Below are 57,671 nucleotides of genomic sequence, written 5' to 3'. Positions count from 1 at the left end.
CAGCCGCGACAGCACGCCCTCGTCCGGTGCTTCCTCCACAGTGGACCCGTCGCCGAGGGTCATGCTGCGGCGCAGCGATTCGGCGTCCTCGCGGGAGATCGACTGGAGCTTGATGGTCGCCTCGTCGGCCTGCGCCCCGGTGCTCACCTTCACCGTCGCGATGCCGAACAGCCGCTCGTGCGGGGCGGCGGTGATGTCGACGGTGCGGATCCGGTCGCGCGGGATCGACCGGTGGTTGCGGAACACCCCGCCCTGGCGCTGCTCGAACCGCTCGCCGGTGATCCGGTAGCGGAAGAACACCCGCTCGTAGGTCGCGCCGCCGACGATGAGCGCCGCGGCGCCGAGCGCGGCCAGGAACGCGATGAGCACCGCGGTCGTCCCCGCCCCGGCCAGGACCATGACCAGCAGCGTCGGCAGCGCCGGCGCGGCGACGAGGGCGGCCGACGCGGGAACGGCCTTCACGTCCAGCCGGTGCCACTGCCCGTCGACGACGTTCATGTCGCATCTCCCGGGGTCGCCTGGGTGGTGGCGGTGAGCTGCTCGACGACCGCCGCCGCCTGCTCCCGGTCCATGCCGTCGATGGTCAGCGGACCGGCGGCCGAGGCGGTGGTGACGGTGACGCTGGAGAGGTCGAACAGCTGCTGCATCGGCCCGCGCACGGTGTCGACGGTCTGGATCCGCGACATCGGCGCGATCCGCCACTCCTGCCGCAGCCAGCCCGCCGAGGTGTAGACGGCGTCGTCGGTGATCTCCCAGCGGTGCACGCGGTACCGCCACTGCGGCATCACCACGACGTAGACCGCTCCCAGCACGGCGAGGACCACCGCGGGCAGCAGCAGCCAGAAGCGGGCCGGCGCGATCAGGATTCCCAGCACCACCAGCACGATCACCGGAGGCAGCGCCGTGGCCAGGGCCTGGGCGGTCCACCAGCCGATCGCCCGCTTCTCCACGCGGTGGCGCGGTGGGCGCAACCGCAGTTCCTCGGCCATCTCGGGCCCCTTTCGTGGACGTGCCGCCGATTGTGTCGACATCGCGGTGCCACCGCTCGCGTTTCGGCTCATTGCATCGTCGTCACCGCGGGCCAGATCTGCTCCCACGGCACGGTGCGCCCGCTCAGCACCCACACCTTCAGGTCACCGTCGTCGGTGACCAGCCGGGCGTCGGTGAAGAACGGCCGGGCCTCGTCGGCCTTGCGCGCGAACAGCACGATCGTGTCGACCCCGTCGTCGGGGTGGCCGAAGAACCCGTAGCCGCGGTGCGGGCTGTACACCTCCGGCAGCGGGTGGTGCCTGCTGCCGATGTCGAGCATCGAGGCGGAGATGTAGCTGTCGCCGACGACCGCGGTGCGCGAGCGCTGCTCGGCGGGCAGCGACAGGTAGACGTCGGAGACCTTCCGGGCGATGCCGTCGCTGACCCGATCGCCGTGCGTGTGGATGATCTCCGTGGAGAACCCGCGGTTGATCGCGTCAGCGGAGAAGATCATGCCTCCGGCCGCCAGCGCGGTCGCCGCGTAGACCGGCCAAGCCGCCCACCCCCAGCGGGACGGCTTGGTCTCGCGCCTGCGCTGCAACCCCACGACGGCCGCCGCGATCGGCAGCCCGTACATCCCGATCAGGTAGTAGGGCCGCGCCGCGGTGACGACGAAGAAGATCCACAGCGCGATCATCGCCAGCGCGAACATCCGGTACGGGCGCAGCCACGTCTTCGTCAGCAGCAGCCACAGGCCGATCAGCACCAGCGCGGTGCCCAGCACCCCGGAGTACAGCAGCAGCATCACGGCCGTGCCGCTGCGACCGCCCGACAAAATCGGCGACTCGGCGGCCACGACCCGCGCCATCTCCAGCTGCGGCCAGCCGTGCAGCGCCTGCCAGATCAGCGCGGGCGAGGCGATGACCAGCGCGATCCCGGCGCCCGCCCACAGCTTCGGCCGGGCCAGCAGCGCGCGCGGCCCGACCACCAGGGTGCTCAGCAGCATCGCCGCGCACAGGATCGCGACCTGGAACTTCGCCTGCAGGTTGATGCCCAGCACCAGCCCGAACACCAGCAGCAGCCGGTCGTCGGCGACGCCCTGCGAGTGCTGCCGCAGCCAGCGCACCAGCGGCAGGAACAGCGCCGTCCACAGCAGCGGCTCGAAGCTGTAGGGCGCCAGCCAGTGCCCCACCAGGTTCGCCCACAGACCGGTTCCGCCGGCCAGCGCGGCGATCGTCTGCGCCCTCCGGTCGGCGCCGAACTCGCGCGCCAGCAGCGCGACGAGCACGACCGTCGCGCCGGTGGCCAGCGCGACCGGCAGCCGCAGCACGAACATCGAGTCCGGTGCCAGGAAGTCCATCGCGGCACCGATCATCGGCACCAGCGGCGGCTGGTCGGCGTAGCCCCAGTCCGGGTGGAAGCGCCCGGCCGCGAGCATGTAGACCTCGTCGATCCAGTAGTCGCCGAACGCCCCCATGACGGCGTGCGCGACGGTCAGGACCCCGGCGATGCTCAGCGTCGGCCACATCGCCCACGGGTGCGGCGGACGTCTCGAGCTCGCGTTCGACCGCTCGGTCTGATCGATGATCATCGTTCCCCCAGGAATCGCGGTGTGCCACCAGTGAAGCGCGGTGCGCGCACGGCCCACCACCGCTGTTCGTCGAGTTCGTGCGCGGCGAAGGTTGCGGGCACCCGCAACCTTCGTCTACTCCTGCGGGTCGTGCGGTGGTTCTCACCGGGTGCGGCGGGCCGCTGCGCCTACCGTGGGAGCTGTGGAACACCCGTGGTGGCGGCTGCTGTGGAACGACCGGCGCGAGGCGGTCTTCGACATCGCGCTCGTCGTCGGGCTGCACGTGTTCGTGTGGACCCTCGGCAGGCTCTACCCGGGCGTGCCCGGGATCGAGAGGTACGACTGGATCGGCGGCCTCTGGCTCGCGCACCTGCTCAACACGGCCCTCGGCATCGGACTCCTCGCGCGCCGCCGCTACCCGATGGCCCTGCTGTGGCCGGTCGCCGTGATCTCGGTGGCGCAGGCCCTGCTCATCGCGTTCGGACCCGGGCCGTTCCTGCAGATCAACCTGCCGTCGGACCCGTGGGCACCCGGCCTGACGCCGCTGGTGGTCTACGCCGCCGTCGTCTACCAGCGCCGCGCCCGGTGGCTGATGTGGGTGCTGATCGGGTTCGTGACGCTGGTGTGCCTGCGCCCCTGGACCTTCCCCGACACCGACACCGTGCTCGGCGGGGCGCTGTGGTCGATCGTCCCGGTCCTGCTCGGCCTGTCCGCGCTCGGGCTGCGCGACCGCGCCGAACGCGCCGAGCGCGAGCAGGAGCTGCGCGCCGAGCAGGCCCGCGCCGACGAGCGAGCGCGGCTGGCCGTGGAGATGCACGACGTCGTCACCCACCGGATCAACCTGATGGTGCTGCAAGCCGGCGCCCTGGCCGTAGCCGGCGAGGACCCGGCCGTGCGCCGGGCCGCCGAGGAGCTGCGCGCCAGCGGCAGCCAAGCGCTCACCGAGCTGCGCGATCTCGTCGGCGTGCTGCGCCGCAGCGAGACCGAACCGCAGGACCACCGCGCCGACCCGCCCGCGTCCCTGCCCGACCTCGACGAGCTCGTCGCCCAGTCCGAAGCCGTCGGCATGTCCGTCCGGTTCACTGTGGACGGACGCCCGGGTCCGGTGACCTCCGCGGTCGCCCGCACCGCCTACCGCGTCGTGCAGGAAGGGCTGACCAACGCGCACAAGCACGCGCCCGGAGCCCACGTCGACGTGCGCGTCCTGCACAGCGACGACCGGGTGCGCGTGCTCGTCCGCAACACCGCCACCGCCGGTCCCCGCGAGCCGAACGACAGCGGCGGGGGAGTGGGACTGCTCGGGCTCCAGCAGCGGGTCGAGCTCGTCGGCGGCACCTTCCGCGCCGAGCCCGTCGACGGCGGCGGGTTCGAAGTCGAGGCCATACTGCCCGGGTACGTGCCCACCGAGGAGAGCGCCGATGCCTGAGACGATCCGCGTGCTCGTCGTCGACGACGAGCCGATGGTCTGCGCGCACCTGCGCACCATCCTCGGCTCCGCGCCCGACATCGACGTCGTCGACGAGGCCCAGGACGGCGCCGCCGCCGTCGAAGCCGTCGTCCGGCACCGGCCCGACGTCGTGCTCATGGACCTGCGGATGCCCGGCGTCGACGGGCTCACCGCCACCGAGCGGATCTGCCGGATGCCCGAGCACCCGTCCGTCGTCGCCCTGACCACCTTCGACGCCGACCAGTACGTGCTGCGCGCCCTGCGCGCCGGAGCCGTCGGGTTCCTGGTGAAATCCACGCCGCCGCACGACCTCATCGGCCTCGTGCGCGTCGCCGCCGACGGGCACACCGTGCTGTCCGAGGAAGCCAAGCGCCGGCTGCTCGCCGCCACCGGAGGCGAGCAGACCGCCCGCGAACGCGCCCTGCGGATCACCCGCGACCTCACCGAGCGCGAGACCGACGTGCTCACCTGCCTCGGCCGCGGCATGTCCAACGCGCAGATCGCCTCCCGGCTGCACCTGTCGGAAGCCACCGTGAAGTCCTACGTCTCGCGGATGCTCGTCAAGCTCGACTGCGAAAACCGGTTGCAGGCCGGACTGCTCGCCTACGACGCCGGACTCGTGCCCCGGTGACGCACGGCACAGCGGCTGTCACTAGGCCATCCGAGTGGATTGGGCCAACAGGTTTAACGATCAATCGAGTGAGGTCCGCCGATCGGCTCTGGAATATTCCACCCAAGATCGGTACACCATAGGAGACGCGTTCCACACGGTTGTCGGGGCCGGGAACGCGTCGGCGCCGTCGGTTCGGGGATCGATGGCGCGAACTGGTCGGAGGGGTCCGGCCGAAACGAAGGTGCCCTCGGCGCAATCGGGGTGCGCCGAGGGCATCTTTTTGGTGACCCTTCGGGTCTAAGGACGATGGTCTTGTTGCTGGGCGGTGCGGGTAGGGGAACCTGAGCGGCTCCGTGGACTCCGCGCGCCACGACTTATGTATGTCCAATACACGGCGTCGCGGCGTGCTCGCCACGAAGCCGCTCAGAACCCCCGGCGGTGCCAGTGCCTTAGGTGGGGTAGTGAGAAACCGCCTTCGGCGGTTGCCTGACGGTGTTGGTTGGGCTTGTGCTCTTGGTGCTTCTGTTGGCTTTTTCGTGGTGAGCAATTGTCGCCTTCTTGTTGATTTTTTCTGGTTGTGTGAAGGGCTGTGACCTGCGGGTTAATGGGGAAAAGCGGGAAAAAGCTTGGGTTTCGCGGTTGTTCTTCGGTTGGTTAGTGTTCGATCAAGATTGCTGCGGGGAGCCGGTTGGGGGAAGGCAGGCCTTCGGCTGGATTTCTCGTGGCATGACCTTCGGACAAGGAGATTCACGATGGTCGATGCCCCACGTCGCCTCGCCCGGTTCGCCGGTGTCGCTGCGATCGCCGTTGCCGCGCTGACCTCGGCCTCCGTCGCGCAGGCGGCGCCCGCCGACGTCAACCCGTACATCGTCGGCGGCCAGGACGCCGAGATCGCCGACCACCCGTTCGTCGTCGCGCTGACCACGCCGGACGGCCAGCAGTTCTGCGGCGGCTCGATCGTGTCGCCGACCAAGGTCCTCACCGCCGCCCACTGCACCGACGGCCAGCAGGCCGGCGACATCAAGGTCGTCAGCGGCCGCACCACCATGAGCTCCAACGAGGGCACGGTGTCGGACGTCAGCAACATCTGGATGCACCCCGAGTACACCGACGCCACCAAGGGCTTCGACGTCTCGGTGCTGACCCTCGCCGCCCCGGTGCAGGAAGCGCCCATCGAGCTCGCCACCGCCGACGACGCGGCCTACGCGCCCGACACCCAGGCCACCATCCTCGGCTGGGGCAACACCTCCGAGGGCGGCCAGCAGGCCGACCACCTGCAGATGGCTCAGCTGCCGGTCAACGCCGACGAGACCTGCTCCAAGGCGTACCCGGAGTACAGCAACGAGTCGATGGTCTGCGCCAGCGTGCCGGAAGGCGGCATCGACAGCTGCCAGGGCGACTCCGGCGGCCCGATGGTCGCCGACGGCCGCCTCATCGGCGTCGTGTCCTGGGGCCAGGGTTGCGCGCAGCCCGGCTACCCGGGCATCTACGCCCGCGTCGGCGCCTACAACGACGTGATCACCGAGCAGATCAACTCCTGACGAGCGGCCCGGCCGGGGTTGTCATCCCGCTGGCCCCGGCCGGGCCCCTCCAGGAACGCGAAGGCCGTGGACGCTCGCTCGCCGTCCACGGCCTTCCGCACGTCCGAACACCCCTCGCAGATGGAGCCGCGCGGCCGCCGCGCGCCCGCTGTACTGTTCGGTAGGTTCCGCTCCGGGTGGGGCGGGACGACGAAGAGCAGGAGGATTCGAGGGGTGACGGCGGAGAGCGCGTCCAGCCCGAACGGGCACAACCTGGTGAAATCGGCGGACCGGGCGCTGATCATTCTCGAGCTGCTCTCCCGGGGCAGGCACCGGCTCAGCGACATCGCCGAGACGCTGCGGCTCCCGCTCTCCAGCGTGCACGGCCTCCTCGGCACCCTCGTGCACCGCGGCTTCGCCGAATTCGACCCCACCACCCGCACCTACGGGCTCGGGCTCAAGGCCTGGACCGTCGGGCAGGGCTACACCGGGCACCGCGACATCGTCGGGCTCGCGCTGCCGCTGATGGAACGCCTCGCGCAGCAGACCGGCGAGACCGTGCAGCTGTCCCGGCTCGACGGCATCGAGAACGTCTACATCGCCATCGCCGAATCCCCGCAGCCGATGAAGCTCGTCTCCGCCGTCGGGATGCGGCTGCCCGCCCACTCCGTCGCCCTCGGCAAAGCGCTGCTGGCCGGGCTCGACGACGACGAGATCGCCGCCCGCTACACCGACGTCGAGCTCGAGCGCTTCACCGACCACACCATCACCGACCTCGGCGAACTCCTCGCCCAGCTCGACCAGGTCCGCCGCGACGGCTACGCCACCGACGACGAGGAGTACATCATCGGCTGCCGCTGCCTTGCCGTCCCGATCCGCGACCACGCCGGCCACGTCGTCGCCGGCATGTCCGTCTCAGCCCCCACCCCCCGCTGCGGCCCGAACTGGACCGAGGAAACCCGAACCCCCCTCACCGAAGCAGCCACAGCAATCCACCACCAACTCCGCCACTGACCCCCGCCGCGGAACCTCCCGCCGCGAAACCCCGTCGCGGAACCCCGTGTTGCGGAACGCGAGTGCCGAGTCGGGGGTTGCGGGTGTCGTGGTGCTTGGCAGGGGACAGTTTTAGCCATAATTGCCCCAGGACATATGGGACGTTCCGGGCTTTTCGGGTGGGCAATTATGGCTAAAACTGTCGTGCCTAGCGACGCTGCGAGGGAGGGCTTCAGCCGAATTGGATCGAGCGTTTGGCGAGGCCCCACCAGAAGCCGTCGATCGGGACGGACTGGGCGTCGAGGTCGTCGCCCGCCGCGCCGAGGGTGACGAACAACGGGGCGAAGTGCTCGGTGCGCGGGTGCGCCAACCGCCCGGCCGGAGCCTTGTGCTCGAAGTCCAGCAGGGCGTCGACGTCGCCCGACGACAGCGCGCGGCCGCCCCAGTCGTCGAACTCCACCGACCAGGTCGGGGTCGACGACGAGCGCAGGGCCGCGAGGTTGTGGGTGAAGAAGCCGCTGCCCACGATCAGCACGCCCTCGTCGCGCAGCGGTTGCAGTGACCGGCCCAGCCGCATCAGCGCGGTGGGCTCCAGCGTCGGCATCGAGATCTGCAGCACCGGGATGTCGGCCTCGGGGTACATCTCCTTCAGCGGCACGTAGGCGCCGTGGTCGAGACCGCGGTCGGGCACGTCGACCACCGGCGTCTCGGCGCCGCCGAGCAGCGCCCGCACCCGCTCGGCCAGGGCGGGGGCGCCCGGGGCGGCGTAGCGGACCTCGTAGTAGCGGTCCGGGAAGCCCCAGAAGTCGTAGACCAGCGGAACGGTGCTGGTCGCGCCGATGGCCAGCGGCGCTTCCTCCCAGTGCGCGGAGGTGATCAGGATCGCCGTCGGCCGGGGCAGGTCGGCCGACCAGGCGGCGAGTTCGCCGGGCCAGAGCTCGTCGTCGGCCAGCGGCGGGGCGCCGTGGCTGAGGTACAGGGCGGGCATGCGGGAGGACATCCGGCACCTCCTAGTTCGAATTCGAACCAACTCTAGCTCGTCGTTCAAATTTGAACAAGCTAAGATGGGGGCGTGACCGAACCGCGCTGGCTCGACGCCGATGAGATGGCCGCCTGGAACGCCTTCGTCGAGGCGGGCAACCTCGTGAACCGACGCGTCGAGCAGCAGCTCCGCGAGCAGGCGGGGCTCTCGCACCCGCAGTACGAGATCCTGGTCCGGCTCTCCGCCGCTCCGGGCGGCGAGATCCGGATGTCCGAGCTGGCCGACCTCGTCGTGACCTCCAAGAGCGGCCTGACGTACCAGGTCACGCAGCTGGAGAAGGCGGGCCTGGTGAGCCGCCGCACCTGCGACACCGACGACCGCGGCGTGATCGCCTGCCTGACCGACGCCGGCCGCCGCAAGCTGGAGATCACCGCGCCGGGGCACGTCGAGATCGTCCGCGAGCACCTCATCGACGTCCTCGACCGCGATCAGCTGCGCGCCCTCGCCGGTGCTCTCGAGGTGGTCACCCGCAAGCTGCGGAGCTCTTGACGCCGGTCGTCCGCGCTGATCGGATTTCGCTGACTTGAACGATCTTCGAACAGGTGAAGCGGAGTCGGTGATGAGGTTTCTGCGGCTGGGGTCGTTGTCCGAGGAGCGCCCGCACGTGCTCGACGACCGGGGTCGGCTGTTCGACTTGAGCCCGATCACCGCCGACGTCGACGGCGCGTTCCTCGCCGGTGACGGCGTCGCGCGCACTCGCGCCGCGCTGGAGGCGGGCGAGCTGCCCGCCGTCGACGACCCGGCCGACGGCACCGGGATGCGGGTGGGCGCGCCGATCGCCCGGCCGATGGCGGTGCTGTGCATCGGCCAGAACTACGCCGCCCACGCGGCCGAATCCGGTTCCGCGCCACCGGAAGTCCCGATCCTGTTCTTCAAGCACCCGAACACCGTCGTGGGTCCGCACGACGAGGTGGTGATCCCGCGCGGTGCCGAGCGGGTCGACTGGGAGGTCGAGCTCGGCGTGGTCGTCGGGCGTCGCGCGAGCTACCTCGACAGCGCCGAGCAGGCCCTGTCGCACGTGGCCGGTTACGTGCTGGCCGACGATGTCTCCGAGCGCGCGTTCCAGAAGGAGCAGTCCGGCGGCCAGTGGTCGAAGGGCAAGTGCGCGCCGACGTTCAACCCGGTCGGCCCGTGGTTCGTGCCCGCCGACGAGGTCGGCGACCCGCAGGCGTTGCGGCTGCGCAGCTGGGTCAACGGCGAGCCGCGGCAGGATTCCGCGACCGCCGACATGATCTTCGGCGTCGGTGAGATCGTCCGCCACCTCTCGCAGTACCTGACGCTGGAACCGGGGGATCTGGTGATCACCGGAACGCCGGAGGGCGTGGCGATGTCGGGCCGGTTCCCGTTCCTGGCGCCGGGCGACGTGGTGGAGATGGAGATCGAGGGGCTGGGGCGTCAGCGCAACGTCGTGACCTCCGCCTGAGGTTGCGCCGTTCGGATCAAACCTAATGTGAATATCTTTCTATTTAACGTCGGGGTAGCTAGCGTGCCGATGCCGGAGTGATCCGCAGCGGAAAGGTCTTGGCATGGCGCGACGTTCACTGGTCACCGCCCTCGTGGCGGCCATCGCGGGGTCCCTGCTCATCGCGCCCGGGGCCGACGCCCAGGACGTCGCGACGCCGGAGGACTACTGCCGCGGCCAGTGTCACGACATCCTCCCGCCGGGTCAGAACGGCAACGCCACCTTCGCCGAACTGGTCTCGCACATGCTGCTGGGCACCCGCCCGAAGCACTCCGACGACCAGCTCGGCAAGTACGACTCCCTGGCGGGCGGGTACGCCAAGCTCACCACCGACACCGTCCAGCGGTTCTTCAACGACCACTCCTTCGGCGTGAAACCCGAGGACGTCGAGCGCACCTACCGGCCGCGCGCCGACGTCACCGTCGTCCGCGACAAGACCGCGGGCATCCCGCACGTCTACGGCGACACCCGCTCCGGCACCACCTTCGGCGCCGGGTTCACCACCGCCGAGGACAAGCTGTTCCTGATGGACGCGCTGCGCCACGCCGGACGCGGCGAGGTCAGCTCGTTCGCCGGCGGCGCGCCCGCCAACCGGCAGCTGGAGCAGAGCTTCTTCTCCGTCGCGCCCTACACCGAGCAGGAGCTGCAGGACCAGATCGACCAGGTCGCCGCCCAGGGCGAGCGCGGCCGGATCGCGTTGCAGGACGCGCAGTCCTACGTCGACGGCATCAACGCCTACATCCAGCAGGCCCACCGGGGCCGCTACTTCCCCGGCGAGTACGTCGCCACCGGTCACGTCGACCCGATCACCAACCAGGGCACCATCGAGCCGTTCAAGCTCACCGATCTCGTGGTGCTCGCCTCGCTGGTCGGCGCCCAGTTCGGCGGGGGCGGTGGGGGAGAGGTGCAGAACGCCGTCGCCCGCATGGCGCTGCACGAGCGCTTCGGACCCGAGCAGGGCGAGCGGATCTGGGCGACCTTCCGCGCCGAGAACGACCCGGAAGCCATCAGCACCATCCACGACGGGCACTCGTTCCCCTACGGCAACGCCCCGGCGAACCCGACCGGCGTCGCCCTGCCCGACCCCGGTTCGGTGCGCGAGCAGCCGCTGATCTTCGACCCGACCGGCTCGGCCGCCCAGCCCGACGAACCGCCGTCGCGCCCGGTCGTGGACCCGCAGGACCCGCTGCGCGGCATGTTCGACAACGGCGTCCTGCCCGCCGACATGGCCGAGCGGCGCGGCATGTCCAACGCGCTGGTGGTCTCCGGCGAGCACACCGAGAGCGGTCACCCGGTCGCCGTGTTCGGCCCGCAGACCGGCTACTTCTCGCCGCAGCTGCTCACCCTGCAGGAACTCCAGGGTCCCGGGATCTCCTCGAAGGGCGCCTCGTTCGCGGGCCTGAGCTTCTACACGCTGCTCGGCCGCGGCCAGGACTACGCGTGGAGCGCCACGACGGCCTCCCAGGACATGATCGACACCTACGCGGTCGAGCTGTGCTCGCCCGACGGCGGGCCGGTCACGACGGAGTCGAACTCCTACCTGTTCCGCGGCGAGTGCCTGCCGATGCAGACGGTCGAGCGCCGCAACGCCTGGAAGCCGAACCTCGGCGACGACACCCCGGAGGGCTCCTACCGGCTGGTGTCGTTCCGGACCCGCTACGGGCCGGTGACCCATCGGGCCACTGTGGACGGAAAGCCGGTCGCCTACACCACCGCGCGCTCCACGTTCCTGCACGAGGTCGACTCGATCATCGGGTTCCAGCAGTTCAACGACCCGTCGGCGGTGCGGTCGGCGCGGGACTTCCAGCGCGCCGCGCACGACATCAACTACACGTTCAACTGGTTCTACGCCGATTCCCGCGACACCGCGTACTTCAACTCCGGCGCGAACGTGGTGCGGCAGCCCGACGTCGACCCGAGCATGCCGATCGTCGCCGACGGCGCCCACGACTGGCCGGGCTGGGACCCGGAGACCAACACCGCGACGTACCAGACCTTCGCCCAGCACCCGAACTCCCTCAACCAGGACTACTACATCAGCTGGAACAACAAGCAGGCCCCGGGAACCGCGGGCGACCGGGCGGAGAAGAGCGCGGTGCAGCGCGGCGACCTGCTTGACAGGCGGGTCCGCGAGCAGATCGAGTCCGGTGACGAGTTCAGCCGCGCCGAGCTGGTGCGGGCGATGGCCGACGCCGGGGTCACCGACCTGCGCGCCGAACGCCTCCTCCCGGACCTGCTGCGCGTCATCGGCGAACCCGACGAACGCACGAAACCGCTGGTCGACGAGCTGCGCGCGTGGCTGGCCGACGGAGGCAAGCGCGTCGAAACCGAGCCGGGCAGCAAGCACTACGCCCACGCCGAGGCCATCGAGCTGTTCGACGCGTGGTGGCCGCTGCTGGTCCGCGGCGAGTTCGAACCCGCCGTCGGCCCGGACGCCTACCGGGCGATGACCGCGATGATGCAGATCAACGAATCCCCGTCCGGCTGGCAGAACGGCGAACCCGGCCTGCACGTCGGCCAGGGGCACCAGGGCTCGTCGTTCCAGTTCGGCTGGTACGGCCCGGTGTCCAAGGACATCCGCGCCGTGCTCGGCGAGAACGTCCCCGGCGGCTTCGGCACCCCGCTGTGCGGCGGCGGCGATCCGGCCGCGTGCCGGCAGGTGCTGCTGGACACCCTCGCCCAGGCCGCCCAGGTCCCGTCCGACGAGACCTACCCGGGCGACGTCGACTGCGACCCCGGCGACCAGTGGTGCGCCGACGCCATCGCGCACAACAAGGTCGGCGGCATCCAGCAGGACCCGATCTCCTGGCAGAACCGCCCCACCTACCAACAGGTGATCGAGTTCCCCGAGCATCGCTAGGGGCCGTCGACGGGGTAGCACGGCGCGATCAGCAAGGAGGATCTGAAGTGGGCCTCCGGGAAGCCGTTCGGAGAGGTGTGCTCGTAGCGCTGGCGGCCCCCGGAGGGGTCGGCGGACGATCGGGTCGACGACGCTGAGCGGAGGCTGTGATGGATTTCCGGCGGTGGGACGACATCCGCGAGGACCTGACCGCGCTGTACCGGGACCTGCACGCGCACCCGGAGCTGTCGTTCCAGGAGCACCGGACCGCTGCCGAGGTCGCGCGGCGGCTCGGTGAGCTGGGGCTGGAGGTCACCACCGGGGTCGGCGGGACCGGTGTGGTGGGTGTGCTGCGCAACGGTGCCGGGCCGACGGTGCTGCTGCGCGCCGACTTCGACGCGCTGCCGGTGGAGGAGCGCACCGGGCTGGACTACGCGAGCACCGAGCGGGCCACCGCCTCCGACGGCTCCGACGTGCCGGTAATGCACGCCTGCGGCCACGACATGCACGTGACCTGCCTGATCGGGGCGCTGGACCTGCTGGTCTCCGCGCGGGCGAGCTGGTCGGGGACGGTGCTGGCGGTGTTCCAGCCCGCCGAGGAGATCGGGGCCGGGGCGCGGGCGATGCTCGACGACGGCCTGCTGGAGCGCTTCCCGCGCCCGGACGTGTGCCTGGGACAGCACGTGTTCCCGTTCCAGAGCGGTTTCGTGGGGATGATGCGCGGGCCCAGCATGTCGGCCGCGGACAGCCTGAAGATCACGATGTTCGGGCGCGGCGGGCACGGCTCGCAGCCGCAGAACGCGGTGGACCCGGTGGTGATGGCCTCGGCGACGGTGCTGCGGCTGCAGACCGTGGTGTCCCGCGAGGTCGCCGGCGACGACACCGCGGTGGTCACGGTCGGCTCGATCCGCGCGGGCACCCAGGGCAACATCATCCCGGACCGGGCGGAGCTGCTGGTCAACGTCCGCTCGTTCGACGAGCGTGTCCGCGAGCGGGTCCTGGCCGCCATCCGCCGCATCGTCCGGGCCGAGGCCGTGGCCTCCGGTGCGGACCGGGAACCCGAGTTCGAGCAGCTGAACCGGTTCCCGCTGCTGGTCAACGATCCCGACGCCACCGACCGCACGGCTTCGGCCCTGCGCGCCGCGCTGGGCGAGCACGCGGTGCTCGACCTGCCGCCGGCGATGGCCAGCGAAGACGTCGGTCTCTTCGGCACCGAGGCCGGGGTTCCGACCTGCTACTGGTTCTTCGGCGGCACCGACCCCGGCCGCTTCCAGAAGGCCCTCGCCGAGGACTCGGTCGCCCGGAGCATCCCGGCCAACCACTCCCCGCACTTCGCCCCGGAGATCGAACCCACCCTCACCACGGGCGTCAAAGCCCTCGTCACAGCCACCCTCACCTGGCTCACCTGACCCCAGCGCCGCACTTCGGGTTTCGGGTTCCAGGCTTCGGGTTCCGTTGTGGACGTTCGTCACCAGGGGACAGTTTTAGTGAGAACTGTCCGGACATTTCGGGCACCGAAGGGCGACAGTTATGGCTAAAACTGCCCTCTGCCGAGCATCGCCCAAGCCAGGGACCCGGATTCCAGGGCGACCCACAACCTCCCGTCGGGCGCCGCGGCGAGACCGTGGGGTTCGGAGCGCGCGTGGGGGAGCGGGTGCGTCTCGACGTCGCCGGACGGGGTGATGCGGCCGACGCGACCGGCGGCCCACTCGGTGAACCAGCAGCAACCGTCCGAGGTCGCGATGATCGCGTGCGGCCGGGCCTCGCGGTCCGGCAGCGGGTGCTCCACGATGTCACCCTCAGGAGTGATACGGCCTATCTGACCTGCACCGATCTCGACGAACCAGAGGGAGTCGCCGGTGCTGGTGATGCCGACCGGCGCCGCGCCCGGGGTCGGCAGCGGGAACGTGCGCACCCCGCCGTCGAGGTCGATCCGCCCGATCGCGTTGGCCCGGTTGAGCGTGAACCACAGCGCGCCGTCGGGACCGCCGGTGATCATCGACGGGAATCCGCCCGGCGTCGGCAGGTCGAACTCGGTGATGGCGCCGTCGACGGTGATTCGCCCGATCCGGTCGGTGTTCATCGCCGTGAACCACAGCGCCGAATCGGGGCCGACCGCCAGCCCGTACGGGTGGGCGCCGGGAACGCCGAAGCACCGCACCGACCCGTCGAGCCCCACGCGCCCGATCGCGTTTCCCTGGTAGAGGCTGCACCACATCGCCTCGTCGGGGCCGGCCACGATCACGGTCGGTCGGCAGTCCGCGGGGCCCACCGGGACGTCCTGGAAGTCCCCGTCAGCCCCCAGCCGCCCGACGCGCCCGCGGTGCACCTGCGTGCACCACACGTCGCCGTCGGGATCGACGGCCACGCCGTAAGGCCCGCACCCGGCCTCGCCGACCGCCACCTCGGTGAACTCCACTCCGGCAGAGTCCTCCCCGAACCCGTTCCCGGCAACCGATTTTCGGCTCCAGCACGCGATCAGGGGCGGAGGCCGTCCATCAGGAGGTCGAGGAGGCGGCTGGTCTGCTCGGGCCGGTCCGGGCCGGTGGAGCTGTAGATGCCGATGATGCCGACGACGACGTCCTCGGGCTCGACGTCGTCGCGCAGGACGCCCTCGGCCGCGCCCGCGTCCAGGACGGCTCCGGCTGCCTCGGCGAGCTCGGCCCGCTTCTCCGACAGCGTCGTCGCCGTGATGAGCGCGCGCAGCGCCTCGGCCATCCCGCGCTTGGCCGCGACGTACTCGCCGAAGCGGTCCATCCACGCGCGCAGCGCGGCGTCGGGCGGCAGCGCAGCCAGGAGCTCGGCGGCGTTGTCGCGCAGCGCGGTGAACTCGGTCCGGTAGACGGCTTCGGCCAGCGCCTCCCGGGTGGGGAAGTGCCGGTACAGCGTGCCGATGCCCACGCCCGCGGCGCGGGCGACGTAGTCCATCGAGACCTTCTGCTCGCCGGAGGTGAAGGCCTCCCGGGCGACCGTGATCAGGCGTTCCCGGTTCTGTCGCGCGTCCGAGCGCATTTCCCTCTCGCTAATCGGAGGATCCTCCGTTTCTCTGCTAGCCTGGGTGAAGCGGAGGATCCTCCGCCTGTCCCTCCACTATGACAGGAGCGCGCCATGAGCACCTACAGCGATCTCGCCGGACGGCGCGTCGCGCGCGTCGGGTTCGGCGCCATGCAGCTGCCCGGCCGGGACCGCGACGCCGCGATCGCGGTGCTGCGCCGCGCCGTCGAGTCCGGCGTCAACCACATCGACACCGCGCACTTCTACGGTCCGGGCGAGGCGAACGCGCTGATCCGCGAGGCCTTGAGCCCCTACCCGGACGATCTGGTGCTGGTCAGCAAGGTCGGCGCCGAGCACGCGTCGGGGGGTGAGATCGACTTGGCCGTGGCCCAGCGCCCGGAGCAGCTGCGCGCCGGCGTCGAGGCCAACCTCGCCCAGCTCGGCGTCGACCGGATCCCGGTGATCAACCTGCGCCGGTGCGACGCCCCACCGGGTCTGGTCGCCGAGGGTGACCAGGTCGTCGACCTCGACGACCAGCTGGCCGTGCTCTCCGCGCTGCGCGACGAGGGCAAGATCGGCGCGATCGGCCTCAGCGGCGTGTTCGCGGAGCAGCTGGAGCGGGCGCTGCCGGTCGGGATCGCCTGCGTGCAGAACTACCACAACGTCCTGGACCGCACGTCCGAACCGGTCCTCGACCTCTGCCGCGAGCACGGCATCGCGTGGGTGCCGTTCTTCCCGCTCGGATCGGCGTTCCCCGAAGCACCGCAGGTCACCGAGAACCCGGTCGTGAAGCGGATCGCCGACGAATCCGGCGCCACCCCGGCCCAGATCGGGCTGGCGTGGGAGCTCGCCCACTACGACAACACCCTGCTCATCCCGGGAACCGCCAACCCGGACCACCTCATCGAGAACATCGCCGCCGCCGACGTGCGCCTCGACCCACGGGCGAAGTCCGAATTGGACGCCCTCGCAGGCTGATTCAGGCGCTCATGCCGCGCCAGAGGAGGTCGAGGAGGTCGCCGGTCTCGGAGCGCCAGTCGCTCTTGGGGTCGAGGTAGAGCAGGCCGCCGAGGCCGCGCATCACCGTCTCCGGGTTGAGGTCCGGGCGGAGGTTGCCCGCCTCGGTGTTGGCGCGCAGCAGCGCGCTGAGCGCCGCGACCAGCGTCTCGTGGGCGTTGACCGGCAGTTCGGCGGGGGAGGACGAGGCGGCGCTGAGCGCCTTGGCCAGGCCGCGCTTGGTCATCATGTAGTGCGCCAGGTGGTCGGTGACCCAGGTGCGGAACGCCTTCTCCGGGTCGTGCCGCTCCAGCAGCTCCGGGACGACCTCGCCGAGGTGCTCCAGCTCGCGCTGGTAGACGGCGATGATCAGCGACTCCGGGGTGGGGAAGTGCCGGTACACGGTGCCGACGCCGACGCCCGCCTGCTTGGCGATGTGGTTGAACGAGACACGTTCGGTGCAGGCCAGCGACTGCGCGGCGGCGTTGAGGATAGCCTCGTGGTTGCGCCGGGTGTCCGCGCGGCGCGGGTTCACCGAGCCCGTCGTCATCGTCCCTCCCCGGTCGGCTACCTGGTCGTAACCCGAAATGTAATGCACCGCTCGCCGAACCTGGGCAACCTTGAGGGTGAGAACACTCGTTGCGAAGCGGATAAAAATCCGGTAGCTTCGGTTCCACCTGAAGCGGATGACTATCCGTTCAGGGTCGAGTCTAGCTCCCACCACCACGAGCATTCCGCCCTCCGCGTTACGGCGGACGGGGCGGGGAAGAGATTCTGTGGACCTCTCACTGGAAATCAACGGCAGGACCGAAGAGCTCAGCGTCGATCCCGGCGTGACCCTGCTCGACGCGCTGCGCGAGAAGCTCGACGTGACCGGCCCCAAGAAGGGCTGCGACCGGGGCCAGTGCGGTGCGTGCACCGTGCACGTCGACGGCCGGCCCGTCCTGTCCTGCCTCACCCTGGCGGCCACCGTGCAGAAGCCGGTGACCACCGTCGAAGGGCTCGCCGACGACGAGTCGCTGCACCCGGTGCAGCGCGCGTTCCTCGACCAGGACGCGCTGCAGTGCGGTTTCTGCACCTCCGGACAGATCATGTCGGCCGTCGCGGCGGTCGAGCAGGACGTCGAGGACGTCCGCGAGTTCATGTCCGGCAACATCTGCCGCTGCTCGGCCTACCCCAACATCGTCGCGGCCGTCGAGCAGGCCCGAGGTTCCGAGCAGGCCCAGGGCTCCGCGAAGGCCCGGGGCGAGAAGACGAGGCAGGGCTGATGCGCACCTTCGAACTCACCGCACCCACCACGATCGACGAGGCCCTCGGCGACACCGGCACGTTCCTGGCCGGCGGCACCACCCTCGTCGACCTCATGAAGCTCGACGTGCTCACCCCGCAGCGGGTGCAGAACATCAACGGCCTGCCGCTGCGCGGGATCGACACCTCCGACGGCCTCCGCATCGGTGCGCTGGAGCGGATGAGCGACGTCGCGGCGGCTCCCGGTGTGTACCCGGCGATCTCGCGCGCGCTGCTGCAGAGCGCTTCGCAGCAGCTGCGCAACATGGCCAGCATCGGCGGCAACCTGATGCAGCGCACCCGCTGCGGCTACTTCCGCGACGTCGACATGCCCTGCAACCGGCGCGACCCGGGCAGCGGCTGCCCGGCGATCGAGGGCGCCAACCGGATGCACGCGATCCTGGGCACCAGCGACGCGTGCGCGGCAACCCACGCCAGCGACCTCGCGGTCGCGCTGGTCGCCCTCGACGCCGAGGTCCGCCTGGTCAGCGCCGAAGGCGAGCGCACCGTCAAGCTGGCCGACTTCTACATGCAGCCGGGCCAGACCCCGGAGGCCGAGCACGACCTGCGCGAGGGCGAGCTCATCGGCGAGGTCGTCGTGCCGAAGCTGGACTGGGCCGCGAACTCGACCTACGTCAAGGTCCGCGACCGGCAGTCCTACGAGTTCGCGCTGACCTCGGCCGCGGTGGCGCTGGACGTGCGCGACGGCGTGATCGCCGACGCCCGCGTCGCGGCGGGCGGCGTGGCGACGGTGCCGTGGAAGCTCGGCGTCGTCGAGGACGTGCTGCGCGGCAAGCCCGCCACCCAGGAGACGTTCGAAGCCGCCGCGGCGCTCGCCGCCGAAGGCGCGAAGCCGTTGTCCGGCAACGCTTTCAAGGTGTCCCTGCTGAAGCGGACGATCGTCCGCGCCCTGCTCGAAACCACCGAAGGGATGCAGCTGTGACCGCTCGGCTGGACGGCCCGCTGAAAGTCACCGGCCAGGCCAAGTACGGGGCCGACAACAACGTTCCCGGCACGGTCTACGGCTACCTCGTGCTCAGCACGATCGCCCACGGCGAGATCGAGAGCATGGACGTCACCGAGGCCAAGAGCGCCCCGGGCGTGCTCGCCGTGTACACGCCGTTCGACTCGCTGAAGCTGAGCACGCCCACCTCGATGCTCGGCGAGACGTGGGTTCCGCTGCAGGACCGCGAGGTCACCTACTACGGCCAGCCGATCGGCTTCGTCGTGGCGGAGACCTTCGAGCAGGCCCGCGACGCGGCGGCCCTGGTACGCACCGCCTACCGGGCCCGGCCCGCCAAGACCTCCTTCGAGGCCGGGCTGGCCGAGGCCGAGCGCGCGCCGGACCGCGAGGACCTGGAGATCCTCGACGAGGAGGCCGGCATGTCCTCCATCGCCGAGGCCTTCGAGGCGAGCGCCGTCGTCGTCGACAACACCTACTCGACCGCGACCCAGAACCACGCCGCGATGGAGCCGCACTCGGCCGTCGCGGTGTGGGAGGGCGAGGAGCTCACGCTCTACACCCCCAACCAGGGATCGCACCTGCTGGCCGCCGACATCGCGGCCGCGCTGGAGGTCGAGGCCTCGCAGGTGCACGTCGTGAACCCGTACGTGGGCGGCGCTTTCGGCGGCAAGGGCAGGACCTCCACGCCGGCGTTCCTGGCCGCGGCGGCCGGCCGCGCGCTGGGGCGCCCGGTCAAGACGACCCTGACCCGCGAGCAGGTGTTCACCGCGACCGCGGGTCGCGCCGCCACGCAGCAGAAGGTGGCGCTGGGCGCCGACCGCGAGGGCAACCTGATCGCGGTCCGGCACGACTCGTGGTGCACCACCGACGCGGCGCGCTCGTTCGTCGAGCCGACCTCGCACGGCACCTCGCTGGAGTGGTACGCGACGCCGAACCTCGCGGTGTCGCAGCGGATCGTGCCGCTGAACATCCCGCCGACGACGTTCATGCGCGCCCCCGGTGAGGCGCCGGGCTCGTTCGCGCTGGAGAGCGCGATCGACGAGCTCGCCGTCGAGCTGGGCATGGACCCGATCGAGCTGCGCAAGCGCAACAACTCCACCGCGCCGCCCGGCAAGGACCTGCAGTGGTCCAGCAAGCACCTCGACGAGTGCTTCGACGTCGGTGCGCAGCGCTTCGGCTGGGCCAACCGCACCCCGCAGGGGCGCACCGAGGGCGACTGGCAGGTCGGGATGGGCGTGGCGGTGGCCATGTTCCCGGCGCTGCGGTTCCCGGCCACGGTCGGCATCACGCTGCGGGCCGACGAGACGGCCGTGGTGGCCACCGCCGGTGCCGACCCGGGCACGGGTCTGCTGACGGTGATGCGCCACATCGGCGCGGAGTCGCTGGACCTGCCGGAGGAGCGGATCACCCCGCAGCTGGGCGATTCCTCGCTGCCGCCGGGCGGGCTGTCGGGCGGTTCGACGGCGACGGCCAGCGTCGGCACGGCGATCCAGCTCGCGGGCACCGCCGCGGTCGACGAGCTCACCGCGCTGGCCTCCGGTCCCGGGGCTCCGTTCGAGGGCAAGGACGTCACCTACGCCCACGGCGAGCTGTTCGCCGACGGCGAGACGATCACCTTCGGCGAGCTGCTGCGGGCGCTGGGCCGCGACTCGGTGTCGGTGACCGGCACCTCGGCGCCGGGCGAGGAGCTGACCAAGCACTCCTTCAGCTCGTTCGGCGCGCAGTTCGTCGAGGTCAAGGTGCACAAGTGGACGCGGGAGGCCCGGGTGTCGCGGATGCTCGGCGTGTTCGACTGCGGCCGGATCATCAACGAGAAGCTGGCCACCAGCCAGCTGCAGGGCGGCATGATCTGGGGCATCTCGGCGGCGCTGCACGAGGCCATGGAGGTCGAGGACAGCGGCCGGCTCTCCAACGGCGACTTCGCGAGCTACCTGGTGCCGGTCAACGCCGACATCCCCGAGGTCGACGTGGAGTTCGTGAAGTACCCGGACACGCTGCACAACTCGGTGGGCGCCAAGGGGCTCGGCGAGATCGGCACGGTCGGCGTCGCCGCCGCGGTCGCGAACGCGGTCCACAACGCCACCGGCATCCGGGTCCGCCACATCCCGATCACCATCGAAGACCTCCTGGTGGACTGAGGTCGTCTCCGCGAGCAGAACCCATCACCGAGCGGCCCCGGGGAACCCCTCCGGGGCCGCTTCGCGGTCGTGGGGTGCGTCCGTCACCAGTGGACAGTTTTAGCCATAATTGACCGGGCAAAACGGACATTGATCATGGGTGATTATGGCTAAAACTGTCCGTTGCCCAGGGGTTCTCACCCGGACGCGCGTCATGATCACTCGACCGGCCCGAGGCTCAGGGCGAAAACCGGTAACCGGGAATGGTCTGGGCCGGTCGGGTCTTGATGGCTTCTTGCACGTTCCGCGCGATGATCGACCGGCGTAGCTTCAGCCGGGCATTTTCATACGCATTCCGATTGGGGAACAGAGTATGACGGTGTCCAGGCGAACGTTGCTGATCTCCGGTGCGCTGGCCGCGGGAGCGGTCGCGCTGCCGATCTCCCGACCACGTCCCGCGATGGCGAGCGCGGACGGCTCGTGGCTGGCCGACGCGGTCATGTACCAGATCTACCCGCAGACCTTCGCCGATTCCGACGGCAGCGGTGTCGGCGATCTGCAAGGCATCATCGACCACCTCGACCACCTGCAGTGGCTCGGCGTCACCGCGGTGTGGATGAACCCGATCTTCCCGTCGCCGCTGACCGACGCGGGCTACGACGTGTCCGACTACGTCGGCGTCCACGAGCGCTACGGCACGCAGGACGACGTGGCGCGGCTCGTCGACGAGGCGCGCAGGCGCGGCATCCGGATCCTGTTCGACCTGGTCGCCGGGCACACCTCCGACCAGCACCCGTGGTTCCTCAACTCGCTGCAGGACTTCTCCGACGACCGGTTCATCTGGGCGACCCCCGACCAGTTCCCGAACGGCGAGCTGCCGGAGAACTTCGTCGCCTCACCGGGCCCGCGCGAAGGCGCGTTCCTGAAGAACTTCTACGACACCCAACCGGCCATCAACTACGGCTACGCGCGGATGAACCCCGACGAGCCGTGGCGGGAACCGATCGACGCCGAAGGCCCCAAGCGCAACCGCGAGGCGATGCGCGAGGTGATGGACCACTGGCTGAAGCTGGGCGTCTCGGGGTTCCGCTGCGACATGGCGGGCAGCCTGATCAAGGACGACCCGGACCTCGTCGAGACCGGCAAGCTCTGGGGCGAGATGGCGGCCTGGCTCGACGACAACCACCCCGACGCGGTGCTGGTCTCGGAGTGGGGCGACCCGAAGGTCGCGGTGCCCGCCGGTTTCGACGGCGACTTCTTCTTCCAGACCGGCGACGCCTGGAAGTCGTTGTGGCAGGACAACCCCTACTTCGGCGCCGACGGCACCGGGACCGCGAAGATCTTCATCGACGCCTGGCGCGAGGCCGAGGACGCCATCGGCCGGCCCGGGGGAGTGATCCTGCCCTCGGCCAACCACGACACCGCGCTGCGGCTGAACAACGGCGTCCGCACGCCGGAGGAGATCCCGGCGGTCTACGCGTTCTGGCTGACCTGGCCGATCGTCCCGCTGATCTACTACGGCGAGGAGATCGGCATGCGCCTGATCGACGGTCTGCCGGACGTGGAGGGCAGCGACGGCAGGCAGAACAACCGCACGCCGATGCAGTGGAACACCGACCCCAACGCGGGTTTCTCCACCGCTCCGGCCGAGAAGCTGTACCTGCCGCAGGATCCCGACCCGAACCGGCCGGACGTGGCGACGCAGCGGGACGATCCGGGTTCGCTGCTGAACCTGGTGCAGCGCCTCATCGCCCTGCGCCAGTCCCAGCCCGAGCTCGGCATCGGCGCGGACGTGCAGGTCTTCCACGACGGCTACCCGCTGACCTACTTGCGCGGCAACAGGTTCCTGGTCGCGGTCAACCCGAGCAGGAACCCGGTCTCGGTCACGGTCCCCGACGACCGCCTGGCCGGAGCCGTTCCGGTCGAGGACAGCGGGGTCACCATCAGCGGTCAGGACATCGCGGTCCCGGCGTTCGGTTACGCGGTCCTCGATCTCGGTTCCTGAGGCTTCCCGGATCGCTTCGGATGACGTAGATTCCACCCGGCTTGTGAATACGTATTCAGACAGGAGCTGGGTGCTGTGGTGTCGAGGCGGTCGTTCATGGTCGGGACCGGCGCGGTGTTGGCGGGAGTCGCCGCGCTGCCGATCGCGCGGGTGAGACCCGCTGCGGCGTCCGGTCAGCCCTCGTGGCTGGCCGACGCCGTGCTCTACCAGGTGTACCCGCAGAGCTTCGCCGACACCGACGGCAACGGCATCGGCGATCTGCGCGGCATCACCGAGCACCTCGACCACCTGCAGTGGCTCGGCGTGACGGCGATCTGGGTGAACCCGGTGTACCCGTCGCCGTTCACCGACGCCGGCTACGACATCACCGACTACGTCGGCGTGCACCCGCGCTACGGCACCCAGGACGACGTGGTGACCCTGGTGGAAGCGGCGCGGGCGCGCGGCATCCGGGTGCTGTTCGACCTGGTCGCCGGGCACACCTCCGACCAGCACCCGTGGTTCCTCAACTCGCTGCAGGACCCGTCCGACCACCGCTACGTGTGGGCGACCCCGGACCAGCTGCCGCAGGACGGCAGCCTGCCGGAGGACTTCGTGGCCTCGCCCGGCCCGCGCGAGGGCGCGTTCCTGAAGAACTACTACGACACCCAACCGGCCATCAACTACGGCTACGGCCGGATGAACCCGGACGAGCCGTGGCGGCAGCCGGTCGACGCCGAAGGTCCCCGGCGCAACCGGGAAGCCATGCGCGAGGTGATGGATCACTGGCTGAAGCTGGGGATCTCGGGCTTCCGCTGCGACCTGGCGGCCACCCTGGTCAAGGACGACCCGGGCTGGGTCGAGACCGGCAAGCTGTGGGGCGAGATGCGGGCGTGGCTCGGCGAGAAGCACCCCGACGCGGTGATGATCGCCGAGTGGGGCGATCCGGCGACCTCGGTCCCGGCCGGTTTCGACGGCGACTTCTTCCTGCCCGTCAACGGTCCCGGCGACGGTGCGCCGTGGAAGACGTTGTGGCAGGACAACCCCTACTTCGGCGCCGACGGGACCGGCACCGCCAAGGTCTTCGTCGACGCCTGGAAGCAGACCGAGCAGACCATCGGCAAGCCCGGGCACATCCTGCTGCCCTCGGCCAACCACGACGGCGCGCTGCGGCTGAACAACGGCGTCCGCAAGCCGGAGGAGATCCCGGCGGCGTTCGCGTTCTGGCTGACCTGGCCGACCGTCCCGACCCTGTACTACGGCGAGGAGATCGGGATGCGCCTGATCGAAGGGCTTCCCGACGTCGAGGGCAGTGCGGGCAGGCAGAACAACCGAACGCCGATGCAGTGGGACGACGGGCCCAACGCCGGGTTCTCCACGGCCCCGGCCGACGAGCTCTACATCCCGCAGGACCCCGACCCGAACCGGCCGACCGTGGCCGACCAGCTCGCCGATCCGGGTTCGCTGCTGAACTTCGTGCAGCGGGTCATCGCGCTGCGCAAGCGGCACCCCGAACTCGGCAGCGGCGGCTCGGTGGAGGTGTTCGACGACGGCTACCCGCTGACCTACCTGCGCGGTGACCGGTTCCTGGTCACGGTCAACCCGAGCCGCGAGGAGGTCACCGTCGAGGTGCCCGACGACCGGCTGGCGCACGCGAAACCGGTGGAGGACAGCGGGGTTCGCATCAGCGGGCGCACCTTGTCGGTTCCGGCGTTCGGGTACGCCATTCTCGATCTTCGGTGACGACGCGTTGACGGCCGGACCCGGGGATTTCCGGGTCCGGCCTCGTCGTTGAGGAACATGAGAATTGTTTCTCGTCTGCCCTGATGTGAATATGAGAATGATTCCATCGGCGCCTTTTTGATCATTTCGACGACTTGGTCAAAAGGGATCCTTTGGTCACCTAATGGTGGTTTTCGCCCGGCCGGACTCAAAGGGAAACTTTAGGCTTCGCAATGATCTTCACATGATCGTTGATATTTCCCCCTCGGTTCGGAAAGGCGTTCTTCATGTTCAAGCGCCGGTCACTATCGGCCTTCATGGCAGCGCTCCTCGCGCTGTCCATTGGGGGCCTTGGCACACGCGCCCGCAATCGCGGATCCGCTTCCCGCGCAGTACTCCGGGTCCACTTCCGGTGATGTCCTGTCGCTCGGACTCTCCGCTCTGGGAATCGCGGACATCGACGCCGCCATCGCGCATTCGGCCACGGAAGTCGACAGCACCGGTGATCCCCGGGCGCACGCGGAATCCTCCAACGTCGGGGCGAACGCGCTGGGTCTGGGAATCGATCCGATCAGCGGTGAAGCCAATTCCGGACCGGGAACGCCGACCGATTCCTACACGATGGGGCTCGGCGACATCAGCGTCCCGGGCGTGCTCACCGTGGGCGCGCTGCAGGGCTCGGGTAGCACCAACTGGCCGGGCGACATCTCCTGCGTCCCGGACGGCACGCCCATCGCCCAATCGACCACCGAGCTGGCCAACGCCAACCTCGGGCTCAACGTCTCGGGCTTCGGGCTGAACATCCTGGAGCTGGGCGCGGTCTCGACGTCGGGCAACACGACGCTCGACTCGGGTTCGGTCGTCTCGACCGCCTCCGGGAACCTCGCGGGCCTGTCGTTGCTCAACAATGCGGTCGAGATCCAGGTGCTCAACTCGCCCGAGCTCACCGCGACGTCCGACGGCACGACCGGCACGGTCACCGCCAACGACTACTCGGTGGAGGTGACGATCGCCGGGCAGCAGCCCGTCGTGCTGAGCGCGGGCATGTCCATCCCGATCAACCTCGACCTCGGTGCCGCGCAGGCGAACCTGACGCTGAGCGTCGGTCAGCTGCAGGACAACTCGGTCGGGGCGACCGCGTCGGGTTCGATGGACTTCCTCAACGTCAGCGGCACCATCACGGCCCCGCTGCTGGGGGAGATCGCGGACCTGGACCTCGGGCTGCTGCCGCTGAGCGCGACCGCGACGGCCCCCGACGGCGGCGTGGAGTGCGACCGCCTCGACGCGCCGACGATCACCTCGCCGCTGGCTCCACGGTCACCGACAACCCGCCGACGATCACCGGCACGGGAGAGCCCGGTGCGGAGGTGACGGTGTACGACAACGGGCAGCCGATCGGCACCACGACGGTCAACCCGGACGGGGAGTGGACGTTCACGCCGCCGGACCCGCTGAGCCCGGGTGATCACGAGCTCACGGCCACGCAGGAGGGCCCGGACGGCGCCACGTCGGACCCGTCGAACTCCGTGACGGTCACGGTTCCCGGGCCGCCCGCTCCGGAACCGCCGGTGATCACCTCGCCGGCGCCGGGGTCGACGGTGGAGGACACGACGCCGACGATCACGGGCACCGGTGATCCGGGTTCGACGGTGACGGTCTACGACGACGGTCGGCCGATCGGTACGGCGGTCGTGGGTGAGGACGGTCAGTGGTCGTTCACGCCGACCTCGCCGCTGGCCCCGGGTGGTCACGAGTTCACGGCGACGCAGGAGAGCCCGGAAGGGGCGACGTCGGCTCCGTCGGACCCGGTCGCCGTCACGGTGGTCGACCCCGGGGGGCCGGACGCACCGGTGATCACCTCGCCCGCGCCCGGGTCCACGGTCGACAACACCACTCCGCCCATCTCGGGCACCGGTGATCCGGGCTCGACGGTGACCGTCTACGACAACGGCCGGCCGATCGGCACCGCCGTGGTCAACCCCGACGGCACCTGGACGGTCACCCCGAGCGAGCCGCTGGCGTGCGGCGAGCACACCATCACGGCGACGCAGGACGACGGAACCCGCGCCGTCTCGGAGGTGAGCGCCCCCGTGACGATCACGATCGCCTGCGCGTCCGGCGGTACCGGCGGTACCGGTGGCACCGGTGGTGCGACGGGCTCCGGCGCTCAGGCCGCGGCCGCTCCGCTGGCGCAGACCGGATCCCCGGTCGACGCCGGACTGCTGGGGCTGTTCGGCCTCCTGCTGCTGATCAGCGGTGGCGCGCTGGTGTACCGCACCCGCGAAACCCGGTCCTGACGACCGGAGCGATCCAACACCCGGCGCCGGGCACCCACGAGGTGCCCGGCGCCGGCGCATGTCGGGCCCCGGTGTCGTCGCGGGCGCCGACACATCTTTCGAGCCGCGGCGCCGTCGCGGGTGAGCGGGGGAGAGACGTGTGCAGCGCGCCCCCGTTGAGGGACGCGCAACTCCTGCGGACGTGAATTCCCCGCGGAGCGCCGGGCACCCCCAGAAGCCCGGCGCTCCGCGCCATCCCGGACCTTGCGGTCCTGGGGAGGGATGGCTGGGCGCGGTTGGTCTTGGTCGTCACCAGGGGACAGTTTTAGTGAAAACTGTCCGGGCAAAACGGACATTGATCATGGGTGATTAGGGCAAAAACTGTCCCCGGTCTTGGGTCGCCCCCCCGTGAGCCCGGAGCTCTGCGAGACCAGGAACCTCAGGTGTCGTCGCGGGTGAGGGGGAAGGCGGCTTGGACGCGGTAGCCGCCGTCGTCGGTGCGTCCGGTGTGGAGGGTGCCGCCGGTGAGGGCGACCCGCTCGCGCATCCCGACGAGGCCGAAACCGGAAGTGGGCAGGGCGACGTCGTGGCCGCGGGTGCTGCGGCGGTTGGTCACCGTCACCGCGAGCTCCTCGTCGTCGCAGCGCACCTCCACCCGCACGGCCGCGTGCGGGGCGTGCTTGGCGGCGTTGGTCAGCGCCTCCTGCACCACCCGGTACGCCGCGCGCCCCACCTCCGGCGGGACCTCGGGCGCGGGCTCGGGCATGTCCAGCCGCACGTTCGAGCCCGACCGGACGGCGCCGTCGACGAGATCGACGATGCCGGTGGTGCTCGTCGAGGCGGGCTCGGGTTCGGCCTCGTCGCGCAGCGCGCGCAGCATGTCGTTGAGCTCCGACATCGCCGTCGCGCTGGTCGAGCGGAGGATCTCGGCGAGCTCGGCGCTGCGCTCGTCGGGCGCCTCGCGGGCCAGGACGTCGGCGTGCCGGGAGACCACGCCGATGCGGTGCGCGACGACGTCGTGCATCTCGCGGGCGATCTCGCGCCGCTGCGCCTCCACGGCGCGCTCGGCCAGCAGTTCCCGCTCGCGCTCGATCTGCGCGGCCTGCTCCCGGTATTCGGCCAGGTCGCGCCTGCGCCCGAACACCCACAGCCCGAGCAACAGCGGCACGACGACCGAGCTCCCGACGACGGTCGTGGCCGCCCCGAGGTAGAGGCGGTCCCAGCCCCACACGAGCGGAACCTCCGCCACCAGGTGCGCGGCGAGGGCGATCCAGGTCAGCGGCCGCGGCCCGATCCGGCTCGCCGCGGTGTAGAGCGCGACCTCCGAGAGCCCGATGACGGGATCCATCGCCAGACTGCTCGCGGCGACCACCATCGCGACCGCGAACGGGAAGCGCCTGCGCACCACCAGCGCGAGGAACCCGGTGATCAGCGCGGCGATGGTCAGCGGCGAGGTGTCGCCGAGACGCCCGCCGTGCGCGTAGAACTCCCCGGCGATCGGCGCGGCCGCCACCGCGAGGTCGAACAGCAGCGACCGCGGGGAACCGTCCCACCACGACAACCACGAGCGCGTCCGTTCGGCCAGCACGTCGGACACCGTACTCACACGTCTCGGCGGTTGAGCACGACGGCGGACGCCCCCAGCAGCACCGCCGCCAACCCCAGCATCGGCAGCGTCCCCGGCCAGGCCGGCGAGTCGCTGATCAGCTGCCGCGCCGAGTAGAACGGGTGCAGCACGAACAGCAGCCACTCCGGCAGGTCCAGCCGGTTGATCAGGAACATCTCGATCTGCGGCCACACCACCAGGAGCGCGATCGGCGTGATCGACCCGTGCAGCAGCACCGCCAGCCCGAGCCCGATCAGCGTCACCAGCACCGCGTAGACGACCGCGCCCGCGCCCTGCACCAGCGACGTCGACACCGTCGGCGCCGCGCCGAACATGCCCGCGAGCACCAGCCAGGACGAGGCGAGCGCCGCGCACTCGGCCACGATCGCCGCCGCGGTGACCACGACGGCCTTCGCCAGCAGCACGTGCGTCCGGGACCGCGCGGTGAGCATCGTCGTCACGATCGTGCGATACCGGTACTCGGTGCCGAAGGCGTTGACCCCCAACGCCCCGACCAGCACCGTGAACAGCCAGGCCACCGACATCACCTTGTTGAAGGTGATGTCGCCGGTGTCGTGGGAGTCGTGCGCGACGATCGTCAGCAGCAGGTGCACGACCACCGCGGACCCCATCAGCGCCCAGTTGGACCGCAGGCTCCGGAACGCGGCCCACTCGTAGCGCAGCGAGCGCGCGAAGCCGGGGGAGCGGTCGGTGGACGGCTGCTCTTCCAGCGTTGTCATGCTGCTTCTCCTCGGTAGCTGGTGGCGTCGGCGGTGGCGTTGAAGAAGGCGTCCTCGAGGCTGCTGCGGCGGGTGTGCAGCTCGCGGATCGCGACCCCGGCCCGGCGGGCGGCGTCGCTGACCGCGTCGACGTCGCCGCTGTCGATGCGCAGCGCGCCGTCGTCCTCCCGCGCGACCGGGAACCCGTTGGCGCGCAACCACTCCTGGAACCGCTCGGCGTCGGGCGTGCGGACGATGACGTGGGTGCGGGTGTGCGCGGCGATGAAGTCGCGCACCGGTTCGGCGGCGATCAACCGGCCTTCGCCGATGACCACGAGGTCGTCGGCGAGCTGCGCGACCTCCGACAGCAGGTGCGAGGAGACGAACACGGTCCTGCCCTCGTCGGCGAGGTTGCGCAGCAGCGCCCGGATCCAGCGCACCCCCTCGGGATCGAGCCCGTTGGTGGGCTCGTCGAGGATCACGTGCTCCGGGTCGCCGACGAGCGCGGCGGCGATGCCCAGCCGCTGCTGCATGCCGAGGCTGAACCCGCCCGCGCGGCGGGACCGCACGTCGTCGAGCCCGACGGCGGCCAGCACCTCCCGCACCCGCTGCTCGGGAATCCCCGCGCCTGCGGCGATCATGCGCAGGTGCTGGAGCGCGGTGCGGCCCGGGTGCACGGCCCGCGCGTCGAGCAGCGCCCCCACGCTGCGTGCGGGATTCCGCAGCTCCCGGTAGGTGCGATCGCCGAAGCGAACCTCGCCCTCGCCGCGGTCGAGGCCGAGCATGAGCCGCATGGTGGTGGACTTCCCGGCCCCGTTCGGGCCGAGGAAACCGGTCACCACGCCCGGCCGGATGGTGCAGCTGAGCCGGTCCACGGCGAGCCGATCGCCGTAGCGCTTGGTCAGTTCCCCGATGGTGATCAACCCTGCTCCTCGATGTCGGATCGGATGCCGTCGAGCATCGCAACACCACGAGGTGCGGGGCGTCTGACTTCCAGCTACGAGTCGCTACGACTTTCGGACATCCTCGGCAGCACCGCCGCCACCCGGAACCCGCCATCGCCGGTGGGACCGGTCTCCAGCGTCCCGCCGGCCAGCGCGACCCGCTCCCGCATCCCCAGCAGCCCGTACCCCGCGCCGGGGGCGGGCGGCCGCGGGCTCGGCCCGTTGGTGACGGTCACCGACAGCTCGTCACCGGCCTCGACGACGACGGACACCTCGGCGTCCGGCGCGTGCCGCGCGGCGTTGGTCAGCGCCTCCTGCACCACCCGGTAGGCGGCCCTGCCGGTGGTCCCGGAGATCGCGGGCAGCTCGTCGGGGATGCTCAACCGCACTCCCGGTCCGCTCTCGCGCACCAGCTCGGCGATGTCGGCGGCGGTCGGCGCCTCGGCGATCTCCGACGGGCCCTCGCGCAGGACGCGCAGCATCCCGCGCAGTTCGGTGAGGGCCTTGGAGCTGTTGTCCCGGATGATCTCGGCGGTCTCGGCGGTGCGCGCGTCCTTCGCGTGCAGCGTCAGCGCACCGGCCTGCAGCGACAGCACGCTGGCCCGGTGGGCGATGACGTCGTGCAGCTCGCGGGCGATGCGGCGCCGCTCGTCGCCGACGGCCCGCTCGGCCCGCAGCGCGCGCTCCCGCTCGGCCCGCTGGATGCGCTCGCGGGTGGCGGCCACCTGCACCTGCCGCTGCTGCAGCCACAACCCGAGCATCCCCGGGACCGTGTAGAGCGCCGAGTTCACGCCGATGCTCAGCAGCGTCGCGAACCCGTCCCACGCGGGGAAGCGGGCGAACTGCGCGCCCACCCCCGCCGCGATGATCACGACACCGGTGATCCACGTGGTGCGGGACGCGCCGTAGCGCCGCGCGCACGTGTAGAGCGCCACCCACGCCACGGGCGGGTACTGGGCGAAGACGAGCAGCGCGATCGACACGGCCGCGAGCACCAGCGGGAACCCCCTGCGCGCCACCAGCGCGAGCATGCCCGCGAGGTGCAGCAGGAACATCCACGGCGAGGTGAACTCCTGGAACAGCCCGGAGAAGAACAGCGCGAGCCCGATGTCGATGGGCAGCTGGTACACCTTGCCGTCCCACCAGGACAGCAGGCGCTCACGGTCGAGGTGACGCACCGGGCCGACTCTAGCTGCGCGGATCCGCTCCGGCCTTCTCCGACCGGCCGAGGCGCGTACGACTTTCGGCCAAGTTCGGACGAGCGGGTAGAGGGACGCCGCGGTGGCCGCGAATCCCTAGCGTTGGTGATCGAACGACGAACTCGTGGAAGGGAAACGCAATGGATTTCGGCCGGCTCTTCAGCGACCCGGAGCTGCTGCTCTCGTTCGGCGGCCTGGGCCTGGTCGCGCTGCTGCTGTTCGGGTGGCTGGCGCTGTTCGTCTGCGCCGTGGTGAGCATCATCGGCTCGCCGCTGTCGTTCGGCATGACGCTGGTGTGGCTGGTGATCGCCTTCTGCGCCCCGTTCCTCGGCGTGCTCGCGTGGTTCTTCATCGGCCGCGGAGACGCCTACCGCCGAGCCGCCTGCTAGGCCAGACCGGCGTCGTGGGCGATGATCGCCACCTGGGTCCGGTTGACCGCGTCCAGCTTCTGCATGATGCGTCCGATGTGGACTTTCACGGTGGACTGGCTCATGTAGAGGTCGGCGGCGATCTCGGCGTTGCTCGAACCCTGGGCGACCGCCACCGCCACCTCGCGCTCCCGCGCGGTCAGCTGCTCCATCTTGGCCTTCGCCGACTGCGCTGCGCCACCACCGGTGGAGAAGGCCGCCAGCAGTTTCCGGGTGATGCGGGGCGAGAGCATCGCCTCGCCCCCGGCGAGGGTGTGCACGGCGGCGACGAGATCGTGCGGCCGGGTGTCCTTGAGCAGGAATCCAGCCGCCCCGTTCTGCAGCGCCGCGTGCACGTACTCGTCGATGTCGAAGGTGGTGAGCACGCCCACCGCGGGCGGGTCGGGCAGCGCGGCGAGGCGCCGGGTCACCTCCAGGCCGCCGACCTCGGGCATCTGGATGTCGGTGAGCACCACGTCGGGCGCGTGCTTGGCCACCAGGTCGACGATCCCGCCGCCGTGGGCGGCCTCGGCGACGACCTGGATCTCGGGATCGGATTCGAGGATCATCCGGATCCCGGACCGCACCAGGTCCTCGTCATCGAGCAGAACAACCTTGACGCTCACCGATCACCACGCCCGCCGCTTGAGAAGAGCCACCGCCTCAACGGTATCTCAGCCCGCGACGTCGGCGATCAGCTTCTCGGACACCGCCCACAACCGGCGGCGCACCTCGACGTCGTAGGAGACCTTGCTGGTGGCCACCGGCCGGCGCTTGATGAAGTACTTACCGCTGACGTCGGCGACCTCCGGCGAGTTCGCCAGGTGCAGGATCGTGTCGGCGCCCTTCTCCGGCGAGATGCCGAAAGCCGCGTAGAACGCCCCGACCACGGCCTTGATGACGCCCTCGGTCCCGTTCTTGAACCCGGACGCCACGGCCCCGGGGTGCATCGCGTTGACGGTGACGCCGGTCCCGCGCAGCCGCTCGGCGAGCTCGTAGGTGAACAGGATCTGCGCGAGCTTCGACTGCCCGTACCCGCGCATCGCGTTCTTGCCGCTGCGGTTCTGGAGGTCGTCGAAGTCGATCCGCGCGCCCTTGTGCGCCATCGAGCTGACGTTGATGATCCGCGCGTTCCCGGCCGCCTTGAGCTGGTCGAGCAGCGAGGTGGTCAGCAGGAAGTGCCCGAGGTAGTTGCCCGCGAACATGGCCTCCAGCCCCTCGGAGGACTCGCGCCGGGTCTGCGTCACGCCTCCGGCGTTGTTGACCAGCACGTCCAGCGTCGAGTGCCGCTCGGTGAACTCCCGCACGGCCCGCCGCACGTCGGCCATCTCGGCCAGGTCCACCACGATCAGCTCGACCCGCTCGTTCCCGGTCTCGGCGACGATCGCAGCCCGCGCGGCCTCCCCCTTCTCGGCGTTGCGGCACATCATCACGACGTTCGCCCCGCCCCGAGCCAACTCCAACGCCGTCACGTATCCGGTCCCGGAATTCGCCCCGGTCACGACGCAAACCCGTCCGTCACTACCCATGCCGAAAAACCTCGATCCGAAGTAAGCAACTGCCTACACCGACCCTACGGCCGAAGTCCGAACCGACAACCGCCAGGACGCGTACGCCCGCGCGAGCGTCATCCTGCGTGGAGGTGCTGGTGAGCGCGCTCGGCGCGTCGCTGGGCACGTGATGGATGAACGGCATCGACCAAGCGGCCCGAGACCGACACTCCCGATCCCGATCCTCGGGCCCCACGGAACCACCCGCGCCTGACTCCGCTGCCTCGCGAGGGTGGCGTGGTCGCCTGGGGACAGTTTTAGCCATAATTGTCCGGACATAACGGACATTGATCATGGGTGATTATGGCTAAAACTGTCCCCGCCGAACGCAGCCGCGATACGCGACCGTCCGCAAGTGCGATAGTCAATCAAGCGCAAGTGTGATAGCTGAACGTTCGGTGTCCGACGAGAACGGTCGTGTCTTCCGCGAGGCGTGGATCGAGGGTGTTCGGGCGCACTACCCGGGCGACCCGAAACCCGGATACGTTGCGCCGTGGGAGGAGACGCCTGACTGGGAGCGCGCCAGCGCTGCGGCCGTGTGTCAGCAGGTGCGGGACTTCATCGAGGCGACCGGCGGCAACGCGTCGAAGCTCACCCGCGAGCAGAAGGGCCGGTTCGTCGCCCTGTGCTGGACGGGTCAGATCTACAAGCACTTCGCCGATCCCAAGCCGGCGTACGTCGCCGACTGGGCGGACATGCCCCAGTGGCAGCGCGAGACCGACTCCGACATCTTCGAGCACATCGAGAAGCAGCGGTGACCGGGTTTTCCGGGGTGGCGGAGCGGTCGATCGTGGTTGGTAGGGGGCAGTTTTAGTTAGAACTGTCTGGACATTTCGGGCGTCGATGGCGGACGGTTATGGCTAAAACTGTCCCCTGGTGAGGCGTTGCCGGCGTGGCCCGGGAGGAGTCCGGGCCACGCCGGGTGTCAGCGGCCTGCGCGTTCGACTGCGATGCCTCGGACGGACTTGAGCTCGGAGACGAGTTCGGTGCAGACGTTGACCGGCCACTTCGGGAGTTCCAGGCGGGTCTTGCCGAGGTGCACGTGCACCGGGGTGGTGCCCTTGTGCGCGGCGAAGGTCTGTTTGAGCTCGCTGATCACGTCCTCGGTGAGCTTGCGGGAGTCCGCGCGCAGCACCAGCGGCGGTTCGCTGCCCGGGTCGGTCTCGGCGGCGGTGATGTCGATCGGGACCGCGTCGGAGGCGAACACGCTGATCTCGCCCTCGCGCTCGTTGACCCGGCCCTTGACCGCCAGCGCGTTGTCCTCCACCAGGCAGTCGGCGAACATCTCGTAGGACTTCGGGAAGAACAGCACCTCGATGCTGGCCTCGAAGTCCTCCAGGGTCACGATCGCCCACGGCTGGCCGTTCTTGTTCAGCCGCCGCTGGATGCCGGAGATCATCCCGGCGATCTTGGGCTGCTGCTCCTTGCTGCCGTAGCCGCCGGGCTCGCGCTCACCGCCGACGAGCTCGGCGATGCTGGTGTCCTGGTACGGAGCCAGCAGCCGCTCGGCACCGTCGAGCGGGTGCGCCGAGACGTACAGGCCCAGCATCTCCCGCTCGTAGGCCAGCAGCTGCTTGCGCGGCCACTCCTCGTCGGTGAACTGCAGGTGCGCCAGCGGCGAGGTGTCCTCCGACGGGCCCGCGTCGTCCCCGCCGAAGAGGTCGAACTGGCCCATCGCCTGCTGCCGCTTGAGACCGATCACCGCGTCGACCGCGGCTTCGTGGTGGGCGTTGAGCGCCATCCGCGTGTGGCCGAGCGAGTCGAACGCGCCCGCCTTGATCAGCGATTCGATGACCCGCTTGTTGCAGGCGGTGATCTCGATCTTGTCGAGGAAGTCGGTGAACGACGCGAACTTCCCCTTCTCCTCCCGCGAGGAGATGACCGACTCGACGACGTTGGCGCCGACGTTGCGGATCGCGCCCATGCCGAAGCGGATCCGGCCGTCGACGGCCGTGTGCTGGGTCATCGACTCGTTCACGTCCGGCGGCAGCACCTCGATGCTCATCCGCCGGCACTCCGAGAGGTAGACCGCGGTCTTGTCCTTGTTGTTGCTGTTCGCGGTCAGCAGCGCGGCCATGTACTCGGCCGGGTAGTGGGCCTTGAAGTAGGCGGTCCAGTAGGTGACCAGGCCGTAGGCGGCGGCGTGCGACTTGTTGAACGCGTAGCCGGCGAAGGGGAGGACGGTGGCCCACAGCTGCTCGATCGCTTCCTTCGAGTAGCCGCGCTCCTGCATGCCCGCCGAGAAGTTGGCGAACTGCTCGTCCATCACCTCCTTCTTCTTCTTACCCATGGCTCGCCGCAGCAGGTCTGCTTGTCCGAGCGTGTACCCGGCGACCTTCTGGGCGATCGCCATGATCTGCTCCTGGTAGACGATCAGACCGTAGGTCTCGCCCAGGATGTCCTTCAGCGGCTCGTCCAGCTCCGGGTGGATCGGCTCGACCGGCTTCTTGCCGTTCTTGCGGTCGGCGTAGTCCAGGTGCGCGTTGACGTCCATCGGGCCCGGCCGGTACAGGGCCACGCAGGCGACGATGTCGCCGAACCGGGTCGGCTGCATGCGCTTGAGCAGCGACTGCATGCCGCCACCTTCAAGCTGGAACACTCCCAGCGATTCACCGCGACCGAGCATCTCGTAGGTCTTGGTGTCGTCCAGCGGAATGTCCAGCGGTTCGACCTCGATGCCGTGGTTGGCCTTCACCATCCGCACGGTGTCGTCGATCGTGGTCATGTTGACCAGGCCCAGGATATCGATCTTGAGCAGGCCCACGGCCTCGCACTGCGGACCGTCCCAGCCGGTGATGATCTCGCCGTCGTCGCGCTTCCACAGCGGCAGCACGTCCAGCAGCGGCTCGCGCGAGATGATGTGCGCGCACGCGTGCACGCCCGCGTTGCGGATCAGGCCCTCCAGGCCGCGGGCGGTGTCGAAGATCTTGCCGATCTGCGGGTCGGTCTCGATCAGCGAGCGGACCTCGGCGGCCTCCGGGTAGCGCTCGTGCTCGGGGTCGACGATGCCCGACAGCGGGATGTCCTTCGCCGCGATCGGGGCGGGCAGCGCCTTGGAGAACCGGTCGGCCAGCTGGAAACCCGCCTGCCCCATGTGCACGCGCGCGGCGTCCTTGAACGCGGCCTTGGTCTTAATCGTGCCGTAGGTGATGACCTTGGCGAAGTACTCCTCGCCGTACTTCTCCTTGGCGTACTGGATGACCCGCTCGCGCTGACGCTCGTCGAAGTCGATGTCGATGTCGGGCGGGGAGTCGCGCTCGGGGTTGAGGAACCGCTCGAACAGCAACCCGTGCTGCAGCGGGTCGATGTCGATGATGTGCAGCACGTACGACAGCAGCGCACCCGCCGCCGAACCACGACCCGGACCCACCCGGATGCCGTTGTTCTTGGCCCAGCGGATCATGTCGCCGACCACCAGGAAGTAGGAGCTGTAGCCCTTCTCCGTGATGACCTTGAGCTCCCACTCCAGCTGGTCGCGGTACTCCTGGGTGAACTGGCCGTCCTTGAAGCGGGTCGGGATGAACGACTCGACCTCGTCGCGCAGCATCTCCACGTCGGTGCGCCCGGCCTCGACCTTGGCCTGCGGCATCCGGTTGTGCGGCGCGAAGGCCTCCTCGTAGCCCTCGACCATGTCGGTGATCAGCAGCGTGCTGTCGGCCGCGCCCGGGACCTCCTCGTCCCAGTACTCGCGCATCTCCTCGGAGCTCTTGATGTGGTAGCCGTCGCCGTTGAACTTGAACCGGTCGGTGTCGGCGATCATCGAGCGGGTCTGCAGGCACAGCAGCGCGTCGTGGTGACCGGCCTGGTCGTTGGTCACGTAGTGGCTGTCGTTGGTCGCCACCGTCCGCAGGTCCAGCTGCTTGGCGAGGTCCAGCAGCTCGGTCCGGATGTTGCGCTCCATCTGGATGCCGTGATCCATGACCTCGATGAAGAAGCGGTCCGGCCCGAAGATGTCCTTGTAGTCCGAGGCCGCCTGCAGCGCCTCCTGCTTCTGGCCCAGCCGCAGCCGGGTCAGGATCTCGCCCGCCAGGCAGCCGGAGGTGGCGATGATGCCCTCGGAGTGCTCGGCGATGAGCTCCTTGTCCATCCGCGGCTTGCGGAAGAAGCCCTGGATGCTCGCCAGCGAGGACAGCTTGAACAGGTTGCGCAGCCCGGTCGAGTTCTGCGCGAGCATCGTCATGTGCGTGTAGGCACCGGCGCCGGAGACGTCGCCGCTCTCGCCGTACTCGTCCACTTCCTTCTTGCCGGTGCGCGCCCGCTCGCCCCAGAACACGGGCTTCTTGTGGTAGCGGCTCTCCGGCGCGATGTAGGCCTCGATGCCGATGATCGGCTTCACCCCGGCCTTGGTGGCCTTGGTGTAGAAGGAGTGCGCCCCGTACATGTTGCCGTGGTCCGTCATCGCCACCGCGGGCTGTTCGAGGCGGGAGACCTCTTTGAACAGCGCATCATGTTTCGCAGCACCGTCGAGCATCGAGAACTCGGTGTGCACATGCAGGTGAACGAACTGATCAGACACGCAGACCTCTCCGAAGACGTCGACCCGGGCGGAGCTCTCCCGACTCTAGTCGCCCCACCCGACGTGTCCGGGAAGGCTCGCCAACGTGACCGGGACCGTCCGGAACACCGGTCCTGCCTCGGAGAACGCGCCCGCCTCCGGGGAGGCGAGCGCGTCCGGTCCTCAAGCCGCGGGCGTCAGCCTGCGGGCTGCTCCTCCGCCGGCTTCGGCAGGTCGATGATGGGGTCGCCATCGCTGACGTCCGCACTGTCGGCAGTGTCACTGGCGGCAAGCCCCCAGAGTTCGAGCGGGATGTCGTAGAGCTGGGCGAGTGCGCCCACGGGGAGCTGAGCGTCGAGCTCGGTGAGCGGCTGCCCGGCGGCGCTGGCGGCTCCGGCGGTGCCCACGAGCAGTGCGGCGGCGACGCCCGCCGCCGCGGTGATCGTGCTGATGGTGGTGCGCACGCAATCTCCTAGAGTTGATCTTGAGCGTGGAACTCCACCCTCAACTGCGAGATCAACTTCGCAAAGCCCGATCACACCAACCGGTGTCACACACCCCGGTGAATGTCGCTGGCCGCCCCTCGGCGCGGCGGTTTTCCGGGTGCGCCGCCCGGTCGCCGACGTGACCAGTCCTCATCGACCAGCCAGAACGGACGTCGAATCCGGACAGCCGGACAGACGATGTGGTGGGGCCGGAGGGACTCGAACCCTCACTGTCTAGGACCTAAACCTAGTGCCTCTGCCAATTGGGCTACGGCCCCTGCGGCCCTGGCGGGCCTCGGTGGGCACAGCGTATCGCGTATGTCGATCATGTTTTTGCCCGACGGGGGAAGACCCGAGCAGGCGACATGGGCGCGGCTCGTGCGTCGGGTGATCCGCCGTGAACTACGGTGTGGGCAGCCAGGTGAACGTGAGGAGGACACGTGGCCCGTGATCAAGATGCCATCGAGCGTGACATCGAGCAGGCGCGTGACGCGCTGGCCGACACGCTGGACCGGCTGAGCGTGCAGGCGAACCCGCAGAAGTTCGTCGACGCCGGCAAGGCCAGCGTCAAGGAGAAGCTGAACGACCCCAAGGTGCGCTACGCGCTCATCGGGGTCGGCGCGCTGGTCACCGTCGTGGTCGTGCGCAAGCTGTTCAAGTGAGGTGCCGTTGTTCTGGGGTCTCGGACCTGGCCCCAGGACAACGGAACTCCCTCACCCCGCGGTGACCTCGTCACCCACCTCGACCGTTCCCGGCCTGGTCACCCGCATGATCACGCCGAACTTGTTCTCGTGCGCCTGGATCAGGTGAGTCTGCAGCTCCCGCCAGCGCTCCCGCCCCTCGGCGTCCCAGCTCGGCACCGCGCAGCGGATGCACGGGCCGGAGTTCTCGCCGGTCACGGCCAGTTCCACCTCGCCGACGGTGATCGTCGCGCCCGGTTCCCAGTCCTGCTCCGCGAACGGCGGCAGCTCCGCCTCGACGTGCAGGTTCGTCCGGAACCGACGCAGATCGACCTCCGCGCCCAGCTCCTCGCCCAGACCGCGGAGCGAGGACTCGAAGGTGACCAGCACCGTCGGACCCCGGTCCTGCTGGCCGTCGGCCGGGTTCAGCCGGACCGGGATGTCCAGCGACTTCGCGAGCTCGTCGGCCAGCTCCGGGTCGTCCCAGGAGAGCTGCTGGGAATCCGGGCCGACCAGGGTCGGTGAGTCCGCGGGGTCCGGCTGGTCGCCGTAGTGCGCCGACCAGGACAGCAGCGACTGGTTCTGCCGGACCGTGACGATGTTGCCGACGCGGTTCGGCCGCTCGTCGAGCAGGGCGTACGCGCGATCACCGGCCATGCCGCGCTCGTCGAAGCGGGCGGCGCTCACCTGCTCGCCGCGCAGCGACTTCACCGGCCAGCGGCTCAGCGAGAGAACCTGGGACACGAACGACCTCCTCCGCGATGTGTCCCGGCGACCCTAACCCGCCGAACGAGGCCTCAGCGCTTGAGCAGCGGCAGCAGCGCCTCGTTGAGCAGGCGGTCCACGAACCCGGTGTCCAGCGGTTCGTCGGCCAGCATCAGCCGGTAGATCAAGCCCGCACCGGCCAGCTCGCCGACCGTGTCGATCGGGGCGTTCGGGCTGATCTCGCCGCGCTGCACGCCGCGCTCCATGATCCGGCGCAGCACGTCGCGCTGCGGCAGCAGGAACGACTCGCGGAACTTCACCGCCAGCTCCGGTTCGTGCGGCAGCTCGCCGACCAGGGCCTGGGCGGCCTTGCCGACCGGACCGGTCAGCAGCGTCGCGAACGAGCGCAGGAACTCGCCGAGATCGGCGGCCACCGAACCCAGGTCGGGTTCGGGGATGCTGCGCTGGACCAGCTCGTTGCAGGTGTCGATGACCAGGTCGAGCTTGGAGTCCCAGCGGCGGTAGATGGTGGCCTTGCCCGCGCGCGCCTGCGCGGCGACGGCGTCCATCGTCAGAGCCCGGTAGCCGACCTGGGCCAGCACCTCCATCGCGGCCTGCCGCAGCGCGGCGTCGCGGGAGGCGTCCCGCGGGCGTCCCCGGCCGGCGGGCGGCCTGCTCGGTTCGAGGCTGGCCACCGCTGCTTCCTCCTGGAGTGCACTACTGGTCGGCGCGTTCACGGACGCCATCCTAAGGTCCCGTCGCGTTCATCCCCTGTGCACGTGATCGGTGGGTCGCGAAGAGCCACCGAGCGGTGACACCCCGGAGTGGGTGCGCGCGGTCGTTACTGGGCGGGGGCGTTGGCGACGGCGGCGCGGGCCGCGCTGTCGGTGGCCTCGTCGGACAGCCCGTGCCGGGCCTGCAGGTAGGCGGTGGTGAAGGCGAACCCGTCGCCGTCGAGCAGGTGGATCACCACGCGACCGGCCTTGCCGGGCGAGAGCTGCTCGATGAGCTGGTCGGCCTGGTCCCGGGCGGCGATCAGGCCGGGCGCACGCGCGGTCTTCTGGTCGTCACCGTCGGTGACGGTGATCTGCCAGTCATCGCCCTGGGGTACGTAGTTCGCGGTGATATGACCGCCAGCCATGGATGCCTCCGCTCTCCACTTTGCTCGGGCGTTGGAGCTCTCGACCGGAAGACAATGCTAGGCGCACCGGCTCTCAACAGCGCCTCTCGGTCGCCCTGGCACTCTACGTGGCCGGTCGGTGCAGATCTTCAGGCTGGTCCACATCAAAGCCCTCCGATACGTCGTCACAGGACACCATCGTCACCGTGCGTTGCCGGAGATAGTCGCGGGCGCCGGCGTCACCCGACGCGGAGGCTGCTGCACCGGTCCAGTGCGCGCGTCCCAGCAACACGGGGTGACTGCGCCGTCCGCCGTGCGAGGCGGCCGCGAGCGCGTCGGGGGAGGCGAGCGCGGCGACCCGGCGGACGGCCTCCGGGCCGATGCCGGGCATGTCGACGGGCAGGATCAGCGCCGCCGGGGCGTCGCAGTCGCGCAGCGACTCCAGGGCGACCCGCAGCGAGGACCCCATGCCGGTCGACCAGTCGGGGTTGAACACGGTCGTCACCCCGGTGAGCTCGGCCCGCTCCCGCACCTCCTCGGCGGCGGCCCCGAGCACCACGACCACGGGATCGCAGCCGCCCTCGGCGAGCACCCGCGCGGCCCGGTCGACCAACAACGACCCCTGGTGCTCCACCAGCGCCTTCGGCATCCCGAACCGGCGCCCCGCCCCCGCGGCGAGCACAACTCCAGCTGGCGACATCACACCCCCGAAGGTAGTACGCGTGTCGAAAACCCCGGTTTTCGCGCCACGAAAACCGGGGTTTTTGACGCGATGAAAACCGGGGTTTTCGACACGGGGTGGGTGTCAGAGGCCGGTGAGGCCGGAGATGAGGAAGTAGATCGCGAAGACGATCGCCAGGGAACCGACGAGCCAGCCGATCTCGCGGACCTTGCCCCGGGCGAGCTTGATGACCGCGAACGCGATCAGGCCCGCACCGATGCCGTTGGTGATCATGTAGGTGTAGGGGATGACCGCCAGCGTCAGGAACGCCGGGATGACGTAGTCCGGGTCGTTCCACGGGATGAGCCGGACCTGCGACATCATCAGGCCGCCGACGATCACCAGCGCCGGTGCCGCGGCCTGGGCCGGGACGATCGAGGCCAGCGGCGTGATCAGCAGCGTCAGGCAGAACAGCAGGCCGGTGACGACGCTGGCCAGGCCGGTGCGGGCACCTTCGGCGACGCCCGCGGCCGACTCCAGGAACACCGTGTTCGGGGCCGCACCGGTGAACCCGCCCGCCGCGGCGGCCACGCCGTCGACGGCCAGGATGCGGCCCATGCCCTGCACCTTGCCGTCCTGGGCGAGCCCGGCCTGCGAGGAGACGCTGGTGATCGTGCCCATCGCGTCGAAGAACCCGGACAGTACCAGCGTGAACAGGAACACCGTCGCCGCCACACCGCCGGCCGCGGCGAACCCGCCGAACAGGTCCACCTGCCCGAACAGCCCGAAGTCGGGCGTGCCCACCAGGTTCGCGGGCAGCTCCGGGACCACCGTTCCCCACTGCTCCGGCGCGATGTTCAGCGCGGAGTTGGCGATGAGCGCGAGCACGGTCCCGGTCACGATGCCCAGCAGGATGGCGCCGGGAGTGCGGCGGGCCATCAGGCCCATCATCACCAGCAGCGTCACGCAGAACACCGCGATCGGGATGCCCGCCAGGTGCCCGTCGGTGCCCATCTGCACCGGAACCGTCGTCTCCTGCGAGTCCGGCACCCGCGTCACGAAACCGGCGCTGACCAGTCCGATCAGCGCGATGTAGAGGCCGATGCCGACGGTGAGGGCGATCTTGAGCGGCTCCGGGATGGCGTTCATGATCTTCTCGCGGACGCCGCTGAGCGCCAGCGCCACGATCACCACGCCTTCGAGCACCACGAGCCCGAACGCCTCGGCCCAGGTCATGGTGGGCGCGATGGTGAACGCCACGACCGCGTTCACGCCCAGACCGGTGGCCAGCGCCAGCGGGGCGTTGCCGACCAGGCCCATCACGATGGTCATCACGCCCGCGGTGGCGGCGGTGGCGGTCGTGAGCTGCTCGGGGGAGAGCTTCGCGCCGGTCACGTCGGTTCCGGAACCGAGGATCAGCGGGTTGAGCATCACGATGTAGGCCATCGCGACGAAGGTGGTCAGGCCGCCGCGCAGTTCGCGGGCGACGGTGGAACCGCGCTCCGATATCCGGAACGCGCGGTCCAGCCCGCTGCCGGGTCTGGTGGTCACTTGCTGGGTCATTGCGTCCTCCCATGCCGGTGGGCGCCCCCGGGACGTCGGTTTTCCGGGCAGGGTTGAGCCCGGCGAGAATTCGCCGAAAGCCAGGTGCGGGGCGTTTGGTGATGGAACCGCAGGTCAGCGGCTCGTGTCAGGTGGCGACCCGGTCATCGCCGTGGATTGCGCGGGTTGTGCGCTCGTTCTCAGTAATCGACGCGGTCTGCTTTGTTGCGCCAGGCGTCGAAGGCTTCGTTGCGGTTGGCGATGTCGATCCGCACGACCGCGGTCGGGTTCTGGGCGGGGTCGACCATCGCGTCGTAGAAGGCGCGGTCGTCGAAGCCCGCCGCGGCCGCGTCGTCGCGGTCGGCGGCGAACAGGACCCGGTCGACCCGGGCCCACATCGCCGAGGCCAGGCACATCGGGCACGGCTCGCACGAGGTCACCAGCACGCAGCCGGCCAGCGAGAACGTGCCCAGCTCCCGGCAGGCGTTGCGGATCGCGACGACCTCGGCGTGCGCGGTCGGGTCCAGGTCGGGGGTGACGCGGTTGGCGCCGGTGGCCACGACCTCGCCGTCGCGGACGATCACCGCGCCGAACGGGCCGCCGCCGTCGTGCACGTTGGCGGTGGCCAGCTCGATCGCGCGAGCCATCCAGGACTGCTCCTGCTGGGTTGCGACGTCGACGGACATCGGTTCACTCCAATGGTTCTCGGTGGTGCCGCTCAGATGATGTGCTCGGGAGCGACCGGCGTGTGGGTGAGGGATTTGCCGGTGGCGGCGCGGATCGCCGCGACGACGGCCGGCGTGGTGGAGATCGTCGGCGGCTCGCCGACGCCCCGGACCCCGTAGGGCGCGTTGTCGTCGGCGCGCTCGACGACGTCGATCTCCATCGGCGGCATGTCCAAGATCGTCGGGATCAGGTAGTCGGTGAACGAGGGGTTGCGGATCCGCCCGTCGCGGACCTGGATCTCCTCCATCACCGCCAGCCCGAGGCCCTGCGCCGACCCGCCCTGGATCTGCCCGAGCACGGCCTCCGGGTTGACGGCCTTGCCGACGTCCTGCGCGCAGGCCAGCTGCACGACCTTGACCAGCCCCAGCTCGGTGTCGACGTCGACCACGGCGCGGTGCGCGGAGAAGGCGTGCTGCACCTGCACCACGTCGCTGCGCCCGTCGGCGTCCATCGGGAAGGTCTGCCGGTGGTGGTACTCGCGGGTCTCCTCGATGACGTCGTCGCCCAGCACCTCGGCGAGGTCGGCGATCACGCCCTCGGCGGAGATGACCTTGCCGCCCTGCAGCGACAGGCCCACCGCGGTCCCGTACCGGTCGACGACGCGCTCGAACAGCACCTCCCGCACCGCCTGGCACGCCTCCCGCACGGCACCGCCGGTGACGTAGGTCTGGCGCGAGGCGGAGCTGGAACCGGCCGGGCCCACGGAGGTGTCGTTGGGGTGGATGGTCACCCGCTCCACGCCCAGCTCGCTGCGCGCGATCTGCTGCTGCACGGTCACCAGGCCCTGGCCGACCTCGGCGGCAGCGGTGTGCACCATCGCGGCCGGTTCGCCGCCGATGAGCTGCAACCGCACCCGCGCCGTGGAGAAGTCGTCGGCGCCCTCGGAGTAGCAGATGTTCTTGATCGTCACCCCGTAACCGATGCCGCGCACCACGCCCTCGCCGTGGGTGGTGTTGGACGCGCCACCGGGCAGCTCCCGGATGTCGCTGGTGTCGCGGTCGGCCGGCATCGGCAGCGCGCGGACGCGTTCCAGCAGCTCGGCGACCGGGGCGGGGGAGTCGACGACCTGGCCGGTCGGGATGGTCTCGCCCTGGGAGATCGCGTTGCGCACCCGCAGCTCCACCGGGTCCATCCCGAGCGCGTCGGCGAGCTTGTCCATCTGCGACTCGTAGGCGAAAGTCGGCTGCACCGCGCCCAATCCGCGCATCGCGCCGCACGGCGGGTTGTTGGTGTAGATGCCCCAGCCGTCGATGCGGACGTGGGGCACCACGTACGGGCCGACGCCCAGCGTGGTCGCGTTGCCCACCACCACGGGCGTCTTCGACGCGTACGCGCCGCCGTCGAAGTACTGGGTGGCCTTGACGTAGACGAGTTGCCCGTCGCGGGTCGCGCCGTGCTCGTAGTACATCTTGGCCGGGTGCCGGTGCACGTGGCCGTAGAACGACTCCTCGCGGCTGTAGTACATCTTCACCGGCTTGCCCACGTGCATCGCCAGCATGCACACGTGCACCTGGATCGACAGGTCCTCGCGGCCGCCGAAAGCGCCGCCGACGCCGGACATCGTCATCCGCACCTTCTCCGGCGGAAGCCCCAGCGCGCGGGCGGTCTGCTTGAGGTCGGAGTGCAGGTCCTGGGTGGCCAGGTAGAGGTCGACGCCGCCGTCCTCGGCGGGGATCGCCAGCCCCGACTCCGGCCCGAGGAACGCCTGGTCCTGCATGCCCACGGTGTAGACGCCGGAGACCACGACCTCGGCGGTCGCGTCCGGATCGCCCTTGACGATCCGCTGGTGGCGCACCACGTTGCCGTCCGGGTGCAGCTTCGGCAGGTCCTCGTCGTGCGCGGCCCGCTCGGCGTCGAGCACCGGCTCCAGCACCTCGTAGTCGACGACGATGCGCTCCAGCGCCCGCCGCGCCGTCTCCGGGTGGTCGGCGGCGACCAGCGCCACCGCCTCGCCGACGTAGCGCACCACGTCGGAGGCCAGCACCGGCTGGTCGACGGTCTTGAGGCCGTAGATGTTCTCGCCCGGCACGTCCTCGGCGGTGAGCACGGTGTGCACCCCGGCCATCGCCATCGCCGGGCCGATGTCGATCGAGCGGATCCGGGCGTGCGGGTGCGGGCTGCGCAGCGTCGCGCCCCACAGCATGTCCTCGGCCCACAGGTCCGACGCGTAGGCGAACTCGCCGGTCACCTTCAGGCCCGCGTCGGGGCGCAGCGGGGACTCGCCGATCCCGCCGTCGATGGCGTCGTCGAGCCGCTGCGGGGTCCGGGTCGGTGCCTGAGCACTCGGTCGGTCGGTCATGGTCACGACACCTCCACCAGGCGCAGCCGGGCGCTCGCCCGGTCCAGCTCTTCGACGACGTTGTCCTGCTCGATGACTTCGATCCCGCCGCACAGCAGCGTTTCCACCTGCGGCAACCGGCCCAGCACCAGCGCGGCGACCGGGTCGGCGATGCCGGTGTGGTCGAGCCCGCCGAGCCGCCACACGGCGACGTCGGCGAGCTTGCCCGGCTCCAGCGAGCCGATCTCGTCCTCGCGGCCCAGGCAGCGCGCGCCGCCCCGGGTCGCCAGCCACAGCGCCTCGCGCACCGACATCGCGCGCGGCCCACCGGTCGCGCGGGCCAGCAGCAGCGCCTGGCGCATCTCCTCGCCCAGCCCGCCGGACTCGTTGGACGCGACCCCGTCGACCCCCAGACCGACGGGGGCTCCGGCCTCCAGCAGCCCGCGCACCGGCGCGATCCCGGCACCGAGCCGGCCGTTGGAGCTCGGGCAGTGCGCGGCCCCGGTGCCCGTCGCGGCCAGAGCGCGGATCTCGGCGGGGGACAGGTGCACGGCGTGCGCGAGCCACACGTCCGGCCCGAGCCAGCCCACGTCCTCGGCGTACTCCACCGGGGTGCGGCCGAACTCCGCGCGGCACTGCTCCGCCTCGTCGGTGGTCTCGGCGAGGTGGGTGTGCAGCCGAACCCCGTTGCGGCGGGCCAGTTCCGCGGCCTCGCGCATCAGCTCGGCGCTCACCGAGAACGGCGAGCACGGACCCACCGCGACCCGGACGCGGGAGTTCGGCGCGGGGTCGTGGAAGTCGTCGATGGCCCGCTGCGTCGCGGCCAGCGCCGCGTCCCGGTCCTCCACGACCGAGTCCGGCGGCAGACCTCCCCGCGAGCGGCCGCGATCCATCGAGCCGCGCACCGCGTGCAGCCGCAGCCCGGTCCGCTCGGCGGCGGCGACCACCGCGCCGAACACGTCACCGCCCTCGCGCGGGAACACGTAGTGGTGGTCGGCGGCGGTGGTGCAGCCCGAGCGCGCCAGCTGCGCGAGACCGGCCGAGGCGGCGGCGTGCACGCTCTCGGCGTCCATCCGCGCCCACACCGGGTAGAGCTCGGTGAGCCACTCGAACAGCGTCGAGTCGGCGGCGTAGCCGCGCGTCGCCCACTGGTAGAGGTGGTGGTGGGTGTTGATCAGGCCGGGCGTGACCAGGCAGCCGGTGGCGTCGATCCGGCGCACCGGCACGTCCTGCGGCGGCGCCGATCCCGGCCCCACCGAGACGATCCGGTCGCCCTCGATGACGACGTGGCCCTCGGCGTGCTCGGTCCCGGCGTCGTCGACCGCCACGACCGACCCGCCCTCGACGACGATCCGCTCAGCCATCGCTCCTCCGGGAGGCGGCGAGCCGCACCGCGTCCATGATCTTCTCGTAACCCGTGCAGCGGCACAGGTTCCCGGCCAGGGACTCGCGGATCTCGGCGTCCGAGGGCTGCGGGGTGCGCTCCAGCAGGTCGTGGGTCTGCACCAGCAGTCCCGGCGTGCAGAAACCGCACTGCACGGCGCCGGTCTCGACGAACGCCTGCTGGACCGGGTCCAGCTGCTCGTCGTCGGCAAGACCTTCGACGGTGCGGACCTCGCGGCCCTCGGCCTGACCGGCCGCGACCAGGCACGAGCAGGCCGGGACGCCGTCCAGGTAGACCGTGCACGACCCGCACTCGCCCTGCTCGCAGGCGTTCTTCGAGCCCGGCAGGCCGAGCCGCTCGCGCAGCACGTACAGCAGGGACTCGCCCTCCCACACGTCGTCGGCCTCCTGCCGGCGCCCGTTGACGGTGAACTTCAGGCGCATTCCTGCCTCCCGGAACGGTGCTCGTGCCAGGCCCAGGTCAGGGTCCGGCGGGCCAGCACGCCCAAGGCGTGCCTGCGGTAGTCGGCGCTGCCGCGCACGTCGTCGATCGGGGACGCGGCCCGCGCGACGAGCTCGCCGAAGCGGCGGGCCACCGCGTCCTCCAGCGGCCCGTCCCAGTCGAGCTCGGCGGCCAGGAAGTCCTCCGCCTCTCGCGCCCGCAGCGGGGTGGGTCCGGCCGAGCCGATGCCGGTGCCGACGGTCCCGGCGGCGGGGTCCAGCGAGACGGCGAAGGTGCACACCGCGATGACCATCGCGTTGCGGGTGCCGACCTTGGAGAACTGCTGCGGGCCCGGCGCCGGTGCGATGCGGATCGCCGCGATCAGCTCGTCGTCGGCGAGGGCGTTGCGCTTGGGCCCGGTGAAGAACTCGTGAGCGGGGATCACCCGCGATCCGCGCACGGACTCGACCTCGACGCCCGCCCCGGCCGCCAGCAGCGGTGGGTGGGCGTCTCCGGCAGGCGAGGCCGAGCCGAGGTTGCCCCCGACGGTGCCGCGGTTGCGGATCTGCGGGGACCCCACGGTCCGGCCGGCCATCGCCAGACCGGGTACTCGGGTGCCCAGCTCCTCGATGAGGCGCGCGTAGGGGACGCCCGCGCCGATGCGCAGCACGTCTCCGTCCGGCGCCCACTCGGCGAGCTCGGGCACGGTGGTGAGGTCGATGAGGACCTCGGGCCGGTGCCGGTCGAAGTTCAGCTCGACCATCACGTCGGTGCCGCCCGCGATCGGGACCGCGCCCGGATGCGCGGCCTTGGCCTCGAGCGCTTCCCGCCACGTGGCGGGGCGGAGGAATTCCACGACGTACTCCTTCTCAACCGGCGCCCAGCTCTGCTCGGCCTGCTCGGGTCGTGCCCACCGCTCAGGCCCCTTGCTCTGATGTGGCCCAGTACACAGTCGGCGAGCAGCCCCTGACTAGCGGGCGAACCCCCGAAAAACGCTCGCCCCCGACCACCCCCGGTTGTATGTTCCTACAAACCGCGAAACTCGCCCGCCGTGCTCACACCCACCCCGAGCACGCGCACCCCTCCGCGGGTCAAAACCTGCGGTATTCGACCGGTCAAAACCTGCGGTATTCGTCGGGTCAAAACCTGCGGTTTTTGACCGGTGGGGCGTGTCGGGCGGGTGAGGTAGGGAGGTCGTGTGCGGCTGAGGGATCTGTTGGAGGACGACGAGCTCGGGTTGGTGCTGCTCAGCGACGCCGGGGGGTTGGAGCGGGTCGTGCGCGGGGTGTACATCACCGATCTGATCGACCCCCGGCGGTACCTCAGCGGCGGGGAGCTGGTGCTGAGCGGGCTCGTGTGGCACTCCGGGCCGGAGGACTCCGAGCGGTTCGTGCGGGCCCTGGTCGACGCCGGGGTCGCCGGGCTGGCGGCCGGGACGGCGCGGCTCGGGCACGCGCCGCCGGACCTGATCGCCGCCTGCCGCGAGCACGGGCTGCCCGCGTTCGAGGTGCCGATCTCGGTGAGCTTCAACGCGCTGGCCGAACGCATCCAGTGGCGCTCCGCGCCCCGCCGCGAGCTCATCTCCGCCGTCGCCGCCGGCGCCGACCTGGACCGGGTGCTGCGGATGGCCGCCGACGACCTCGGCGCCGACTGCTGGGTCCTGTCCGGCGCGGGCTGGGTCGTCGGCGGCACCGCCGACCTGCCGGAGGAGACCCGCGCGGGCGCGCTCGCCGAGTTCGCCCGGGGCCGCCTGCCGCGCACCTGGCGCGCCGGCGACCCGCACGTGCTGTGGCCGGTCGAATCCGGCGCCGAACCCGCCGCCGCCCAGTGGTTCGCCCTGGTCAGCGGCGACCTCGTCGAGTGGGACGAGCACCGCGAAGCCGTCGCCACCGACCTCGGGACCGTGATCGCGCTGGTCCGTGCCCGCGTCGACGAGGCCCGCCGCATCGCGGGCCGCTCCGTCGAGGCCGCCCTGCGCAGACTGCTCGAAGGCAGCTCCTCACCGACCGAGGTCGCCGCCCGCCTGGAGACCGCCGGGCTCCCGGCCGACGAACCGCTGCGCGCGGTGACGATGGGCGTCGGGGACGCGGGCGAATCCACCACGCTGCTCCGCGAGATCGCGGCCGCCACCGGCATGGCCTCGGTCACCGCGCCGCTCGGTGACGGCGCCGCCGCCCTGTTCGTCGACGAGCCCGACCACCTCGCCGACCTCGAGCACCAGCTGCGCCGCATCGTCGCCGACACCGAAGCCGGGCTGGGGCAGCGGCGGCTGGCGATGGGCATCAGCGACATCACCGCCGCCACCGCGCTGCGCGGCGCCCTCGACGAGGCCGCCTACGCCCGCAGGCTCGCCGAGCAGCGCCGGGGCGGCGCCGAGGTCGTCACGGCCGACGAGCTCGCCTCGCACGAGGTCCTGCTGGCCTCCGCGCCGGACGAGCTGCGCCGCTCGTACCGGGAACGGCTGCTCGCCGACGTCCGCGCCTACGACGCCGCGCACGCCTCCGAACTGCTCCGCACCCTGCGGGTGTTCCTGGACAACAACGGCTCCTGGTCGCGCTGCGCCCAGCTGCTGCACGTGCACGTCAACACGCTGCGCTACCGCGTCCAGCGGGTCGAGGAGCTCACCGGGCGCGACCTGTCCGACTTCGCCACCCGCGTCGACTTCTACCTGGCCCTCCGCCTCCACGAGCCCTCCTGACCGGAGGGCCTTCGCCGACGGGAGCCGATCCGGGAGATCGCGGTCAGTGCGAGTGCTCACAGGAGGCCGTCCCGCGGGCGGGTGCCGTTCGAAATCTGACCTCGGGAGCTGTACCGTGCTTGGTCGCAGTTGCGGTCGCCGACTGCCCCACCAGGGCAGCGAGAACCCACCGACGAGACCCAGACGGAGGTAACGGGATTGACCGATCTGTCCGCCACCACCGGCGTGACGGACCGCCCGAGCGGCACCGCGCAGGAGCCCGGGCGGGGCAACGGGAATCCGGATCCGATCCGGCGTTTCCTGGATCAGCACAACCCCGAAACCCCTTGCCTGGTCATGGATCTGGCGCAGGTGCGGGACCGCTACCGGCAACTGCGCACCGCCCTTCCGGACGCGCGCATCTGCTACGCGGTCAAGGCCAACCCCACCCCCGAGATCGTCGGCGAGCTCATCGCCGAGGGCGCCTCGTTCGACGTGGCCAGCCCCGGTGAGATCGAGCTGTGCCTGGCCAAGGGCGCGGCACCCGAGTCGATCTCCTACGGCAACACCATCAAGAAGCGCCGCGACATCGCCCGCGCCTTCGAGCAGGGCGTGCGGCTGTTCGCCACCGACAGCGACGCCGACCTGACCAACATCGCCGAGGTCGCCCCGGGATCGCAGGTGTTCTGCCGCGTCCTGGTCGACAACACCGGCTCGAAGACCCCGTTCGGCCGCAAGTTCGGCTGCACCCCGCAGCAGGCCGCGAACCTGCTGGTCCGTGCCGCCGAGCTGGGGCTCGACGCCTACGGGGTGTCGTTCCACATCGGATCGCAGCAGCTCGACCCGGCCGCCTACCGGCACGGCATCGACGCCGCCGCGCAGGTCTTCGCCGACTGCGCCGCGCGCGGCGTGCGACCGCGCATGGTCAACCTCGGCGGCGGACTCCCCGCCGGCTACACCGAGACCGCGCCGCCGCTGGCCGACTACGTCACGGCCGTCGAGCAGGCGCTGGAGCGCGCCTTCGGCCCGGACCGGCCGGAGCTGCTCGTCGAACCCGGGCGCTTCCTCGTCGGCGACGCCGGCGTGCTGCGCAGCGAGGTCGTGCTGGTCACCGACTCCTGCGACGGGCAGCGGCGCTGGGTCTACCTCGACATCGGGCGCTACAACGGGCTCGCCGAGACCGAGGGCGAAGCCATCACCTACCGGCTGCGCACCGCGCGCGACGGAGACCCGGAAGGCCCGGTCGTGCTGGCCGGGCCCACCTGCGACGGAGACGACGTCCTCTACCAGCGGACCCGCTACGACCTGCCGCGCACGCTGCGCGGCGGCGACTGGGTGGATCTGCTGTCGGCGGGCGCGTACACCGCGAGCTATTCATCGGTGGGTTTCAACGGGTTCACCCCGCTGCCCACCTATTGCGTCGACGGCGATCAGCGGCCGTGATCTGCTGCGGGCGGCGAGGTCCGCCCGCAGGGGGACGACAAGCACGACGCGGCAAATCTGCGAAATGATGGGAGGTCGATAGATGTCCGTTGACACCGGAGCTCAGGTCGGTCTGTTCACCGGCAGGCACGTCCTGGCCGAGCTCGAGGGCGTCGCGCCGGAACTGCTGGACGACGAGCAGTACCTGCGGGACGCGCTCAACGACGCCTTGAGCGCGTCGGACGCCACGGTGTGCCAGATGATCGCCAAGCGGTTCGACCCGCAGGGCGTCACGGTGTTGGCGCTCCTGTCGGAGTCCCACGCCTCGCTGCACACCTACCCGGAAGACGGCTCGATCTTCATCGACGTCTTCACCTGCGGCCACACCGCGAAACCCGAACTGGCCGTCCAACTGCTGGCCGACGCTCTCAAGCCGACGTCGCAGAACGTGCAGACCATCCAGCGCGGCCACGACTACGCCGAACTGGTTTGCTGACCCGGTCTTTTCGCGTGTCGGCGAGCCCGCCACGGGAGCCGGCGGGATGCTGGGCACACATCATTTGGGGAATTCAGGAGGAAGACCGTTGATCGAACTCGACGGGCACCGGTGGATCAAGGAGCCGATGGGCGCCGACCTGCAGCGCCTGTGGCGGGTGGACGACGTGCTGTGGGAGGGCGACACCCCCTACCAGCACGTGGTGATCGGGCGGACCGGTCAGGGCGTCTCGCTGTTCTGCGACGACGACCGGCAGAGCACCGAGTTCTCCCAGCTGGTCTACCACGAGGCCATGATGGTGCCGGCGTTCCTGCTGGCCGCGCAGGTCGAGCGGGTGCTGATCATCGGGTCCAGCGAGGGCGTGGCCAGCCAGATGGCGGTGGCCGCGGGCGCGACCCGCGTCGACCACGTCGACATCGACGAGATGTGCGTGCGCAAGTGCGCCGAGCTGCTGCCCTACGGCTACACGCCGGAGGAGCTGGCCGCCGCCGAGAAGGGCGAGGGGCCGGTCACGATCCACTTCGCCGACGGCTGGAGCTTCCTGGACACCGCGCCGCCGGAGGGCTACGACATCGTCGTGGTCGACCTGCCCGACGAGCGCGCCGACGACGCCGACGGCCAGCACAACCGGCTCTACGGCCTGGAGTTCATCCAGCGCTGCCAGTCGGTGCTCTCGGCCGGGGGAGTGGTCGCCTACCAGGGCGGCTGCCCGACGGTGTGGCGCAACGAGACGCTGATCCGCGCCTACAACCGGTTCCAGACGGCGTTCGAGACGGTCGCCTACTTCGGTTCCGACGAGCACGAGTGGGCGTTCCTGTTCGGCCGCGTGGAGCCGATCGACGACCCGATCAACCTGATGCTCGAAGCGCTGCCGAACAGCGCCTACGAGCCGCAGACCATCGACGACGCCTCGCTCATCGGAGCCACGGTCCCGCCGCACGCGGTCCGCAACCAGAGCTGACGGGTCCGCCACCCGCCTCCCGGGGGCGGCGTGGCGGCAGCGGGGACAGTTTTAGCCATAACTGACCAGACATTTCGGACATCGATCATGGACAGTTATGGCTAAAACTGTCGCCCACCCGCCCCGGGATCAGGGCGAGTCGAGGTACGGGTGGTACGCGCCCCCGTCGCGCGGCAGGAACCACTGGTCGAAGGCCAGGCCCCGGTCGTGCAGCTCCGCCTCGACCTTGGCCGCCTGCTCGACGACCTCCGGCTCCGCCTCCGCCGCCAGCGGGACGTCGATCTCGTAGAGCTCGTCGTACCGGTCCCCGGCGAACGCCGCCGTCGCGAACGCCTCGAACACCGGCTCGCTGTCGTCCCAGGACATGAGCTCGGCGGCCTCCAGGACCACCCGCGCCTCGTTGATCACCAGCCGCAGCGCCAGCGCCTCGGCGACGCTGCGCGGCGGCGTCCACGACGACTCCGTCAGCCGCACCGCCACCGCCGCCGAGGCCAGCACGAACGAGCGCGCGAAGAACGCGTCGTAGCGGTGGTCGTAGCAGGGCGGCAGCTCCTCCAGCACCAGCAGCCCGGCCGCGTCGGCGACCGTCGCGTTGTTGACCGCCAGCGCGAGCTCGTCGTAGAAGATCTCGTCGGTCACCACCCGCACCGCGTGCACCAGGGCCCCGGCGGCCAGCGCGGCCGGCTCGCCCTCCACCCCGAAGACCTCGGGGGAGAACGCGCCCAGCCGGGGCGTGAGCTCGGTGAGCCTGCGCTTCCAGTGCTCGGCGTCCATCGCGGGCTCCTCGGAGGTCTCCAGGGCCTCCTCGATCGCCGCCTGCAGCGCCTCGTCGGTGTCGACCTCGTCGGCCGCGGCCAGCCGCTCGTTGAACTCGTCCTCGGTGATCCGCACCGCCGACGACGCGACCGACCAGCCCAGCAGCAGCTCGGTCTCCGAGATGAGCTCGTCGAGCACCGACGCCGCGCCCTCCTCGGCGGCCTGCAGCGACGGCGCGTCCAGCGCCAGCAGCACGCTCACGCCCGTCTGGTGCACGGTGATGCGGTAGTCCAGGACGTCGATGTCGGACTCCTCCGGCCCGCTGACCCCCTCGACCATCGCGAGGTGGCGGTCCAGCACGGCCGCGACGCCCTCCTGCTGCAGCGGGTCCAGCTCCACCACCTCGGCCGGTGGTGCCAGCTCTGCCGTCACCGCGTAGTCCACCGCGTATCGCCCTCTCCTCGACTGCTGGTCGGCATGGTACGACGTCGCCCTTCGCGTGACCCGTCCAGCGGGTGGGGTGTCGGAGGCGGGCATCATGGTCCGGTGACGACGAGCGTGGTGGTCTTCGGCAGCTGCAACATGGACCTGGTGGCCTACGTGCCGGTCGCCCCCGGGCAGGGGGAGACGGTCACCGGCCGCGAGTTCCGCACCGTTCCCGGCGGCAAGGGCGCCAACCAGGCGATCGCCGCGGCCAAGGCCGGTGCGCAGGCGCGCATGATCGGTGCGGTCGGCGAGGACGAGTTCGGCGCCGAGATCCGGCGCACCTTCCAGCAGTCCACTGTGGACGTCGAAGGCCTGCGCACCGCACCGGGTCGCAGCGGAACCGCGCACATCGTGGTCGACGACCAGGGGAACAACTCGATCGTCGTGGTCCCGGCGGCCAACGGCACCGTCGACGGTCTCGCCGACGGCGACGAGGAGATCATCGCCGGGTGCGACAGCCTGCTGCTGCAGCTGGAGATCCCGCAGTCCGGCGTTGCCGCCGCGGCCGCCGCGGCCAAGCGCCGCGGAGTGCGGGTCGTGCTCACGCCCGCGCCCGCCGTCCTGCTGCCCGAGGACCTGCTGCGCGACGTGGACCTGCTGGTGCCCAACGAGCACGAGGCGGCCGTGCTGACCGGCCACGAGGACCCTGAGCGCGCCCTGTCGGCGCTGCTGGAGCTGGTGCCCGAGGTCGTGATCACCCTCGGTTCGCGCGGATGCGTCTACGGCCACCGCGACGGGACCCGCCACGAGGTGCCCGCGTTCCCGGTCCGGGCCGTGGACACCACGGCGGCCGGCGACACGTTCGTCGGCGTGCTCAGCACGGCGCTCGGCGAGGGCGAGGAGATCCCGGCGGCGCTGCGCCGCGCGGCGGCCGGGTCGGCACTGTCCGTTCAGCGCACCGGGGCGACCAGCGCGATGCCCTCGCGGGAGGAAATCGTCCGCTTCTTGGTCGACCGGTAGCCCATGACTCCGATTGCCGTAGCGGTGGCCCGCCATTGCGCCGCAATTGGCCGGGCATTAACGAGGCGGCCGGATATGTCCGTTGCTCAATCCGGCCGCCCGTCCCCGGGTGTTCACCCAGCGTTGTCGTAAGCCTCGACGATCTCAGCCGGAATGCGGCCTCGGTCCGAAACCTGCATGCCCTGTTCCCGGGCCCATTCCCGAATGGCCTGGTTGCGTTCCCGGTCCGCCTGGGTCGGTGCCCCGGCGGGCTTGCCCGGCTTGCCGCCAGACCGCTTGCGGCCACCGGTCTTACGGGCGTTGGCCACGAAAGAGGCCAGGGAGTCCCGCAGTTTCGCGGCGTTGTCTGCGGACAGGTCGATTTGGTAGTTCACCCCGTCCAGGGCGAACTCGACGGTGCTGTCGGCTTGGGAGCCGTCGACATCGTCGACCAGCTGCACGGTGACTTTCTGCGCCACGGTTAAACCTCGATTCCGGCTCGAATCCAGTCTCTGCGCGCACGTGCCCGCGCGACGAAGAGCGAGCGAACAATAAACGATGCTCGGAAGAATGTTCCACCCGGTATCCCAATTCGGGCCGCCACCCGGATTACCTTGGGTTCAAAACGACCGCGCTCGGTTACCGTCAGTTAGGCCGAGAGGGCGAGACCTGCTTCCGGTGTCCGGAAAGTCGAGCGGTTTTCGGCCGATCGAACCGGGTGGACTATGGTCGAGTGCGAGACATCTGCGCACCGTCGTGCTACAACGTGGTCAGGGCTAGCAGTAGTCTTACCTGGAAGTCGCGGATCGAGACGGGGCGCGTTCCCGAGACAGGTGATCATGGCCGAGCGGATTCAGGTCGATCTCGTCGATGACATCGACGGGTCGCCAGCCAAGCACACCGTCACCTTCGCGCTGGACGGCGTGACCTATGAAATCGACCTGAGCGAGAGCAACGCCCAAGCGCTCCGCGCACTGCTCGACCGCTACATCAAGGCGGCTCGCGCTCCCAAGCCCGCCGCTCCGCGCACCACCAAGCAGCAGGAGCGCGAAGAGGAGCAGGCGCGCCAGGCCAACAAGCAGTTGACCGAGCAGATTCGCGGCGCCGCGCAGCGCACCCGCGAAGCGCTGAAGAAGTCCGAGACCGTCGAGGAGCCGGCCGAGGCCGAAACCCCGGCCGAGACTCCGGTCGAGGAAACCGCGCCCGAACCGGTTCCCACCGCCGAACCCCCGAAGCAGACTCCCGCCGAGTCGCCCGCGGTGTCGCTGCCGCTGTTCTCCTCGGCCGTGGACTGAGCGCGCTTCAACCCGTTCATCCGGCGTTCGGCCGCTTTCGGCGATTCGCGCCGTTGACGCGCTCTCGCATCAGCCGTGCGAAGCCCGGGACGAACGCGAACCGCTGACCGGGTGCCGCTGATTCCGGGCGGAAAAAACCGCACCGGCCTGTGGTCCGGTGCGGTGGGAAGTGCGCGGGGCGTCAGTCGGCCGCGCGGTGTCTGCGCGCGCGGGAGCGCGCACCGCTCGTGCGCGATTCCTTCGCCGGCGCCGACGCGGGCGCCGATTCCGCTCCTTCGTCGAGTCCGACTGCGAACTCCGGCGGGGCGCTCGGGCCCCAATCGCGGTCCTCCGGGTCGGCCAGAGTGTTGCGCAGCTCGGTGTATATCGGAGTCGAGTCCACTGCTACCCCCGTTCTGACAAGTCGTCGGCAGGCTACCCGCGAAATCTAGGAGCACCCGCTCTCGCGACCGACAACCACCCGAAGGTGGAGACCCCACTGCGCCGGACGGGTTCACCGTTCACCCGCGAATAGGCCGACGCATTGGGTCTGACCTGGGGTTTCACCCTTAAAGGGGGGGTGGTGTTCAGGGGGGTTTGGGGTGTGCGTAAAGTATTCCATGTCAGCGCGACACGGGCCGGAAAAAACCGGGCCGGGCCTGACGGGGCCCCGAGAACCTCGCTTAAACCTTCGGGTGGTAGCGTGTTCGGAGCCCGAGCAAAACGGGTAAGACCTTTTGATAATGTGAATACTGCTTGAGTGGTTGATTCGCTTGATGTTGGTGAGTACGGGACTTGCTTGAAGGTCACGGAAAAGCAACGGCCGAGATTGAGACCCCCCGGTTTGACCGAGGAAATCAGGATGGTCTAAAGTAGGAATCACCGCGAGAGCGGGAATCACCGAAGAAATGACTCCCCGGAGT

52 protein-coding genes and 1 tRNA gene (1 of these 53 running past the window's edge) are annotated in these 57,671 nt (G+C 70.4%); 25 read left to right on the top strand and 28 right to left on the bottom strand.

Annotated elements, in window-relative coordinates; all coding sequences use genetic code 11:
* The 3 genes from BM424_RS07070 to BM424_RS07060 form a co-directional block, all read right to left on the bottom strand.
* Window positions 1-498, bottom strand: the start of a protein-coding gene (locus tag BM424_RS07070; RefSeq protein ID WP_093414801.1) for a PH domain-containing protein. 1,023 nt of this gene lie to the left of the window's left edge; the window shows 498 of its 1,521 coding nt (coding positions 1-498); it begins with the start codon at window positions 496-498; its stop codon lies off the left edge, out of view.
* A complete protein-coding gene (locus BM424_RS07065; RefSeq protein ID WP_093414799.1) occupies window positions 495-989 on the bottom strand; it encodes a PH domain-containing protein in 495 nt (164 codons plus the stop codon). The genes BM424_RS07070 and BM424_RS07065 overlap by 4 nt, the downstream gene beginning before the upstream one ends.
* 68 nt (window positions 990-1,057) lie before the next feature.
* On the bottom strand, window positions 1,058-2,560 hold the full coding sequence (locus BM424_RS07060) for an ArnT family glycosyltransferase (protein ID WP_093414798.1): 1,503 nt from the start codon (window positions 2,558-2,560) through the stop codon (window positions 1,058-1,060).
* Window positions 2,561-2,741: 181 nt separating this feature from the next.
* Here BM424_RS07060 and BM424_RS07055 point away from each other — a divergent pair, with 181 nt between their 5' ends.
* The 4 genes from BM424_RS07055 to BM424_RS07040 all read left to right on the top strand — a co-directional run bounded on the left by BM424_RS07055 (window position 2,742) and on the right by BM424_RS07040 (window position 7,133).
* On the top strand, window positions 2,742-3,965 hold the full coding sequence (locus BM424_RS07055) for a sensor histidine kinase (protein ID WP_093414796.1): 1,224 nt from the start codon (window positions 2,742-2,744) through the stop codon (window positions 3,963-3,965).
* Window positions 3,958-4,617, top strand: a complete 660-nt coding sequence (locus BM424_RS07050) for a response regulator transcription factor (RefSeq protein WP_093414795.1) — start codon at window positions 3,958-3,960, stop codon at window positions 4,615-4,617. The genes BM424_RS07055 and BM424_RS07050 overlap by 8 nt, the downstream gene beginning before the upstream one ends.
* A 734-nt stretch (window positions 4,618-5,351) precedes the next feature.
* Window positions 5,352-6,140: a S1 family peptidase gene (locus tag BM424_RS07045; protein WP_093414793.1), complete on the top strand. Its 789-nt coding sequence runs from the start codon at window positions 5,352-5,354 to the stop codon at window positions 6,138-6,140.
* A 213-nt stretch (window positions 6,141-6,353) separates the two neighbouring features.
* A complete protein-coding gene (locus tag BM424_RS07040) occupies window positions 6,354-7,133 on the top strand; it encodes an IclR family transcriptional regulator (RefSeq protein ID WP_245775671.1) in 780 nt (259 codons plus the stop codon).
* 211 nt (window positions 7,134-7,344) lie between these two features.
* Here BM424_RS07040 and BM424_RS07035 read toward each other — a convergent pair whose 3' ends face one another.
* Window positions 7,345-8,112, bottom strand: a complete 768-nt coding sequence (locus BM424_RS07035; protein ID WP_175547969.1) for a dioxygenase family protein — start codon at window positions 8,110-8,112, stop codon at window positions 7,345-7,347.
* A gap of 72 nt (window positions 8,113-8,184) precedes the next feature.
* On the opposite strand from BM424_RS07035, the gene BM424_RS07030 reads away from it, so the two are divergent.
* The 4 genes from BM424_RS07030 to BM424_RS07015 all read left to right on the top strand — a co-directional run bounded on the left by BM424_RS07030 (window position 8,185) and on the right by BM424_RS07015 (window position 13,864).
* Window positions 8,185-8,643, top strand: coding sequence for a MarR family winged helix-turn-helix transcriptional regulator (locus tag BM424_RS07030; protein ID WP_093414792.1), 459 nt, complete (start codon window positions 8,185-8,187; stop codon window positions 8,641-8,643).
* A gap of 70 nt (window positions 8,644-8,713) precedes the next feature.
* On the top strand, window positions 8,714-9,577 hold the full coding sequence (locus BM424_RS07025; protein ID WP_093414790.1) for a fumarylacetoacetate hydrolase family protein: 864 nt from the start codon (window positions 8,714-8,716) through the stop codon (window positions 9,575-9,577).
* Window positions 9,578-9,680: 103 nt separating this feature from the next.
* Window positions 9,681-12,476, top strand: a complete 2,796-nt coding sequence (locus BM424_RS07020; protein ID WP_093414789.1) for a penicillin acylase family protein — start codon at window positions 9,681-9,683, stop codon at window positions 12,474-12,476.
* Between the two features lie 149 nt (window positions 12,477-12,625).
* Entirely contained in the window at window positions 12,626-13,864 is a 1,239-nt protein-coding gene (locus BM424_RS07015; protein ID WP_093414787.1) for an amidohydrolase, read from the top strand.
* 125 nt (window positions 13,865-13,989) lie between these two features.
* On the opposite strand, the gene BM424_RS07010 is transcribed toward BM424_RS07015, so the two are convergent.
* Both BM424_RS07010 and BM424_RS07005 read right to left on the bottom strand, forming a co-directional pair.
* Window positions 13,990-14,874: a Vgb family protein gene (locus tag BM424_RS07010; protein ID WP_093414786.1), complete on the bottom strand. Its 885-nt coding sequence runs from the start codon at window positions 14,872-14,874 to the stop codon at window positions 13,990-13,992.
* 59 nt (window positions 14,875-14,933) lie between these two features.
* On the bottom strand, window positions 14,934-15,467 hold the full coding sequence (locus tag BM424_RS07005; RefSeq protein ID WP_093414784.1) for a TetR/AcrR family transcriptional regulator: 534 nt from the start codon (window positions 15,465-15,467) through the stop codon (window positions 14,934-14,936).
* Between the two features lie 96 nt (window positions 15,468-15,563).
* Here BM424_RS07005 and BM424_RS07000 point away from each other — a divergent pair, with 96 nt between their 5' ends.
* Entirely contained in the window at window positions 15,564-16,427 is an 864-nt protein-coding gene (locus tag BM424_RS07000; RefSeq protein ID WP_093414783.1) for an aldo/keto reductase, read from the top strand.
* A 1-nt stretch (window position 16,428) separates the two neighbouring features.
* Here BM424_RS07000 and BM424_RS06995 read toward each other — a convergent pair whose 3' ends face one another.
* Window positions 16,429-16,995, bottom strand: a complete 567-nt coding sequence (locus BM424_RS06995) for a TetR/AcrR family transcriptional regulator (RefSeq protein ID WP_093414781.1) — start codon at window positions 16,993-16,995, stop codon at window positions 16,429-16,431.
* 226 nt (window positions 16,996-17,221) lie between these two features.
* Between BM424_RS06995 and BM424_RS06990 the strand changes: the two genes are divergently transcribed.
* From BM424_RS06990 to BM424_RS06960, 7 genes are all read left to right on the top strand, one after another.
* Window positions 17,222-17,713, top strand: a complete 492-nt coding sequence (locus BM424_RS06990) for a (2Fe-2S)-binding protein (protein ID WP_093414780.1) — start codon at window positions 17,222-17,224, stop codon at window positions 17,711-17,713.
* Window positions 17,713-18,675: an FAD binding domain-containing protein gene (locus BM424_RS06985; RefSeq protein ID WP_093414778.1), complete on the top strand. Its 963-nt coding sequence runs from the start codon at window positions 17,713-17,715 to the stop codon at window positions 18,673-18,675. The genes BM424_RS06990 and BM424_RS06985 overlap by 1 nt, the downstream gene beginning before the upstream one ends.
* Complete coding sequence (locus BM424_RS06980; RefSeq protein WP_093414777.1) at window positions 18,672-20,834, top strand: xanthine dehydrogenase family protein molybdopterin-binding subunit; 2,163 nt, start codon at window positions 18,672-18,674, stop codon at window positions 20,832-20,834. The genes BM424_RS06985 and BM424_RS06980 overlap by 4 nt, the downstream gene beginning before the upstream one ends.
* Before the next feature lie 358 nt (window positions 20,835-21,192).
* A complete protein-coding gene (locus BM424_RS06975) occupies window positions 21,193-22,818 on the top strand; it encodes an alpha-amylase family glycosyl hydrolase (protein ID WP_245775670.1) in 1,626 nt (541 codons plus the stop codon).
* A gap of 96 nt (window positions 22,819-22,914) precedes the next feature.
* Window positions 22,915-24,540: an alpha-amylase family glycosyl hydrolase gene (locus BM424_RS06970; RefSeq protein ID WP_093415645.1), complete on the top strand. Its 1,626-nt coding sequence runs from the start codon at window positions 22,915-22,917 to the stop codon at window positions 24,538-24,540.
* 330 nt (window positions 24,541-24,870) lie between these two features.
* Window positions 24,871-25,890, top strand: coding sequence for a hypothetical protein (locus BM424_RS06965; protein WP_093414775.1), 1,020 nt, complete (start codon window positions 24,871-24,873; stop codon window positions 25,888-25,890).
* Window positions 25,788-26,816: an Ig-like domain-containing protein gene (locus BM424_RS06960; RefSeq protein WP_139274019.1), complete on the top strand. Its 1,029-nt coding sequence runs from the start codon at window positions 25,788-25,790 to the stop codon at window positions 26,814-26,816. The genes BM424_RS06965 and BM424_RS06960 overlap by 103 nt, the downstream gene beginning before the upstream one ends.
* Window positions 26,817-27,234: 418 nt before the next feature.
* Here the strand turns inward: BM424_RS06960 and BM424_RS06955 are convergent, their stop codons facing one another.
* The 4 genes from BM424_RS06955 to BM424_RS06940 all read right to left on the bottom strand — a co-directional run bounded on the left by BM424_RS06955 (window position 27,235) and on the right by BM424_RS06940 (window position 31,242).
* Entirely contained in the window at window positions 27,235-28,383 is a 1,149-nt protein-coding gene (locus BM424_RS06955; RefSeq protein ID WP_093415644.1) for a sensor histidine kinase, read from the bottom strand.
* 14 nt (window positions 28,384-28,397) lie between these two features.
* The gene (locus BM424_RS06950) at window positions 28,398-29,141 is read right to left on the bottom strand and encodes an ABC transporter permease (RefSeq protein WP_093414772.1); all 744 of its coding nucleotides are present in this window, start codon (window positions 29,139-29,141) and stop codon (window positions 28,398-28,400) included.
* A complete protein-coding gene (locus BM424_RS06945; RefSeq protein WP_093414771.1) occupies window positions 29,138-30,043 on the bottom strand; it encodes an ATP-binding cassette domain-containing protein in 906 nt (301 codons plus the stop codon). Before BM424_RS06945 ends, BM424_RS06950 begins: the two co-directional genes overlap by 4 nt.
* A 74-nt stretch (window positions 30,044-30,117) precedes the next feature.
* A complete protein-coding gene (locus tag BM424_RS06940) occupies window positions 30,118-31,242 on the bottom strand; it encodes a sensor histidine kinase (RefSeq protein ID WP_093414769.1) in 1,125 nt (374 codons plus the stop codon).
* A 161-nt stretch (window positions 31,243-31,403) separates the two neighbouring features.
* Here BM424_RS06940 and BM424_RS06935 point away from each other — a divergent pair, with 161 nt between their 5' ends.
* Window positions 31,404-31,652: a PLD nuclease N-terminal domain-containing protein gene (locus BM424_RS06935; protein WP_093414768.1), complete on the top strand. Its 249-nt coding sequence runs from the start codon at window positions 31,404-31,406 to the stop codon at window positions 31,650-31,652.
* On the opposite strand, the gene BM424_RS06930 is transcribed toward BM424_RS06935, so the two are convergent.
* Window positions 31,649-32,296: a response regulator gene (locus BM424_RS06930; RefSeq protein ID WP_093414767.1), complete on the bottom strand. Its 648-nt coding sequence runs from the start codon at window positions 32,294-32,296 to the stop codon at window positions 31,649-31,651. The two genes, BM424_RS06935 and BM424_RS06930, sit on opposite strands and share 4 nt — an antisense overlap.
* A 48-nt stretch (window positions 32,297-32,344) precedes the next feature.
* On the bottom strand, window positions 32,345-33,199 hold the full coding sequence (locus tag BM424_RS06925; RefSeq protein ID WP_093414766.1) for an SDR family oxidoreductase: 855 nt from the start codon (window positions 33,197-33,199) through the stop codon (window positions 32,345-32,347).
* Between the two features lie 419 nt (window positions 33,200-33,618).
* Here BM424_RS06925 and BM424_RS06920 point away from each other — a divergent pair, with 419 nt between their 5' ends.
* Window positions 33,619-33,978, top strand: coding sequence for a hypothetical protein (locus BM424_RS06920; protein WP_093414764.1), 360 nt, complete (start codon window positions 33,619-33,621; stop codon window positions 33,976-33,978).
* 167 nt (window positions 33,979-34,145) lie between these two features.
* Here the strand turns inward: BM424_RS06920 and dnaE are convergent, their stop codons facing one another.
* From dnaE to BM424_RS06905, 3 genes are all read right to left on the bottom strand, one after another.
* Window positions 34,146-37,736, bottom strand: a complete 3,591-nt coding sequence (gene dnaE / locus BM424_RS06915; protein ID WP_093414763.1) for a DNA polymerase III subunit alpha — start codon at window positions 37,734-37,736, stop codon at window positions 34,146-34,148.
* Between the two features lie 176 nt (window positions 37,737-37,912).
* Window positions 37,913-38,179, bottom strand: coding sequence for a hypothetical protein (locus tag BM424_RS06910; protein ID WP_093414762.1), 267 nt, complete (start codon window positions 38,177-38,179; stop codon window positions 37,913-37,915).
* A 222-nt stretch (window positions 38,180-38,401) separates the two neighbouring features.
* Window positions 38,402-38,478 (bottom strand) — tRNA-Leu (locus tag BM424_RS06905).
* Window positions 38,479-38,640: 162 nt separating this feature from the next.
* On the opposite strand from BM424_RS06905, the gene BM424_RS06900 reads away from it, so the two are divergent.
* Window positions 38,641-38,862, top strand: a complete 222-nt coding sequence (locus BM424_RS06900; RefSeq protein ID WP_093414760.1) for a DUF3618 domain-containing protein — start codon at window positions 38,641-38,643, stop codon at window positions 38,860-38,862.
* 51 nt (window positions 38,863-38,913) lie between these two features.
* Here BM424_RS06900 and BM424_RS06895 read toward each other — a convergent pair whose 3' ends face one another.
* From BM424_RS06895 to BM424_RS06850, 10 genes are all read right to left on the bottom strand, one after another.
* A complete protein-coding gene (locus BM424_RS06895; RefSeq protein WP_245775668.1) occupies window positions 38,914-39,624 on the bottom strand; it encodes an MOSC domain-containing protein in 711 nt (236 codons plus the stop codon).
* 53 nt (window positions 39,625-39,677) lie between these two features.
* Complete coding sequence (locus tag BM424_RS06890) at window positions 39,678-40,322, bottom strand: TetR/AcrR family transcriptional regulator (protein WP_245775667.1); 645 nt, start codon at window positions 40,320-40,322, stop codon at window positions 39,678-39,680.
* 104 nt (window positions 40,323-40,426) lie between these two features.
* Entirely contained in the window at window positions 40,427-40,726 is a 300-nt protein-coding gene (locus tag BM424_RS06885) for a hypothetical protein (protein WP_093414757.1), read from the bottom strand.
* Window positions 40,727-40,829: 103 nt separating this feature from the next.
* Window positions 40,830-41,405, bottom strand: coding sequence for a nucleotidyltransferase family protein (locus BM424_RS06880; RefSeq protein ID WP_093415642.1), 576 nt, complete (start codon window positions 41,403-41,405; stop codon window positions 40,830-40,832).
* 105 nt (window positions 41,406-41,510) lie between these two features.
* A complete protein-coding gene (locus BM424_RS06875; RefSeq protein ID WP_093414756.1) occupies window positions 41,511-42,929 on the bottom strand; it encodes an NCS2 family permease in 1,419 nt (472 codons plus the stop codon).
* A gap of 179 nt (window positions 42,930-43,108) precedes the next feature.
* The gene (locus BM424_RS06870) at window positions 43,109-43,594 is read right to left on the bottom strand and encodes a nucleoside deaminase (RefSeq protein WP_093414754.1); all 486 of its coding nucleotides are present in this window, start codon (window positions 43,592-43,594) and stop codon (window positions 43,109-43,111) included.
* A gap of 32 nt (window positions 43,595-43,626) precedes the next feature.
* Window positions 43,627-45,933, bottom strand: coding sequence for a xanthine dehydrogenase subunit D (gene pucD, locus BM424_RS06865; RefSeq protein WP_093414753.1), 2,307 nt, complete (start codon window positions 45,931-45,933; stop codon window positions 43,627-43,629).
* Window positions 45,934-45,935: 2 nt separating this feature from the next.
* The gene (locus BM424_RS06860) at window positions 45,936-47,276 is read right to left on the bottom strand and encodes an 8-oxoguanine deaminase (protein WP_093414751.1); all 1,341 of its coding nucleotides are present in this window, start codon (window positions 47,274-47,276) and stop codon (window positions 45,936-45,938) included.
* The gene (locus BM424_RS06855) at window positions 47,269-47,739 is read right to left on the bottom strand and encodes a (2Fe-2S)-binding protein (RefSeq protein ID WP_093414750.1); all 471 of its coding nucleotides are present in this window, start codon (window positions 47,737-47,739) and stop codon (window positions 47,269-47,271) included. The genes BM424_RS06860 and BM424_RS06855 overlap by 8 nt, the downstream gene beginning before the upstream one ends.
* Entirely contained in the window at window positions 47,730-48,593 is an 864-nt protein-coding gene (locus tag BM424_RS06850; RefSeq protein ID WP_093414748.1) for an FAD binding domain-containing protein, read from the bottom strand. The genes BM424_RS06855 and BM424_RS06850 overlap by 10 nt, the downstream gene beginning before the upstream one ends.
* A 342-nt stretch (window positions 48,594-48,935) precedes the next feature.
* On the opposite strand from BM424_RS06850, the gene BM424_RS06845 reads away from it, so the two are divergent.
* The 4 genes from BM424_RS06845 to BM424_RS06830 all read left to right on the top strand — a co-directional run bounded on the left by BM424_RS06845 (window position 48,936) and on the right by BM424_RS06830 (window position 53,293).
* On the top strand, window positions 48,936-50,435 hold the full coding sequence (locus BM424_RS06845) for a PucR family transcriptional regulator (RefSeq protein ID WP_093414747.1): 1,500 nt from the start codon (window positions 48,936-48,938) through the stop codon (window positions 50,433-50,435).
* A gap of 198 nt (window positions 50,436-50,633) precedes the next feature.
* A complete protein-coding gene (locus BM424_RS06840; RefSeq protein ID WP_093414745.1) occupies window positions 50,634-51,857 on the top strand; it encodes a type III PLP-dependent enzyme in 1,224 nt (407 codons plus the stop codon).
* 82 nt (window positions 51,858-51,939) lie between these two features.
* On the top strand, window positions 51,940-52,332 hold the full coding sequence (gene speD / locus BM424_RS06835) for an adenosylmethionine decarboxylase (RefSeq protein ID WP_093414743.1): 393 nt from the start codon (window positions 51,940-51,942) through the stop codon (window positions 52,330-52,332).
* Window positions 52,333-52,420: 88 nt separating this feature from the next.
* A complete protein-coding gene (locus tag BM424_RS06830; RefSeq protein ID WP_093414742.1) occupies window positions 52,421-53,293 on the top strand; it encodes a spermidine synthase in 873 nt (290 codons plus the stop codon).
* A gap of 129 nt (window positions 53,294-53,422) precedes the next feature.
* Here the strand turns inward: BM424_RS06830 and BM424_RS06825 are convergent, their stop codons facing one another.
* The gene (locus BM424_RS06825; protein WP_093414740.1) at window positions 53,423-54,493 is read right to left on the bottom strand and encodes a hypothetical protein; all 1,071 of its coding nucleotides are present in this window, start codon (window positions 54,491-54,493) and stop codon (window positions 53,423-53,425) included.
* 102 nt (window positions 54,494-54,595) lie between these two features.
* On the opposite strand from BM424_RS06825, the gene rbsK reads away from it, so the two are divergent.
* Complete coding sequence (gene rbsK / locus BM424_RS06820; RefSeq protein ID WP_093414739.1) at window positions 54,596-55,495, top strand: ribokinase; 900 nt, start codon at window positions 54,596-54,598, stop codon at window positions 55,493-55,495.
* A gap of 113 nt (window positions 55,496-55,608) precedes the next feature.
* Here rbsK and BM424_RS06815 read toward each other — a convergent pair whose 3' ends face one another.
* The gene (locus tag BM424_RS06815; protein ID WP_093414737.1) at window positions 55,609-55,953 is read right to left on the bottom strand and encodes a histone-like nucleoid-structuring protein Lsr2; all 345 of its coding nucleotides are present in this window, start codon (window positions 55,951-55,953) and stop codon (window positions 55,609-55,611) included.
* 360 nt (window positions 55,954-56,313) lie between these two features.
* On the opposite strand from BM424_RS06815, the gene BM424_RS06810 reads away from it, so the two are divergent.
* Window positions 56,314-56,769 (top strand): Lsr2 dimerization domain-containing protein, encoded by a 456-nt coding sequence (locus BM424_RS06810; RefSeq protein WP_093415640.1) that lies wholly within the window; start codon window positions 56,314-56,316, stop codon window positions 56,767-56,769.
* The last annotated feature ends 902 nt before the right edge of the window (window positions 56,770-57,671 follow it).

Source organism: Saccharopolyspora flava (genome assembly GCF_900116135.1).
Taxonomy (GTDB): domain Bacteria; phylum Actinomycetota; class Actinomycetes; order Mycobacteriales; family Pseudonocardiaceae; genus Saccharopolyspora; species Saccharopolyspora flava.
Note: the sequence above shows the minus strand (reverse complement) of the source record. Positions and strands in the feature narration are given on the sequence as shown.

Excerpts from the sequence above, each read along its gene's own strand:
- BM424_RS06970 (WP_093415645.1), top strand. The coding sequence starts at position 22,915 with ATGGTCGGGACCGGCGCGGTGTTGGCGGGAGTCGCCGCGCTGCCGATC.
- BM424_RS06860 (WP_093414751.1), bottom strand. The coding sequence starts at position 47,276 with ATGGCTGAGCGGATCGTCGTCGAGGGCGGGTCGGTCGTGGCGGTCGAC.
- BM424_RS06935 (WP_093414768.1), top strand. The coding sequence starts at position 31,404 with ATGGATTTCGGCCGGCTCTTCAGCGACCCGGAGCTGCTGCTCTCGTTC.
- BM424_RS06950 (WP_093414772.1), bottom strand. The coding sequence starts at position 29,141 with ATGACAACGCTGGAAGAGCAGCCGTCCACCGACCGCTCCCCCGGCTTC.
- BM424_RS06985 (WP_093414778.1), top strand. The coding sequence starts at position 17,713 with ATGCGCACCTTCGAACTCACCGCACCCACCACGATCGACGAGGCCCTC.
- BM424_RS07045 (WP_093414793.1), top strand. The coding sequence starts at position 5,352 with ATGGTCGATGCCCCACGTCGCCTCGCCCGGTTCGCCGGTGTCGCTGCG.
- BM424_RS07050 (WP_093414795.1), top strand. The coding sequence starts at position 3,958 with ATGCCTGAGACGATCCGCGTGCTCGTCGTCGACGACGAGCCGATGGTC.
- BM424_RS07065 (WP_093414799.1), bottom strand. The coding sequence starts at position 989 with ATGGCCGAGGAACTGCGGTTGCGCCCACCGCGCCACCGCGTGGAGAAG.
- BM424_RS07020 (WP_093414789.1), top strand. The coding sequence starts at position 9,681 with ATGGCGCGACGTTCACTGGTCACCGCCCTCGTGGCGGCCATCGCGGGG.
- BM424_RS06885 (WP_093414757.1), bottom strand. The coding sequence starts at position 40,726 with ATGGCTGGCGGTCATATCACCGCGAACTACGTACCCCAGGGCGATGAC.
- BM424_RS07025 (WP_093414790.1), top strand. The coding sequence starts at position 8,714 with ATGAGGTTTCTGCGGCTGGGGTCGTTGTCCGAGGAGCGCCCGCACGTG.
- BM424_RS07005 (WP_093414784.1), bottom strand. The coding sequence starts at position 15,467 with ATGCGCTCGGACGCGCGACAGAACCGGGAACGCCTGATCACGGTCGCC.
- pucD (WP_093414753.1), bottom strand. The coding sequence starts at position 45,933 with ATGACCGACCGACCGAGTGCTCAGGCACCGACCCGGACCCCGCAGCGG.
- BM424_RS07000 (WP_093414783.1), top strand. The coding sequence starts at position 15,564 with ATGAGCACCTACAGCGATCTCGCCGGACGGCGCGTCGCGCGCGTCGGG.
- BM424_RS06855 (WP_093414750.1), bottom strand. The coding sequence starts at position 47,739 with ATGCGCCTGAAGTTCACCGTCAACGGGCGCCGGCAGGAGGCCGACGAC.
- BM424_RS06810 (WP_093415640.1), top strand. The coding sequence starts at position 56,314 with ATGGCCGAGCGGATTCAGGTCGATCTCGTCGATGACATCGACGGGTCG.
- BM424_RS06925 (WP_093414766.1), bottom strand. The coding sequence starts at position 33,199 with ATGGGTAGTGACGGACGGGTTTGCGTCGTGACCGGGGCGAATTCCGGG.
- BM424_RS06880 (WP_093415642.1), bottom strand. The coding sequence starts at position 41,405 with ATGTCGCCAGCTGGAGTTGTGCTCGCCGCGGGGGCGGGGCGCCGGTTC.
- BM424_RS06875 (WP_093414756.1), bottom strand. The coding sequence starts at position 42,929 with ATGACCCAGCAAGTGACCACCAGACCCGGCAGCGGGCTGGACCGCGCG.
- speD (WP_093414743.1), top strand. The coding sequence starts at position 51,940 with ATGTCCGTTGACACCGGAGCTCAGGTCGGTCTGTTCACCGGCAGGCAC.
- BM424_RS06995 (WP_093414781.1), bottom strand. The coding sequence starts at position 16,995 with ATGACGACGGGCTCGGTGAACCCGCGCCGCGCGGACACCCGGCGCAAC.
- BM424_RS07035 (WP_175547969.1), bottom strand. The coding sequence starts at position 8,112 with ATGTCCTCCCGCATGCCCGCCCTGTACCTCAGCCACGGCGCCCCGCCG.
- BM424_RS07060 (WP_093414798.1), bottom strand. The coding sequence starts at position 2,560 with ATGATCATCGATCAGACCGAGCGGTCGAACGCGAGCTCGAGACGTCCG.
- BM424_RS07015 (WP_093414787.1), top strand. The coding sequence starts at position 12,626 with ATGGATTTCCGGCGGTGGGACGACATCCGCGAGGACCTGACCGCGCTG.
- BM424_RS06870 (WP_093414754.1), bottom strand. The coding sequence starts at position 43,594 with ATGTCCGTCGACGTCGCAACCCAGCAGGAGCAGTCCTGGATGGCTCGC.